Below are 55,065 nucleotides of genomic sequence, written 5' to 3'. Positions count from 1 at the left end.
TGGATCGGATCACGTCAAGACAGTTCAGATACTCGTAGAGGCAGGCGCAGATAAATCCATCGCAGATCGCGACGGAGTAACCCCACTACAACATGCAATGTCACGTGGATACACCAAAATCATCGACATTCTTGAATGAACGAGAGTTATGAGTTTCCGGCGTGTTCCAACCCGCAGGTTTGGGTGTCATGGCTCTCAATACGATACTGCTGGACGGATTCGCAAAGGCCCTGCCCCGCGCAACCTCGATCTGCCGCCCTATATTTTCGTGACAGTTACGGGTGTGCGTATTGGGTGATGGGCCTCTAAAACATATGGCCGTCACATCCACATTGATCAGCGGGATGAGACACAGGCTAGAAGCAGTTGTATGCATTCTAAAACTAGGAGTTTCGTTAGGCCATTATACAATCAATCGTCGCTAGAAATCTGCTGAGAAAAGAATGTAAGCGCAGAAGAGCTGTCCCAGTCAGCCGGCCCAGGTTTTCGCCCTATTTCGCGTCCCTGAGTATCTATCAGTAGAGTTGTCGGCATTGCAAAAATCCCAAGCTTGCGCATGGCTGATCCGGTTTCGTCTATGAATATGCTGTCCACATTGAGGCCAAGTTCTTGATAAAGGCGGAGCACGCTGGCGCGTTTTCCGGCATCGGTCGAAAGGGCAACGACCTGGAATTGCTGTCCCCCGAGTTTTTGCTGCAAACCCTGCAAGTCGGGGAGTTCCTTGCGACATGGCGGACACCACGTTGCCCAGACGTTCAGGAGAAGGTATTTTCCTTCGAAATCCTCAAGCGTAAACTGCTGCCCTTCCAAATCTTCAAACGCGATTTCTGGGATTTCTTTAGGTGTCGGATGAATGCCGAAAACGAACCTTTTTCCCTCTGCGAATGTCGTACCCGGCAAGATTGCAAGCAACATCACGAAGGGAAGAAACCGCTTTATGAATTGTTTCATTTCAACTCCTCCGTTCGTGCCAACACCGTGCGTATTGTCGTCCCGCCTCTGGGTTGGGTCACGGATGGGTTTGTGGGTTCTGTCCAGGCGATGAACACGCCCCCATTGCCAAGTGTCATTCTGGGGAAACCGACTGTTCTCCCGCTTGGGCTGATCGCCACGACTTCGGGGCGTACGCAACCTTCTTGCGGTTTGACGGCACAGATCAGAATTGCTTCACCCTGCGCTGTTTGTTTGACCCAAGTCACCAGCGCAGAGCCATCTTTCAATTGTATGACGTCGACCCTACCGGACGGTGCACTGGTGTCGATTTCCAGCGCTTTCGCAAAGGTTATGCCATCATCGCTTGAAAACGCGACTTTGACCTTGGGAAAATCATTTGCCGCGGTGAACCACGCCACAGCAGCGTTGCCATCAACCGTATCAATCGCGGGGCCGTTCACGGGGCAGCCTTCGATGTTCCACCCGTCTACGCTGACTGGCTGCGGGGTGGACCATCCCTGCGATGTTTCGCGCACGATTGATATGTCCCGTATCTCTTCGAGCGACCGGTCCCTGTAGACGACAAGAAGTTCGTTATCGCCGGTTACCGCAGCGGAAGTCTGACAACATGTACAGGTACGCGCGTCGAGCAATAGATCCTCTCCCATGGAGCTATCGGCCGAAAATTTGCGCATGCGCAATTGCATGGCGTTATCTGCAACATCTTGTGACGCGTAGGTGTCATAGCTCTGCCCATCCAACCAGATCACCGAAAAACCACCGCCTTCGTTTGGCAGCAGTGTCGCGAAACCGTGCTGGCGTTGTGAACGGTCGTCGTGAGGAATGATTGGTGTTGACCAAGTCACACCTTCGTCCTGTGAGAAGGCGATATTGATATCGTAGAAATAGTCATCATCACCATTGGCGCGTAGCCAATGCACAACAAGCGAGCCATCTTCCAAAGCAATGGCAGATGGAAAATCCGCCCAATTCACGAACAGATCGTCTGCCTCAACAATTGTCTGCGCTGCCGACCACCCAGAGCCATCTGAAATAGCAACCTTCACAGCAAAGCCGCTTCCTTTGGGTTCGGTCCAACTCATTAACACACGACCGTCATACATTGTAGAGAGAGACGGCTCGCGCCCCCCTTGAGCGACCGGCGCGCGCAGTTCCTTGACAGACGTTAAGAGCCCTTCTGCGGCAAAAGCGCCTTGTGCGGGGAAGGCCAAAACCGCTACACCTATCAGTAGGCTGACAATTGGGCCATTTTTGAACATCGCTCTAAACTGCATTTGCATACCTCATTGACGTGTTGGAATCGTTGCATTTGATATAGTTCCCTGCAAACGATGTGCCTATTTGCACCCTTACGGTTCTTAAAATCATCTGTTGACCTTCCAGCGTAGAAACCTGCTAGAGAAAATTGGGATGAGAGGAGCAAACATGACAAAATTTTCCGTGCCACAGATGAGTTGTGGCCATTGCAAATCTTCGATCGAGAAAGCCGTTGCATCAGTGGATGCGGATGCTGTCGTCGACGTTGATTTGACAAGTCGAGAAGTCTCAGTACGAAGTTTCTCCAACACTGGGATGTTGATCGAAGCCATGAAGTCTGCAGGCTATGAAGCACATGTCCTGTCCTGATCGCGGGCGTTGCCGCTGAAACCAGCTGGCCCGAGAATATCTTGCGTTTAGTAAGAAGACGCGGTTGCATGACTTCAATTGATCCCATTTTCTCTTTGTAGTGCGCGCACATAGGCCACGATATTCAGAACGTCTGCCTGTGACACATTTTCAACGGCAGGCATGTTACCAAATTTCCAATGATGAGCGCGAACACCGTTTTTCGCGGCCAGCACAAAAGCCATATCACCGTGGTGGCCAGGTTCGTAGATTCTATGAACCAAAGGCGGGGCAATACCATCCCTGCCCTGTGCATTCTTACCGTGGCAGGTAGCACAAACGGCATCATAGGCGCGCTGCCCAATCTCTTCTTGGTTTGAGAACGAAGCGGGCACCTGGACAGTGACAATCGCACCGTCCGCCAGAGTCACGGTTCCGCGTTTTTGGGTGTCTACGTTGGGGCTTGCTGATAACGTCAAATACCATACCGCTGCAGCCAGCGCGACCAGTGCAAAGAATATTGCTCCCCGCCTCATTTTTGTCCCTCCTTCGAAAACGGGTCATTATGTTTCATGCGCGTACCATTGTCAGTGACGGTTCTCGAACCTTAACCACTCTTATGGGTCGTGGGTTTTTCGAGAAGAACAAAGTAATCTCGTGATACCGGATCCGGGTGTCTTCCAAGGTTTGATAGTAGCGAAAGAGTTCTTTCAAAGGCGCCGAGAAGTCTTTGTGTGCGGCCAACACAGCAACAAGCGCTCCAAGGCTGATCCGACCCTCAATCACGAAGTAGCCACCAAGAGAATAAAACAGAAACGGTGTGATCGCTGTCAGAAAGTTGTTGAGGGCTTTGATGAAAAATTTCAAACGAAAGATTTGCCGCCTGACGACCTCTAACTCCCGAAAATTCTTGCCGGCTTGCTCAAGTCCCGAATGACTGGATTGCCCGTCGCTTAGCTGATCGCTGAGTTGCTTGCCCAGCAGTCTGACTTCTTTGATCCTCTTGCGCGAAAGTATGTTGACGCGGCGTTGAAGTTTAGGGAGCAAGATCAATTGTATGGGCAGTACGGTTAGCGCTGCAGCACCCAACACCGGATCTTGCATGAACATAAACAGGAGGATGGTCAGCAACGTACCACCCTGCAAGATTGGCAATGTGATCACATCCGCGGCAAAACCTCCAACGGGTTCGACCTCTTGTGCAAGGATCGGGATGATTTCACTTTGTTTTTGCGCTTCCACATCATTGCGCCATTGCCGATAGATCAGCAGCCGGAAACGACGCAAAAATCGTTCAGCCACATAACCCTTAAAAACGTTCAGTACATATTTGTTCAACCCATTCAGGCTGATCGCCATCAGATAAAGGCCGGACAAGACCATCAGCAGCGTGACTTGATCAAAGCCATACCCGAAAAACTCAAGCGGGAAACGCTCTGCATTCAAGGCATTATTCACAATCTGTTTAGGCAGCTCCAATGTGACATAAAGGATCGGCATCGCAACCAGACTGAGCAAAATCATTAATACCTGTTGCTTTCGAGTGTACTGCAACACCGTCTTGAAAAGACTTGTATCCAGTCCACGAACTGTTTGTGGCTGTGGAACACAGACGTTTTTCTGGCTCAATCGACGAAGGATACCGGTTATGATCAAGTACACAACAACGCTGACAAGCATCGCAGGTACCACCACAAAGATTACATGGATGAAAGGGTGGATCCAGTCGGGGGCTGTTTCGTCATACTGATAGCCAACGAATGCAGTGAAATCGTGGAGCAGATCATGATATCTGTCTAGGAGAGTCACTCTAAACCTTCAATTCTCTCGCGTAGGAGCCAAGTGATCGTGAACCATGATCACACCCCACATTCCAGCTTCGCGATGGCCAGGGATCAGGCAAGCGAATTCCATGTTGGTGGCATCGGAAAACTGCCAAACAAGCTCTCCTACTTCACCGCTCCTGATTGATACAGAATTTGCATAATCATGTTCCATGTCTGGAAATTTCCGCATCCAGTGTTGGTGTTTTGCGATTTCGTCGAAGGAGCCCAACATGAACTCGTGATCAAGCGCTCCAGAATTGATTATGATAAACCGAACGACCGAGCCGCTCGCTATCTGGATCGCATCAGGTTCGAAGAGCATATATCCGCTCTGTGTTTCTTTGATATTCACCTTAATTATTCTATCGACTGGAACTCCGTCATTTGGTTTTCCCATAGGTTCATGTCCGGGCGTTTCGTAAGGCCGCTCGTGTGGCTGACCCTTCGGTGCGGCCTCAGCATTCCCAGCCCACGTAGGGAGAGCGACAGAAACAAAAGAAATGCATATCAAAGTCAGCAGCTTCATAATTTGCGTGATCCACTGGAATTTTAACATTTTGCTGCGCTCACCCTGTTGACCGCCGCTTGGATAAATTCGGGAGGTTAAGGGGCACTGAACCTATCAATGCCCCTCCATTCCGCGCTATTTTAGTTGAGTAACGGTCAGTTTCCCTTTGACTCGATCAGCGACAAACTCGATATTCTGACCTTCAGACAAACTGGCAATCATTGCTTCGTCAGCACGAAACACCATCGTCATCGCAGGCATGTCGAGGTTGACCAGTGGGCCATGAATGATGGTCACTTTTCCAGCCTTGGCGTCGACTTTCTTGATTTTGCCAGACGTGTATTCCACGTCAGCCTGCGCCATCTGCTCGCCGACAGCAACTTCGCGGTGCATGCCGGACTCGTAGTGGCCAGGGATCAGGCAAGCCGCTTCAAACGTACCGGCATTGGCAAAAGTCCACACCACTTCACCAGATGCGCCAGAATCAAGGCGAATGCGATTAGGATCGTCATGCTCCATGTCCATTTTTGCCATCTCGATCTTGTGCTCGGCATTGCGCTCCACAGTATCAAGGACAAACTCATGCTCTAGCTCGCCTTCGTTCTTGATCTTGAACAGAATGGTCTCACCTTGCTTGATATTCATCTCTTCGCTCTGGATCAGCATTTCGCCGTCATCGTTTTCGAGCAGAATGACATCGATTGTACGATCAACCTTTGCTGAATCGCCCGGCATACCGATCATCATTTCCGGTGCTTCGGATGTTTCTTTCTTGGCATGACCGGCATCTGCAAAAGCGCCTGTTGCGAATGCAAATGTGATAGCGGTACTCAGAAGTAGTTTTTTCATTTTTTCGTCCTGTTTTTAAGTTTGGTAAAGTTAAGACAGAGGGCCAGTTAGCCCTTCTGCGTTGGTTTAGGTGTCAGTAGTGTTTTTGGGCTTTTGTTGGAGGCAAATTCGGGAAGTTCGCCTGTCCATTCGTAAGCCATCTCACCCGGAGGATTTTCGTACCACCCGGGATCTTCGTAATCGTCCGCGTCGATGCCATCCCGCACCTTCACAACCGAAAACATGCCGCCCATCTCAATCGGTCCATACGGCCCCCATCCTGTCATCATCGGAATGGTGTTGTCTGGAAGTGGCATGGACATTTTGGCCATGTCCCCCATTCCAGACATGCCCATAGGCATGTATTCGGGCTGGAATTGCCGGATTTTCTGGGTGAGCGGTTTCTTGTTCACGCCGATGAACGTGGGCACATCATGCCCCATTGCGTTCATCGTGTGATGTGACTTGTGACAGTGGATAGCCCAATCCCCCAGATGTTCTGCCACAAACTCGTAAGCGCGCATCGCGCCTACCGGAATGTCGATGCTAACCTCGGGCCACTGCGCTTCAGGCGGCACCCAGCCACCATCGGTACAGGTGACCTTGAAGTCGTAGCCATGCATGTGGATGGGATGGTTTGTCATCGTCAGGTTGCCGACGCGAACGCGCACCTTGTCACCTTTGTTCACGACAAGCGGATCAATGTCGGGGAAGATCCGGCTGTTCCAGGTCCAAAGATTGAAATCCGTCATCGTCATGATGCGGGGTACATAGGTCCCCGGATCGATGTCGAAAGCATTCAGCATGATCAGGAAATCACGATCCACCGGCATGAATGTGGGATCCTTGGGGTGGACCACGAACATGCCCATCATCCCCATCGCCATCTGGGTCATTTCATCGCCGTGGGGGTGGTACATGAACGTTCCGGACTTCACCAAGTCGAATTCATAGACGAAGGTTTTGCCCGGCGGGATGCTTGGATGGCTCAACCCGGAGACCCCATCCATGCCTGAGGGGAGAATGAGCCCGTGCCAGTGCACCGTAGTGCCTTCCGGCAGCTTATTGGTGACGTAGATGCGCACCCGGTCGCCTTCGACAGCTTCTATCGTCGGGCCGGTGGATTGGCCGTTATAGCCCCACAAATGCGCGATCATGCCATCGGCCAGCTCGCGTTCGACCGGTTCGGCCACAAGGTGAAATTCCTTCACGCCGTTGTTCATCCGGTGTGGCAGGGTCCACCCGTTCAATGTGACCACAGGTGTGTAATCCGGGCCAGAACTGGGACGCGCGGTGATCGCCGTTGCCGCACTGTCCATCTGCGCGGCCTCGGGCAAACCCATGTTCAGGGTTTGACCCCAGGCTTTCGAAGAGACCAGCGTTGCACCTGCCGCGCCGGCTCCGAGTAATTGACGTCTGTTCAACATGTCAGTTCCTTTCAGTGTCCTGCGCCGCCACCGGCGGCAAGTGTCGCGCCTTCTCCACCAGCACCACCGCCATCGCCGCCGCCATAGATCGCAGCGGTCAGGTCAGCCTGAGCCATGTAGAATTCGCGTTTTGCATTTGCCGCTTCCAGCGATGCGCCAAGTTTCTCCCGCACATCTGTCAGCAGCTCGAAAGTGTTGGTGATCATGCCGTTGTAGGACAGCAGACCCTCTTCTTCGACGGTCGTGCGTAGCGGCACCAGAACGTCGCGATAGTGGCGGGCGATCTTATACGCGGCGTGATAGGAGGCTTCAGCACCACGCGCTTCGGACCGGACGTTGACGGCTCTTTCTGCCAGCACGTTGGCTGCTTGCAGGTACGACAATTCCGCCTTGCGCATCCGTGCCTTCCCGGTGTCGTAGATAGGGATTGCGAACTCCACCTCCACCTGAGGGGTGGTCACGGTCTCCGTTTCTCCGTCCTCAATTTCCCGCTCCGCTTCGAACCCGGCAATGAATTCGAGATCGCTGATAATGCGAGTCTGATCAGTCAGACCAAACGCCTTGGCCTGTGCTTCCAGGCCAAGTTTGGCAACGCGCAGATCAACCCGATTTCGCAATGCTTTCGCTTCGATGTCAGTCACACGGCCGACGGAACGCGGCAGCGCAGGAAGGGCATCGGGCACATAATAGTCGACTTCGGTGCCCCAAAGTCCCATGAGCCTGGTCAGCTGCTCTTTGGACCGGGTAGCATTCAAGCGTGCCTGGGCAAGTTGTCCGGCGAGTTCGGCATTGAATGCCTGTTCACGGGCCTGCCCGGCTGTGTTGAGCGCGCCGGTCTCGCCAAGCCTCATCGCCAATTCCGATCCGGCGTCAGAGGTCGCTTTCGCACGGCGCAGATAGCTCACGGCCTCGAAGGCGGCTACGGCATCGACCCATGCCTTCCGCGTCTGATTGGCCAGCGCGAGTGTGTCGTTCACCGCGTTGAGCTGTGCCTGCCGGAAGCTTGCGTCAGCAATGGCCACACGTTGTTTACGGGTGGTGGCATCGAGTACGTTCGACCGTATCAGTCCTTCGATCGCTCTGTAGGCACCCAGTTCGGGCGCACCGATGCCCAATACACCAATCGAAACGATCGGGTTTTCCGGGGTCGATTGCTGCCAGGCCTCAGCGGCGGATAGGCCGACATTCGCATAAGACGCCTGCAACCCCTTGTTGTTCAGAAGCGCAACCTGAACGGCGGTGTCCGCCGAAATGGTCTTGCGGTGCACCATTGCGTGCACCTGCTTCTTCAAGGCCTCGTTTTCGGCCTGGGTTTCGGCGAAGGCTGTCCGTTTGCCGATGGCTGGTGTGACCTGGCTGGAAATATTGGCGAAGCCAGCTTTTGGTTCCGTGTAGATGCCCGGCACTGCTGTAGCACAGGCACCCAAGATTAGCGGAAAGCCGAAAACCAGCGGAAATTTCGATACCCGCATCAGTTGCCCTCCGTCTGTTCTTGATTGACGGAACGCCAGTCGCGGGGACCTGTAGGGCCGCGATAGGTGTAGCCCGCCAAGGGGTCCTGATAGCTGATCGGTGACGAAACTGCCGCGTTGACGACGGCCTGTTGGGTCGCGACGGACGGCAAGGGGGTGGGCTCATAGGCGCATGCGCCAAGCCCGAGGGCCGAAGCCCCCACAAGTAGATGAATTTTCATGAAAGTAACCTGATTGGTGAACTTCGGACTTACGCACAGCCGTGCGTAAAACGAAGGCTCCGCTAAGAGCCGTAGATCAGATCAAGAACTGGGGAGGCCGTAGAAAACCCGATGAATCAATCGAGTTTGTTTGAGCATGAAGCATCAGATATTCTTCATTTGTCGCTTGGTCGGCCGAAAATACATCGGTGTCCGTGATCGCAACGGAGATGCAAATACCATTGCAACACTCGCTTGATGCCTGTGTCTCATCAGCCGTTTCGGTTGCAGCTACAGGCATGTCATGCAGTGTCATTGCACCGTGAGCCTGACTGTCGACTTTATGATCGGAGCTTTCAGTCGCAGCATGTTGACCACCGTGCATACCAGATGCAGCATGTGACGCGGAAGGAGCAGAAAACACCAGCGCAATGGCGAACGACAAACACGTCAGTGCCCTTATCCATGCTGAAATCGTATTTTTCACTTTCATTACACACCTTTGGGGCACCCTTTATCCCCTGTCAATCCATCCAGCGCTGGAAGGTTTCCAACTTTTTTGTGAGAGTGGCGTAGAACCGCTGACCTTACTGGCACTACGTTCAAGATGAGAACATCTTACCAAGCATCCAGAAACCCATCACGAACATCATTATGTTTTCTGTAAGCGATATGAATCCCAACGGGACGTTGCTGGCCCCACCTACGCATGCACATTTAAGCTCTCGCTTGTCGATATAGACCGCCTTTATAACCGACACCGCGCCGATGCAGCCTATGAAGATGGCAACAGGAGCCGATATCCACGTCAGCGCCCCTGCGGTCATCAAAATACCCGCGATCGCCTCACCGAATGGATAGACCTTGCCGTAAGGAACCCAGCGTTGCGCCAGCAGATCGTAATTCAAAAACATGGTCGAGAATTGTTCAACGTCCTGAAGTTTTTGGACAGCCAGCAAGCACATCGAAAGTGAGATAAACCATTCAAAAGCGCGCAGGGTAAAGACTGTATCAAAGCTGTACCAAGAAAGCGCAAGCGCAATCAGAAATGCCATCCCAAATATCGCGATGATGGGCTGGTAGGTTGTATCAGACTCTTCGTCATCGGGATCGTCCAATCCAAAATGGATGCGCAGTGCGTCATAGCCCCCTACCCGCTCACCATCAATGAAGGTCTGGGGCGTAGTGTCTACGCCATGTTTCTTCATGAACGCGTCAGTCTCGTCACGGGTGGTCAGATGATGGTCTTCGACATCGAAGCCATGACGCTGCAGCAAATCCTTTGATTTCAAACCGTAAGGACAGGTATGGTCGGTCATAACCATGCGATAGAGCTTTGCGATTTTGTCGGATTGATCCTGTGGCATAGCAGTTTCCTCTATTTTCCGTCGAGTTCCGGCGTTGCAGCAGGGCCGCCTTCCAAGTCCGCGATCAACGCTTTCATCTCTGCGATCTCAAGGCGCTGTGCTTCTATGATGCCATCCGCAAGCTCGCGCACGCGCGGGTCTGAAATATTGGCCCGTTCACTTGTCAAAATCGCAATTGAATGGTGAGGGATCATCGCCCGCATCCACGATGTATCATCCACAGTCGTCTGGCTACGCACAAGGAACACAGACACAGCAAAAACGACGGCACTGCCCAGGAATATCGCGATGTTTGCGCGACGATTTCTATACATACCCAGCATGAAGCCGAGCATGATCAAGGCCATTACCGCCCCCATATAAATCGCCATGTAACTGCGCGTTTCGCTAAAGAAAACGTGATCCAGCGCATAGGTGTTCAGGTACATCAAGCTAAACATCACCACTGTCGATGTGATGATCATTGCGAAAAAACGCCAGTAGGACATGCAAAGTCTCCGTAATTTTCATTTGTTATTGTGTTAACCAGATTCCAGCGCTGGAATGTTCCGTTATTGTTTTGAAATATTTTCTAGAGTCTGTAAAATAGGGCAATCTGGACGGTCATCCCCTGCGCATTCCTTCACAAGATGGGTGAGGGTCTTTCGGATATCCTGCAGGTCCGCAATCTTGCTTTCAATTTGTGTCAGATGTTCTTTTGCGATTGCCTGGACATCCGCGCTTGCCCGATCCTTATCGTCCCAGAGTGCCAAGAGATTGCGGCAGTCTTCTATCGTGAACCCCAATGCGCGGGCGCGACTCAAAAAGGCGAGCTTGTGCATGTCGCTGCCGCGAAAACTGCGATACCCGTTGGGATCACGCAATGGGGTCACCAGACCGATATCCTCATAATAACGGATGGTTTTTGGCGGCAACCCCGCACGCTTGGATACGTCTCCGATATTCATGTTGAGATCCCTATTCTGCGGGTGCTGAAACAAGTTTACGATTTTGGCGGGCGTTTGCGGCGGACTCAGAAAGTTCAGGCGCAACCCAACGCAAGCGGAGTGCATTTGACAGCACGAACACGCTGGACAGGGCCATGGCCCCCGCCGCAAGTGCGGGTGACAGCATCAAGCCAGCGACCGGATAGAAAACGCCGGCCGCAACCGGGATCAGCAATGCGTTATATCCAAAGGCCCAAAACAGGTTTTGGCGAATATTGCGCATGGTCCGTTGGCTGACGTGCAAAGCGTTCACCACACCCTTCAAATCGCCAGACAGCAACACGACATCTGCCGATTCTATCGCAACATCAGTTCCCGTGCCGATCGCAATGCCAACATCTGCGCGGGCAAGTGCCGGGGCATCGTTGATACCGTCACCAACAAAGGCAACCTTGCTCCCATCGGTTTGCAGCCTTTCGATCGCTGCGACTTTGCCCTCTGGCAACACTTCCGCGACCACCTCGTCGATGCCCAGTTTTGCTGCAATTGCCTGCGCTGTGGCTTCGTTGTCGCCCGTTATCATCGCAACCTTAAGTCCCAGATCATGCAGCGCGCCGATTGCCTCAGCTGTGCTGGCCTTGATCGGGTCGGACACAGCAATGACCGCAGCAAGCTGCCCGTCAATAGCCGCGAAAAGGGGTGTTTTACCCTCCTGCCCAAGGGTTTCGCCAACACTTTTAACAGCGTCCAAATCGATCCCTTCACGGGACATCAGCCGATCGGCACCGACAAAAACTTTGCGGCCCTCAATAACCGCACTGACGCCAAATCCAGTGATTGAGCTAAAATCGTCAATTGATGCGAGTGCCAGACCGTTCTGCTTTGCATGTCGGACAATGGCCGCAGCAATCGGATGCTCCGACATAGCCTCGACAGAGGCGACAAGGCGCAGCACATCGGCCTCCTCGAACCCTTTGGTGATCGTCAGATCCGTTAACTCCGGATGACCCTCGGTCAATGTTCCGGTCTTGTCTAAAGCAACGGTCGTTACATCGTTTAACGTTTGAAGCGCGTCACCGCGCCGAAACAGCACACCCAATTCGGCGGCGCGGCCGGTTCCGACCATGATCGACGTCGGCGTGGCCAAACCCATTGCGCAGGGACAGGCAATGATCAGAACCGCCACTGCCGCCACTAATGCAAAACTGAGCGCGGGGTCGGGCCCGACCAATAACCATGTCAGAAATGTCAGCGCCGCGACGCCCATCACAGCAGGCACAAACCAAAGTGTGATCCGGTTCACGAGGTCTTGGATGGGAAGTTTTGCCCCCTGTGCCTCTTCGACCATGCGAATGATTTGGGCCAGCATGGTATCGCCGCCCACCTTTGTCGCACGAAACATAAGCGCACCGGAACCGTTGATCGTGCCGCCGACAACCTCGGCGTCCGCCAATTTTTCTACGGGGATTGGTTCTCCGGTGATCATGCTTTCATCGACATAAGACGCACCTTTGACGACGACCCCATCGACGGCAATCTTTTCACCTGGACGCGCTTGGATAAGGTCATCTACAACGATATCGTCCACAGGCAATTCGACCAATTGCCCGTCCCGTTCCACCTGCGCTGTCTTGGCCCGCAGACCCACCAGTTTGCGGATCGCCTGACCTGTGCGCCCTTTCGCGCGTGCCTCGAGAAAACGACCCAGCAGGATAAGCGTCACAATCACTGCGGCCGCCTCAAAATAGACGACACGCGTGCCATCCGGCAAAAGCGACGGGGCAAAAAGCGCGACTGTGGAAAACCCCCAAGCTGCAGAAGATCCTAGGGCTACAAGCGAATTCATGTCAGGCGCGCCTTTAAAGAGCGCCGGAAAACCCTTGAGATAGAATTGTCGCCCCGGCCAAGCCAGAACAACGGTGGTCAGAACAAATTGTATGCCCCAGTTGACGCCCATCCCCAGTGAATTCATGATCCAGCTGTGAAGAGCCGGGATCAAGTGGCTCCCCATTTCGAGGATAAAGACCGGCAAGGTGAATACTGCAGCAACCAGTGTCATCCGGCGCAGATGGGCCGCTTCTTCCACTTTGTGATCGTTTGTCGCGTCTGTCGCTCCGGGATCGGTGACCAATGTCGCTGGATAGCCCGCAGCGCTCGCAGTTTCGGCAATGTCCGCAGACGATACAGCAGCGCCCAAAACACGCACTGCCGCTTCTTCCTTTGCGAGATTAACCGTAACAGAAACGACGCCAGGAATCGCAGATAGCGAACGCTCGACCCGCCCCACGCACGACGCGCAAGACATGTTTTCGATGCTGAAACGATAGGCCTTCAGTTCTGCAGGATAGCCCGCCGCGTCCAGCGCGGTGATCACGTTTTGAGCATCAAACGTGCCATCGGCGGTTATTGTGGCCGTTTCAGACGCCAGATTTACATGCGCCTGAGAGACGCCCGATACCGCGCTCAATGCTTTTTCCACACGGCCGACACAGGACGCACAACTCATCTCTTTTATGCCGAACGTGAGTGACTTTTCGCTTTCCATAGTGAGACCTCTTGCTCCGGATAACTTTAGAGATAGAGGTTCCAGCAGGTGGAAGGTCAAGGCTTATAAGGTTTGGTTTCGCAATATTCGCCCAATTCACTCGGGGACGAGGACTGCTATCTTTTCAAGTAGGGCGCCGCGCTCGATAACACCGGGGATTATTTCGTCACCCAATACGAACGTCGGCGTTCCAGTTATACCCAAGGCTTCTGCCAAACGCAGAGAGGCAGCAATGTGTTCGTTCACGAGGTCTGATTGCATGTCTGTTTTCAAAACTTCGAGATCGAGCCCCACATCGCCTGCAATTTTCATAACGCTTGCTTCAACGGCTTGCCCGTTCAATGCCATCATTGCCTCGTGAAACTGCTGATATTTACCTTGGTTTCTCGCGGCAAGTGACGCGCGCGCCGCAACTTCGGAACCGGGCCCTAGGATCGGGAATTCACGATAAATAATGCGGACATCCTTGCTTGCCTCCAGTACCGCTTTGACCTCTGGTGCAGCGCGGCGACAATACCCGCAGTTATAGTCAAAGAACTCGACAAGTGTGACGCTGCCATCCAAGTTCCCGAAGATCGGGGCATTCTGTTCGAAATCATCGCGCAACTCAGACAGGGCGTCAGTCTGCGCTTCGGCGAGCGCCACATTTTCACGTTCCTGAAGGATTGAAAGCGCTTCGATCAGAATTTCGGGTTTTTCCAAGATCGCTTCAAGTGCGAGACGCTTGATATCTGCTTCATTGAGTTCTTGTGCGGCCACAGTAGTAACAGGAAATGCTGCTAATACTGTTGCAAGAACAATTTTCGACAGGCCGCGTCGCGCTAATAACATCTTGAATCCTTCCTAGGATTGGGGGGTATCCGGGGGTGATTGAGTTATCTTCCCCAGAAAATCTTCTGCTGAAAAGCTATCAAAAACACGCTGATCTCGCCAAGGCAGTATTCTAAGTTGCGGGATACAGGATCACACGCGTGTCCAGCGGGACTTTATCATAAAATTGGACAATCTGATCGTTCACCAATCTGGCGCACCCGTTTGAGACTGCACGGCCGATAGTACTTGGGTCATTTGTGCCATGCACACGCAAAAAGGTATCGCCGCGACCCGGTTGAAAGAGGTAGAGGGCGCGCGCACCTAGAGGGTTGCTCAAACCGCCAGGCATTCCATTCCGTAACGGCCCATATTTCTGAGGCTCACGACGCAACATGCCCGGGGTCGGTGTCCAGCTGGGCCATTCCTTCTTTGCCCCAACATAGAATTCGCCTGCCTCATAAAGACCTGGGCGACCGATCCCGACGGTGTACCGAATTGCAGTGTTATCCGGTTGGGTCCAGAACAGGGCAAACTGGCTTGGTACAACATGAATTTCGTAGGGAGCAGCGCCCGCTGGAATGCTTACTAATTGAGGCAAGTACTCCGGCGGCAAATCATACTTTGGAAGCACTTCATGAGCTGAAACCGGTTGACTGCCCAAAACGCCGACAGCCCCGGCGGCAAGGAGAAATTTTCTTCGCTTCATGAGGCTATGGCTTTCGGATAGTGGACGTAGAATGAGCCCTGGTACACGAGCTCAGACTTTAACAAGTCATGCGGAATCAAAACAGTTTCACTTGTGTTCCTACTTCGGCCAAAGCGAACAATTCTTTGATATGTTCGTTGTAAAGACCGATGCATCCGTTCGACGATTGGCGGCCAATCTTCCGCGTGTCCCCCGTTCCGTGGACGCGATAATATTGCCATGAAAGGTAGAGCGCATGCGTGCCCAAGGGGTTGTCTGGACCGGGTGGAAAATAATCCGGCCAATCAGGGTTGCGGATTTTCATCGAAGGGGTGGGACGCCAGCTCGGCCCTTCCACTTTCTTGATAACGCTGGTGTATCCGCGTTTTGTCAGTTCTTCAGACTCTGGAACGCTGGATGGATAGAGCTTATAAACGCTTTCATCCTCTGACCAATATTGCACCGCCCGGGAATCGATGTCGCACAGGATTGCTCCGTTATTTAGGTTGTCAAAATGATCCCTCCAATTTGAGACAGCGAAGGACGAAATTTTGCGGCGCACTGGTGGTGAAGCAAGTGGTGCTGTGGTTTGCGCGGTTGCAACGCCCGTTCCTAGGAACACCCCACTTGCGGCCGCACCGAGCAGTGCTCCACGACGTGAAATAGATGAGTCTTTGACTAGCTTCATGATGAATCCTTCGCTCTTGCCTGTTTTCGTTGGTTTACAACCTTCACCCACTGGAGCTTCAAACAACTTGTAATCACAAAAGCGTGAGGGGAATGATGGGGGGGGGCGCAGGTCAGCCAATCACATTTGTCTTATGCCCCATTATCTTGGAGGTTACACAAGCACGTCCGTGGCTATAGGATGCAGTGGTCAAAGCTTATAGTGAGATCATTCGCGCTATGATGGCTTGCATAGGTTGATCTGGTCCTAAATGAGCTGTTCAATGATGAAAGAGGGAATGCAGCTTTCGCTCGCGTTTCCAAGGAACACTACGACATCAAAAGGAACGGTAAGAATGAAATTTAGCACGAGTGGTCTTGGTTTTGCGATACTGGCGCTTGGAGGGTGCGCTGATTTTGACGGCCAAGCAGGCACCTCAACCGACGGATTCATCAAAGAATTGCCAGAAGGTGTTCTTGAAATAGCCGCGCCGTTCCAAGATTTGAACGCCGTTCGGATTGAGCCGACAGACGGATGCTTCGTTTATCGTTATGTCGGTCCCGTTGAGACAACCTATTTGCCGTTGAGATCGAAAAGGGGCAACCCAATTTGTACCAGGCCGCAAGGGGTGCCCGCGACTGGTTGATACAGGCGCAGGCATGAATTATCTCGATAATATTAGGTGCAGACCGGCTGCATGCTTAGCTCTGTGCGGTGATTCTATCTTCAGGCGGATACAAGAACGCTGTCGATCCAGTGGATACCTGATCATAAAGCCCATTGATGTGAGCCATAACCATACGCACACATCCTGAACTTGCGCGTCCTCCAATCGATTTTGGACTGGGTGTGCCGTGGATGCGCAAATACGTATCGCGATTGCCAACAAAAAGGTAAAGCGCCCGGGAACCAAGCGGATTGGTAGGCCCTCCATCTACCCCGTCGGCGACAGGACCGTAAACTGACGGTTCCCGCTCGATCATCGCAGGTGTAGGCGTCCACGTTGGCCACTGGGTTTTTCGCCGGATCAAATATGTGCCTGGCTCGTATAGATTGCCCTTAGCAATCGCAACGCCATATCTCATCGCTGTTCCGTCGTTGCGGATATGATAGATATAGCGTGCGACGGCATCGACATGGATGTCACCCGGCGTAAGGCCGTCGTTTGCCTGCACGAGCTGAGGAAGAAAACGTGGGTGAAAGCCCCACGGATTGGACGTAGAAGGATCATAGTTTGCTGGCGTTACTTGTGCATCCCAAGCCGACCACTTCGATCTATCAGATGTTGGAGCGGCCAATGCTGCCTGCGGTATAGGCGTCGAGAACAATGCGGTGGTTGAAAGGACAAAGTGGCGTCTGGTTAACATAACAATGTAACCTCCTAGTTAGTGTAATGGGAAAACATATGTCAGTGACCGGATGTAATTCCAAGTGGAACCAATCACATGTTCGTGCAAAGGCTATGGTCGCAACGTCCTGTTTCCTGTTTAAAGTTCCTTGGAGATGCGCCCAAAGGGTCCAATGCACCACCTGCCCCACTTGCGTTGTTCATTAGAAGAACCTTCTGGTCGCCCTCAGATATTCTGCATAGGCGTCACCGTATTTTTCCAACAACCAAGGCTCTTCCGAAAAGGGTGCCAGAGCAAGCGCCACAATGCCTGTGATGATCACCGGCCAAGACATAATCGAAGCAAAAAGGATTCCAATCCCAACAAGGATCGCGATATCTGCCAGATATTGAGGGTTTCGGGAATATCTATAAAGGCCAGTGGTTCGCAGAGATCCTTTTGCTCCGCTCGTCGCCGCGAAGCCAAGATGAAGTACGCCAGCCCACACCACGACATTCCCAAAAATGAGCAGGACCAGCCCCAATCCCCACCGCAAGAATGCAGGGACATCCAAAATGCCCCATTCGACAAAGCCTATGAAAATTGCTGAGCCGAAGCCGATACAAGTGAGAGTCCAAACCGCGATCCGATGCATCGCTGTCGACTGTTCGGGCGGCCAAACACGCTGTTTTGGTCGGTAAATTGACCATGCCAAACCAAGAATCAATAAACTGTTGGCAAGGCACCCAAGTATTGCTGCAAGCACTGTGAACTCATTCATGGCCATACCGTGTGGCCTCTTCGTGCTTGTCGCATGATCGCTCGAATTCCAGTGTCGAATGAGAAATGCCGAACTCCTCTTCCAGGCGGGCTTTGATTTTCTTCTTCAGAGTCTCCAGATCGTCCCAGCGTGCGTCCTCGATCACCACATGAGTGTCGAGCGCCGCTTGATGTTCCTGCATTTGCCAGAAATGCGCGTGATGCAGTTCTTCGACGCCGTCGATGTCCTCAATGGCCGCAATCACAGCGTCGATGTCCACATCCGGTGGACTGCCGAGCATAAGTGTCCGAATAGGTCCGCCGATTTCGGTAAAGGCGAGCCAAAGTATATATGCAGCGATACCTATGGTAATTGCCGGATCAACCCAACGGATATCGTAGAGCAGGATCAGAACGCCGCCGACGATAACTGCGACGGATGCCAAAGCATCACTGAGGTTGTGCAAGAACAACGCACGGATGTTCACGCTCCCCTTTTGCATGGAATACGTGAGCATCGCGGTGAGCGTGTCGACCGCTAAAGCGACGCAACCAAGAATTACGACTGTCCAGCCCTCGATCTGCGGTGGATCCGCGAAGCGCATTGCACCCTCGTAGACAAGATACATCCCAATGATAATCAGCGACGTGTAGTTGATCAGCGCTGCAACGATTTCGATCCTGCCATAGCCAAAGGTCATCTTTGCATCTGCCGGGCGGCGGGCGATTTTGCGCGCGCCAAAGGCGATGACGAGTGAGGCCATATCCGAGAAGTTATGTATGGCATCGGCGATCAACGCGAGGCTTCCCGAAAGAATTCCGCCAACGATTTGAGCAACGGTCAGCAGACCGTTCGCCCAAATGGCGACTCCAACGCGACGGTCTCCCGACTGCGGGTCTATTCCGTGATCATGAGGCATTCAGTGCCCTTCTCTCAATATTCAGGACCATCCCATTGCCCCTCCCTTCGAAGACAAACTTAGGCGCCTAACAAAAAGGTCGCTGGTCATGGCCAGAAGCCCCTCGGTCGCGAGTAAAATTGCGGAAACAATTGTTAACGGAACAGCGATGATGACATGAAACATTGGAATTGCAGTTATTACCCGCAAATGGAGCCAACTAGCGGTCATGACGATCCAACCCCGCCTTCACGAACAAACTGTACAGAATTGGTTTCAGCTATCGGGATCACTGGAACAACCCCACTGCGTATTCGTCGCACGCGGGCATTCATCCAGTGACGGATCAGATATCGATAAAGCAGCCCACGAAGACCTCCAAAGGATTGTTGATGCTGCGCATAAAAGTCGTCTGGCGTGTCGAACAGACCAAGATCGGCGTTAATGCCGGTTTTTTGGATGAAGGTATCTGTTCCGCTCCATTCGATGGATGGTGAAGAAAGGCGGTCTGTTCCGACCCCATAGCCACACAGACTGTCGTTATCGCGAACAAATCTGTCCTGAAGAGCAGACAAGACCGCGTCGTCCAAAATAAAGCCTTCCAGATTGATCCAACGCCCTCGATGCAAGATTTCCACCCAGCTATGAAGGATGCTCTCAGGCGCAATCGGATAGATGAGTTCTGGTACGATCCCACGCTGCAAGGATTTATGGATTGTGAAGCCGTGCAATCGACAAGGGATGTCGACCGCACGCAACAAAGCCATCAATAGCGTGGCCTTGGTGTTGCATTGACCATATCCGTCACGCAGTACCGCTGAGGCTGGCATGTCGTCTGCAGCATTGTAGCCAAAAATGATTTCGTTGCGCACGTAGTCGTAGGCAGCACCAATCCGGTGGAATTCGTCCAAAGACAACCATCCGCGCTCACGGATCAGATTTGCGATGGCGTCCCCATCGAAATCGAGTAATGGCGAAACGCCCAGATGGGTCTTGTTGTCTTCATTCTTCATAGCTCTATCCGACGCATCGTTTGCGATATTCGAAAGATAGGAGCTACAGTGCCTAGAGGTTCAAGAACTTTCTTCCATTCTTATCACGCTCCGATTTCATCATGATTAGTTAGACATTCAGAGTGATCTCGCAGCACTTCAAGAACCTTGCATTCGGCAACGCTTTCGCCATCACACTCGGCAACCATCCGTTTCAACTCCTTCTTGAGGGCCTGAAGGCGTTTGATCCGCTGCTCGACCTGGCGAAGTTGTCGCCGCGCGATAGAATCCGCCTCTGCACAGGATTGAGACGGGTTGTCCGACAGGTCCAGAAGTTCGCGGATTGAGTCGAGCGAAAAACCAAGTTGACGCGAGTGTCGAATAAAGGCGAGGCGATCGAGATCTTTTTCATAATATCGCCGTTGCCCACCTGACGTCCGTCCGGCCTCGTTCATCAATCCAATCTGTTCGTAGTAGCGGATTGTTTGAACTTTGGTTCCAGTCTTCCGCGAGAGTGTACCAATTGCCAGCATGTGCATTCCTTTATCTAAAGTCACTGTAGCTTATCAAAGTTCTAACTCGCTTGAAAAGCCAAAGGTTTCACAAAGTCGTGACATAATATCCTACCAAGCATCTTTTTGCTTGAACCTCTATCAGCTGTAGCTTGTATCCCCCCCAAGAGGTGACTTGTTTTAAGGGCGAAACTGGCAATGACAAATGTGCGGATAATTCTCTGGTCCATAGTTGCGGTGGCGATCGCCATTGTTGGTGGTTTTTGGATATCAGAGCGTGGCCAGCTACCGGTTGCAGCCACTCGCCTGCCTGCAGCGGAGACTGTTTTGGCTGATTTTGAATTGACCGATCACAATGGCATGGTGCAAACCGACGAAGATTTCCGTGGGCGATGGATGCTCGTCTTCTTTGGGTTCACCAACTGTCCGGACGTCTGCCCCATGGGCCTGGCAACAATCGCTCAGGTAATGGACGATCTGGGCGCAGAAGGTGAAGCAGTACAGCCCCTTTTCATCACAGTTGACCCGGAACGGGACACGCCCAGTGTTCTGGCCAACTATATCCCACAATTTGGCCCCAGCATCCTCGGGCTAAGCGGCCCGCAGGAACAGACCCAACAAACTGCCAAAGCTTTCAAAGTCTATTATCAGCGCAATGAGGATGAATCTGCACCCGATGGATACACCATGGGCCATACTTCATCTTTTCTTTTGTTCGATCCGCAAGGCGAATTTGTTCGAATATACGAGTACGATTTGGATCCTTCTCAGATCGCCTCTGACCTTCAACAAAGGATTGGATCGTGACAATGGCTTCCGATCCATCAACGCCAGACAGTCGGTCAGTAACGTTCCTGTTCGCGGCTTGGTTTCTCGCCTTGGCCGCTTCACTTTCCGTTCTGTTCATCGGTGAGGTATTGGGCCAGACCCCGTGTCATCTTTGTTGGTTGCAGCGCGCCTTCATGTTCCCACTCGCCGTCATCCTTGGTATTGCGGCATGGCGTTCCGATCTGTCCATCTGGCGATATGCGGTGCCGCTCGCCGTTATAGGCGGTGCTATCGCGCTCTATCATTGGCTGCTATATGCTGGGGTCTTGCCCGAGCCGATTACGCCCTGCACCGCCTCCGGACCATCTTGCACGGATGACGCAATGCTGATCCTTGGCCTGCCAATTCCCGCTCTCTCCTTTTTGACCTTCGGGGTAATATCTGCCCTGCTCCTCCAACTTCGACGGATTGCCTCATGACACGCAAAACCCTTGTTCTCGTAACCCTGACCGCTGTACTGGCGCTTTTCGCCATCGGTGCCTGGTTTGTCTCTCGTCCTAACGTGACCCCGACTGCGACAGCCGCTCCTATTGAGCAGCAAGACCAACTCGTTCGCGCTTACTCGCCTGTTTTGGGCCGCAAAGACGCTCCGGTGACGATTGTAGAATTTTTTGACCCAGCCTGCGAGGCGTGCCGCGCGTTTCACCCGATTGTGAAACAGATACTGGCGGATAATCCCGATGATGTCCGCGTGGTGTTGCGGTACACGCCATTCCACGGGGAAGGGTCTGAGCTGGCAATCAAAATCTTGGAAGCAGCAAGATTACAGGATGTCTTCATGCCCGTGCTTGAAGCGCTGCTGGAAAATCAACCGACTTGGGCATCTCATGGTGCGCCAGCCGCAGAACAGATTATCCAGATCGCGGCGACAGCAGGTTTGGACGTAAATGCCGCCGCGACCCAGATCAAATCCCCAAGTATCGTCGGTATCCTCAATCAGGATCGGGCCGATGTTAAGGCAGTTGGGATCGAGGGCACCCCGACCTTTTTCGTCAACGGAAAGCGATTGACCGACTTCGGTCCAGATCAACTGATCGCGCTTGTACAGGCAGAAGTCCAAGCTACTGCAAACAACTAACATCAGATTGGATAACCCTGACAGTGAGACATATTACAAATACCTTGCGCTGCCTGTCCTTCGGTCTACTGATGGGACTTTCCACAGTTTCTGCAGCGCAAGAAAACGCAGGCGATATCAAGATCGTTGTTGAACAGCCATGGGCGCGTGCCAGCATTGGAACTTCACGCCCCGGTGGCGCGTATCTGGCGCTTCGGAACGAAGGAGATGTACCAGTTTACTTGGTAGGATTGCGGGCCGATATCTCGGCGATGGCTTCCATCCATGAAACCCAGACGAACGACGAAGGTGTCAGCCGCATGGTGCCTGCAGGTGACATTGAAATCCCAGTTGGAGGAACGCTGGCACTCGAACCGGGTAGCTATCATATCATGTTGATGAAATTGCAGTCGCCACTCGTGGAAGGCGAGACTTTCCCGATGACCCTACTCTTTTCGGATGGGTTGGAGATTGAAGTTGTAGTGCCTGTCCTGCGTATCGGCGCACGCGGCCCTGAAGGCTGACGCCAACATGAAACAGATTGGTAAAATCTTGATTGCCTGCGGCTTGGCGATATTAGCCGTTCTTTTCATCGGATGGTGGCAGGTTGATGGGCCGGGTGCGGCGTCGGTGCCGGGAAAACGTTCCCTACCGCTGACAGAAATGGACTTTGAGTTGACCAATCAGAACGGGGAAGCTGTCGGCCCGAAAACGCTCATTGGCCAGCCAAGCCTTGTCTTCTTTGGCTTCACCTATTGTCCTGACGTCTGTCCAACGACGCTTTCGGACATTTCCGCGTGGCTCGACGAGATTGGGCCGGACGCAGAGGCCCTTAACACCATCCTCATTTCCGTGGATCCAGACCGAGATACCGTCGAAGTGATGGCCGAATATGTCTCCTACTTCCATCCACAGATTCAAGGTTGGACTGGTTCAGATGTCCAAGTCGCCTCTGCTGCGGCAGGGTTTCGCGCAGTCTATGAAAAGGTGATGCGCGAAGACGGCGACTATACGATGAACCACACAGCAGGGGTTTTCCTGTTCGACGCGACAGGTCGCTTCGTTACCACGATCGATTATCACGAACCGCGCGAATTCGCCGTGCCTAAGATAAGGCGCGCAATGCAAAGCCAAGACGAGAGGCCAGAAACTTGAGATTGAAATATTTCGTGCTGGGAACAGCTGTCAGCGCAGCTGCTATGGCGTCGCTGACCGCCAGAACCATGATGACACCGAACGCGCCAGCTCCGGAAGTGATGGTTCGGGCTGCAGAGCTTTCGCAACCACCAGCAGAACCCTCTTCTTTGGATTTATCCGTTACCTTTGCAACAGAGGTGGTTAACAGGAATGCTACTCTGGCCCCATTGCTTCATTCGTCCGATTTCACTCGGCCTGATGAGCTGACGGCAGTCACACAAGCTCTTGCTATCCCAGCTTGGGAAGCGACGGTAACAGATGGCGATACGCTTGAATCAATCCTAACCCGCGCCGATATGGACGCACCGCTGCGGGCCGAAGTAGCTCTTGCCATTGCTGCAGAATACGACTTGCGCAGATTAAGACCCGGCCATCAGCTGCGCGTCAATTTTCAGCCCAACGGGTCCCCGTCATTCGTCGCTTTAACAGTCGATGAAGGTGTTCAAATCGAAGTCACACTCGATGGTAAGGTCGCTGGTCGCACTAGACCCCCCGTCCTTACGTCTGTCGAGCAAGCAGGTCAGCTTGTCGTCAGCGGATCCATTTATACTTCCTTGGATGCAGCCGGCATTCCTGCTCGCTTTGCGGTCGATCTGGCCGAAATTTTAAGTGATGCAATCGATTTTCGGCGAGATCTTAAAGGCGGCGAGAAACTCGACATCCAATGGGCACAATCGGTCCTTGCTGACGGGTCGAAAGTTGGGCAACCGAAGCTAACCTACGCGGCTCTTGATTTAGCGAAGGATATATTTGAAGTCGTTTGGTCTGACGAGGATAGCGGCAAGGCGACTGTCTATCTGAATGGGGATGTCCTGCGAAGAATAGCACCACCTGTAAAGGGCGCGCGCCTATCTTCGGTTTTTGGCCGACGCAAACATCCAATTTACGGCAACGTTCGAATGCACACTGGTGTCGATTACGCAGCAGCCAAAGGGACGCCAATCAGCGCGACCGCACCGGGCCGGGTTTCCTTTATTGGATGGCAGAACGGATATGGCCAAGTGGTAGAAATATCTCACGGCTCCAACACGATGACCCGGTATGCCCATTTGAGCGCCGTACCCAATGGATTGAAAACCGGAAACCGCGTTCTTGCCGGAGAAGTCATTGGTCAGGTCGGCGAGACAGGTACTGCGACAGCCCCCAACCTGCACTACGAAGTACGGATAGACGGGCGGCCGATCAACCCGCTTGGAAAGGAACTGATCGCCTCGGTAGAAAATTCTGATACCGCGGGTGCGTCAGCGCTCCTTGAGAGAACACGCGCGCTGTTTACAGCGACGCTCAGCGACGAAATATGAACAATCGAGTAGGATAACGCATGCTCCCCAAAATTGAACTGATCTTTGGCGCTGTGCTGCTGGCGACCGTATCAACGGCTGCCGCAGCCCAGACGGCCATTCAAGTCGCCAAGACGCGCGGCTGCGGATGCTGTGTGGCTTGGATGGACAGACTTTCAGACGCTGGTTTCTTACCGGAGGGCGAAAATATTGGGGGAGCACTGATCCGTTTGAAAATGGATCGGGGTATCCCTGTTGCAATGTTTTCATGCCACACCGCAACGGTCAAAGGCTACACGATAGAAGGGCATGTGCCACCTGCCGACATCACGCGTCTTCTTGAGGAACGCCCGGATGCAATCGGTCTTGCTGTGCCCGGTATGCCAATCGGCTCACCCGGCATGGACTTTGGAGCAACTTCCGACGCCTATGATGTCTTTTTGGTGAAAAAGGACGGTAGCACCGAGATATTCTCGTCCTATCCGGCTGGTTGAGTTTGGAAGCGATCACCACTTTTTCGCCCATTGCCCTAGGGTTTTTTGGAAGTCTCGCAGCTGGGCTGATGACGGCCTTTGGCGCTATTCCTGTGCTATTCGGAAGCACACCTTCACGTAAATGGCGCGATATCTCGCTCGGTTTCGCTGCGGGCGTCATGCTGGCGGCTTCGTTCTTCTCGTTGATCATTCCAGCGCTCGATGTTGCTGAAATTCGATACGGGGATGGGGCGATCCCGGCATTGATCGTCTGCGTTGCGATCCTGCTTGGGATGGGGGCAGTTGCCATTATGAACGAAGTGATCCCGCATGAGCACTTCAGTTCAGGGCGCGAAGGTCCTGAGGCCGCATCTCTGCGTCGAGTTTGGCTATTTATCATAGCAATCACCATTCACAACGCCCCAGAGGGTCTGGCCGTCGGGGTCGCGTTTGGAGCGGACGGGTTTGCGGGAGGATTTCCAGTTGCATTGGGTATCGGATTGCAGAACGCGCCAGAAGGACTGGCGGTCGCGGTTGCATTGCTCGGTGAGCGATACTCTGCAAAACGGGCCTTTAGCATCGCAGCTCTCACTGGCTTGGTTGAGCCTGTCACCGGCTTTCTTGGTGCTGCAGTTATCGTGGTTGCTCAACCCCTTTTGCCTTGGGGTCTCGCCTTCGCGGCGGGCGCTATGCTCTACGTCATCAGTCACGAGATCATCCCCGAAACCCACCGCAGTGGACATCAGAAACAAGCAACGACCGGGTTAGCAATCGGTCTGGTTGTCATGCTGTTCCTCGACGTTTGGTTAGGCTGAAACATGGCAATCCGTTCTCTGGGAATTTGTGCAGCCGTCATTGCATTTGCTGCCGACCAAGCGTCGAAAGCATTCGCGCTTGTAAATGCAGAAACGTTAGCCGCTGGCGTCAATGTCGCGCCCGGTTTCAACTTGGTTTTTCACCGTAACACCGGCGTTACTTTTGGTCTTCTACAGGGCACGCCATGGTGGGCGCTAGCTATCGTTGCGACCGCTGTTGTTCTGTTTCTGGCCATTTCGCTGGTACGGTCGACTGCAATAAGTGAAGCCGTTGCCTATGGTATGGTCATAGGCGGTGCTCTTGGAAATATTCTGGATCGCATCCGCTTCGGCGGCGTAACTGATTTTCTGGATTTCTATATTGGAACGACACACTGGCCTGCATTCAATTTGGCAGACGTGTTTGTGGTTTGCGGAGTTGGTCTTCTGCTGATCTCTGCTGGTCGGGAACATGCCGCTATAAAAAAAGCCTCTGAGTAGAGAGTGACATCCTCAATTAGCATTTCCAGTCTTGGTCCAAGGTTTAGGACGAACATAGTCCCGCTTATCGTTGCTCTCGTTCTCGGAGCCGGTGTTGTTTTTGCGCTACCGCCGTTTTCAACTCCGCTTGTATTGCCCATCTGTTTTGGTGGACTGTTTTACCTCACCACCAGCAAGGCCCGAACAAGAGCGTTTCTTACCGGATGGGCTTTCGGCTTCGGCTTTTTCCTGTTCGGACTGTCATGGATTGCGGAGAGCTTTTTTGTTGATGCTGAACGTTTCGGTTGGATGGCCGCTCCTGCAGTGATCGCACTGGCAGGGGGGCTTGCGCTCTTTCCAGCGGCGGCGATGGTGGTTTTCGCCGCGACCAAGACGACAGGGGTATCAGGCGCGCTTGTCTTTGCTGCCTGCTGGTCTGGGTCCGAATGGCTGCGCGGCACCATTCTTACTGGCTTTCCCTGGAACCTGATTGCTTACGCATGGGTCGATTACGATGTCCCGCGTCAGATGGCGGCACTATTCGGCAGCTATGGTCTAGGGTTGCTCACAGTGTTGCTCTCTACCCTGCCCACCGTGATTTTCACGCGAAATCGTCGACAGAGTGGGCTTGCAGCCACGATGTTTGTCATATTGGTCGCGGGTATATGGATAAATGGTGAAGCCAGTCTGACCGGTGAAGATCAGAAAACCGCGGCCAATGTTAGAATTGTTCAGGGTAACATCCCACAGCGGGAAAAGTGGGATCCAGCGTTTCGCGACCGCAATATCGCCCGTTATCTGGATTTGTCTGCTCAGCCGGGCCAATTTGATATCCTGCTTTGGCCCGAGAGTACCTTTCCTGGATACCTCGAAGAAGATCAGTGGATGCTGGGAGAGATCGCGAAGCTTTTGACTGATAGTGCCGTCCTGTTAACGGGGGCGCAAACGCGCGAAAACGTTGACGGTGAACAGCAATACAAAAATGCGGTTCTCGCAATCGATTCAACAGCTCAAATCATAAACCGCTACGCAAAGCACCACCTCGTCCCGTTCGGCGAATACGTACCCTTTCGAGACCTCCTGCCGCTTAGGCGGCTAACTGCTGGATTGGGTGACTTCACGCCAGGGTCCGGGCCGAAGACGTTTCGCATGCCGCAACTGCCCGGTGTCGGTCTATCAATCTGCTATGAAGCAATCTTCCCCGGAAAAATAATAAGTTCGAAAGAGCGGCCTGAATGGATTTTCAACGCCACGAACGACGCCTGGTTCGGCGCATCAATTGGCCCGAACCAGCATTTGGCATCTTCAAGAATGCGCGCCGTCGAAGAGGGGCTTCCCTTTATCCGCGCAGCCAATACCGGCATTTCCGCCATCATAGATGGTAATGGTCGCCTGATTTCGCATCTCGGTTTGGGCGAGACCAATATACTGGACGGCGCTCTGCCTGCGGCGCTCTCACCAACACCATTCTCGAGCTATGGACAGATGATGCTCTGGTTGGTCTTTGCAGTGAGCCTAGCGATGGCGGCATTACTCAACTTTAGAAAGGACAGCGTATCATGATGACGATAATAGCAGCTTTTGCAGGAGCCATATGGGGTGCGTATCTTGCGAAGAAGCGCGGTGGTAACAAGAAAGACATTGCTCAATACGCAGTGAGTTCCGCAATGGTATTTGGCCTTTTCGCAATGGTTGTCTCAATCATTCTCTTAAGGTTCATTTGAACAAAGCTGCAGATCTTTACGAAAATCTAGGCGAAGATGTCGATTGGCGTTCCGTCACGAACCATAGCGTAAATATCTTCTATCTCGCGATCAGATACTGCAATACATCCGGCTGTCCAGTCGGGTTTGATCGGGTCAATACCCGCTCGCGGCCCGCCATGTATAAAGATATCTCCACCAGGACTGCGGCCCTGTGCGGCTGCATAAGCAATATCCGCTTCATTCGGATAGGATATCCCGACAGACACATGGAACATGCTGTTTGGATTGCGCTTGTCGACAGTATAAGAGCCTTCCGGTGTTTTTCCGTCACCTTCAAACTGCTTGGGACCCGCGGGTGCAAAGCCGAGGTCAAATTTATACGTCTTCAGGACCTTTGAATTGTTGTAAAGGAAGAGGGTTCGATCGCCCTTGAACATCTGCAAGCGCGTGACCTCTGGACCGTTATAGGTTCGAAACTTGTTCGCGCAGCCAGCCAAAGTAAGAGCCAACCCACCCAGAACGGCGAAACGGCGTGTTGTACGTATCATTTTTTGCTCGACCTCTTTTTCTTATTGGCTCAGTTAATATTTGCACAAAGGGGTTTTTGAAATCAATGCCCATGCACCAAGGCACCCTGTGCCATCGTTTCTCCAATTTTCTCGCCCCCTGATGGGTCGGACCGATCCTTCTTGGCCCGAAGCAGCCTCAGCGCGTTGGCTACGACCAGCAGGGAAACGCCGACATCCGCAGCGATGGCACCCCACATCGTTGCCATCCCGAAAGCTGTTAAGCCGACGAACAGCGCCTTGGTCGCCAGTGCGATGCCAATATTCTGATGAATGATATTCATTGTTCGACGTGAATGACCGACGAGCCACGGTACCTTGCCAATATCGTCCGTCATCAGCGCGATATCGGCTGTTTCAATCGCTGCGTCAGACCCGACTGCACCCATTGCAATTGCGAAGTGTGCCCGCGCCATGGCCGGTGCATCGTTCACACCGTCGCCGATCATCGCCACGACATCGTAGTTGGCAACCAACTCCTCAATCGCCGTCACTTTGTCCTCGGGCAGCAGCTCTGCGCGAACTTCGTCAATGCCGACCTCTGCCGCTACGGCGCGCGCTGTGCGCTCGTTGTCACCCGTTAACATGATGATCTTTTTCACCCCTTGGGCATGAAGGCGTGCCACCACTCCCTTTGCATCCGGCCGAATGCGGTCACGCAATTCGATTAGACCCAGCAAACGATCCCCGGACCCGACGGCAACAAGCGTACTTCCCGCTCCCTCAATCCGTTCCAATAAGTCACGGGGAATGGCATCACCCAGTCCTTTTTCGGTGGCAAAGCGGTCGGAACCAAGCCATACAGATTGCCCTTCCCATGATCCCTCTACGCCGCGACCCGGCACAGTTTTCGTGTCCGTAGCCATCGATTGCTTCAATCCGTCGCGTTCACCGCGCGCAAGGATAGCGCGTGCCAGCGGGTGGGATGAGCGGGCTTCCAGCGCAACAGCGGCACTCAAGAGGTCACGCTCGGGCGTGTCACCAAAGGGATGCAGGCCCGCGACTTCCGGTTCACCCATGGTGATCGTTCCAGTCTTGTCCATGGCCAGCGCGGTTAGGCGTGAGGGGGCCTCGACATAAGCGCCACCCTTGATCAGAACACCGTTGCGTGCCGACGCCGCGAGAGATGCCACGATGGAGACAGGCGTGGAGATCACCAGCGCACAAGGGCAAGCGATCACGAGCAGCACCAGCGCATTATAGAACCAGTAATTCCATGCCCCTGAAAACAAAAGTGGCGGCACGATTGCAATCAGCACCGCCAATATCATGACGATGGGCGTGTAGATGCGTGCAAATTTCGTGACCCATTGTTCAACCTCGGCTCGGCGCGAATGCGCATCGCCTACCATGCGGATGATCTTCGACAGGACGGTATCGCCAGCGGCCTTCGTGGCCTTGACCGTTAGCGTCCCGTCACCATTGATCGTACCGGCATAGACCTCGTCGCCGATTTCTTTGGCGACCAAAGCGCTTTCTCCTGTGATCGGGGCCTGATCGACATCGCCGCGACCTTCAGTCACTTCTCCATCGAGTGGGATACGATCCCCGCCCCGCACAACGAAGCAATCTCCAATGGTAACCTGAGCCGCAGGAACATCGGATTCCGAACCGTCGTCACGAATAACGCGTGCCGTCGGTGGTGCAAGATCGAGCAACGCCGAGACCGCATTTCGCGCACGTCCCACGCTCCAAGATTCCAAAGTTAGCGACAGGGCAAAGAAGAAAGCGACCGTCGCCGCTTCAAAGAATTCACCCAGTCCGATCGCACCGGCCACGGCGACGATCATCAATAGGTTCATATCCGGCGACAACCGGCGCGCAGCCGACCAGGCTTTGGGCGCGACCAGCCAGGCACCGAACACGACTGCCAGCAAAAACAGACCCATCTCGATCAGAGGCATTGAGGTTTCGCCATGACCAGAAAACAGCCGTAACGCACCCCCTGCCCCGGTCTCGACGATATGGTAGAGGAATCCCGCCGCCCACAAACCGCCGCTCAGACCTGTGAACAGACGCTGGCGGGCGAAATGCTCCGCCTGATCCGCTTCGGCGCTTTCGGCGTTCCACATTTTCGCGCTCATGCCGGTCGAGCCAACGATCTTGATAATTTTGTCATCGCTAAGCGGCTTGGCGCCTTCGAGGATGGTCATACGCCCATTGATCACGTCGAAAGCCAGATGCTCACTTCCTCCAACCTCCGGCCCGACAACCTTGCTCAGGATCGCAACTTCGTCCGCGCAGTCGAGCCCAATTACGCGAAAACTGCGGCCTGAATTTGGCGGCGGCGCTGGCTGCGCCATTGTATCCGCGGAAGCGCCGCAGCAAGTATCTTCTACGTGATCGTGAGCGGCATCATGTGGCATCTTGGCGTCCTTTAACACTTTTCCTTTCCGGTGTAGGAGCTTCAGTAACTAGAGGTGCAAGTCAAAAGTTTGTATATCTTAAAAGGTGAGCGCGACCGCGCTGGTTTTCGAAAGGTCCCGTGTTTCAAGAACTATTGCGCCAGTTCCATGAGTGAACGCGCATCCCAGCAGATAATCCCTAAGAACTCAGGATCTGCACCGCTCACTCAGATCTATCCGATCGTCGAAAGAATGGGAAAGGTGCCAAGCAGCCAATACGCAAACCGTGAAAGCTGCCCAGTGATGACCGCTACGCCCATAACGACCATGGCAATCCCCGCTCCCATGTAAAGCCAGCGTCCCGCCTTGCTGATCCCCCGGATGCGCGCTGCGATAGCATCGGTAAAAAGCGCAGCAAGCAAAAACGGGACACCAAGCCCTGCCGAGTAAATTGCGAGCAACCATACACCGTCAGACATCCCGCTTGAGGTCGAACTCAGCGTCAGGATCGCACCGAGTATGGGACCAATGCAGGGTGTCCAACCAAAGGCGAATGCAAGACCCAGCACGTAAGCCCCGAATGGACGTCCCCCCGGAATGTTGAGGTTCAACCTGGTATCACGCGACAATGCTGGAATGCGGAACACGCCCAGCATAACCAAACCAAACAATATGATGATCCCACCACCAAGATAATTGAGCTCAGCCCGCCATGTCAGCAAAAGCGATCCGAGCGCGCTGGCACCGGCCCCAAGGGCGATAAAGACCGTCGAGAACCCCAGAACGAAACAGGCGCTTAACCCCAAAGCTCCGGCCCGTGCCCGCAGCCCAACCTGGCGAGTCGTGCGCAATTCGGGCTGACCGGCGATGAAAGAGACATAGCCAGGCACCAAGGGAAGAACGCAGGGTGACAGAAACGATATGGCCCCCGCCAAAAAGGCCGCAAGGATACCAATACCCGAAATATCCATCGCTATAACTCATCTGCATTGAAAGGACGCGAAGCCCACCAAAAGGCGGCTATCGGGATAAAGACCCACTGCAAGACGGGCGACAGTCCCGCATCGAGAATAGGAATAATTGGCATGAGATCCGAATAGGCCCAAGCCGCCCGGATCACAATATTCAGCCATTCGCTGAACAGCGTGTAAGCTAGGCCGAATGCAACAGTAAGAACAGTCACCTGCTGGCGTGTCTGTCGGGCGAAGGGCCAGCCCTGACCGGCCAGCATCAACGCCAGCATGAGCGCACTCATCGCGATTAGAATGTCTCCCCCTGTACAATGAAGCGCCGCGAAAACAATCTCGCCCCAGCTGCCCTCATTCCAGATCGTATAGAGCGGCATATGTGCGAATTCCCAGATCAGGTTTGCAGGAATGATCACTGAAAAATAGCGGCGCAGGGCACGCAGTGAAATCTGTGCCCCGTGCCTGCCAATTGACCGGGTGGACGCAAGGCTCATCGAAAAATACCACTCAGCCGGCTCGACCAACTTGTGCCAGTCCCGCCCTTCATACAAAGCCCCAGTCCGCACATCACGCCACAGGGTGCAAGCGATACAAGGATCGGCGCAAGCCCTGCTGCGGTCAGCCATCCCCAATTCAGGGCCATTCCGCTCCCGATCACAATGGTCAAACCAACAAGCAGTAAGCGCCTGCGCGTCATCCATTGCGGCCGAGGGCCAATGACTGACGCATTCTCGCTGCCAGTGTCATGCTGTGAAATTTGAACCATCTGGCTGCTGTCTTTTGATGTTGGGCGTTCGATCATTCCAGTGGCGGTAGGGTCAAGGTGCCGTGATGAAATTTCCATAGTACTCATTCGATAAACCCCCTCAGGAACGCTATCATCTCAGGATCATCCCATTCTGCCGGTCCGACAAGCCGACCCAGTTCCTGACCTTGTCTATTGATCAGGATTGTCGTTGGTAAACCGACCGCGCGTAAGGCAGTGGCTGACAACATGGTCTTATCGACATATGTTTTCAGATGTTTCACACCGATTTCATCATAGAACTTCCGTACAACCGGCGTTCCGGCGCGGTCGATAGAGAGGGCAACAACCTCAAAATTGTCGCCGCCGAGCGTCGCCTGCAATGCGTCTAACGTCGGCATTTCTTCGCGACACGGAATGCACCAAGTTGCCCAGACGTTTACCAAAAGCACTTTGCCTCGCAGCGATTCCATATCTTTGCGTGTGCCGTCCTCAAGCAAGAAACGCACGTTGATTACGGGTTGCGGTTCATCATGAAGCGCAAAGCCTTGTGGCGCTGCAATTGCCCCGCCGACCCAAACGAGGAAAAGAATTACTGTCAGTTTCAGCGAAGTCATTGTACTACCTTCTCAGGGGTTGAAGATTTCAGTTCGCGAACGATCGGCATGATCGTTTCTCTCAGAATTATGCGTGTGATCGGCCCGACATGGCGATAGGCGATGGTTCCATTAGCGGCGATGACGTATGTTTCCGGCACACCGTATACACCCCATTCGATGCCGACGCGGCCATCTCTGTCCGCGCCGATGCGGGTATAGGGGTCACCCAGTTCGTCCAGCCATGCTCGTGCCTGTTCGGGCGGGTCCTTATAATTGATACCATAGAGCGGTACCTCGCCAATTTCGGCAAGCTCCATGAACAGTGGATGTTCCGCGCGACATGGCACACACCAGGATGCAAACACGTTCACCATTGAAACATGCCCGGCCAGGTCTTGTGTCGATAACCCGTCATCCCTGCCAAGGACGGGGGGAAGCGAGAATTCTGGCACAGACTTATCAACCATTGCCGAGGGCAGCGCGTCGTCACGGTTGAACAACCCCCAGGCGAAAACCGCCATCAATACAAAAGCAACAGCAGGCACCACCACAAGACCTGAGACGCGATACCACGGCCGTTTTTGCTGCATTGATTTGTCCGCCCCCCTCATTGCTGTGCCTCGATGTCGGCACGCGTTATATCTTCTTGCGCAGCCTTCTCACGATCGGGCCATGTGCTCTTGATGTAATCGAGGATCGCTTCGATATCTTCGCTCGAAAGTGTGTCCCCAAATCCTGGCATGTCGCTTTCGTACCCGTTCCCTACAATCGCCGCCGTTCCCCGTGTGATGATGTCTGTCAACACGCGGTCGGCATGATGCCAGGTATGTCCCGAAGCATCGTGGGGTGGAGCTGGCAGCCTTCCGTTTGGCAACCGCGAGCGCCAGTCGGGCTGGCCCTCCAGATTTGCGCCATGACAACTTGCGCAGTTTTCCTGATAGAGTGTCTCACCCTTCAGAAGTTCAGTATCTTGCGCTGCCGCCGCGCCAGCCGCCGCCAATGTAAAGACCCAAAGGCCGAGCCACTTTATCATTTTTTCACCCACCTTCTTCGGAGCCAGATGCAGAATAGCGCAATCGCGGCGAGCCCGATCAGTATCAGCAAGACACAAAATGACCAGATCAACCCCATCGACAGCAAGCTGTCACCACTGGCAGCGCCGCTACTACGCATCATCTGACACTGTTATTTCACGCCATCAGAGCGGATATATTTAACCAATGCGATTGCCGCGAGCACCAGCACAGCCACGATCAGCAAACACACGAGACCCATACCGATCATCATGCCGCCGCCCATCGTTCCACCATCCATCCACATGTACTTCATCCTTTGATTTGTTCTGGGTTGTGTCCGGCACGGTTTCGCGCCGGACAATTGGTTTGCCTATTCGACCGCATAAACTGTGGGGTCCACGCCTTCTTCAATGGCGTAAACTTTGAATGGCTCTTGCTTTGCGCCGCCCATACCGGGTGATCCCATCGGCATCCCTGGAAGCGTGACGCCGGCGATGTCGGGTTTTTCAGACAAGACCTTTTTGACCACATCAATGGGCACATGACCACTGATCACATAATCCCCGATAAAGGACGTATGGCATCCCTGAAAGTCTTCTGGAATACCGGCATCACTGCTGATCTGCACAAGATCCTGGGTTGGTTTGACGTCTACTTCAAAGCCATTTTCACGCAGGTAATCGGCATAGCTCTCGCAACAACCGCACTGTGGGTTTTTGTAGAGCGTCACCGTTTCGGCAGCCAAGGGTGCCGCGTTCAGGCTCATTGCCAATACGGCGACACTACCTGCAGCGGCCAGACTGGTAGATCCGAACAGTTTTTTCATGATCTTCTTCCTTTTGTTCCGTTAATTTTGTGTACTTCTAAGTTTTTGTCGCATCCGCTTCGACGCGGATAACCCCCATCATCCCTGCGGCCTGATGCTCCATGATGTGGCAATGAAACATCCAGTCTCCGGGGTTGTCGGCCACAAAGGCGATGTCGACCTTTTCGCGTGGTGCCATCATGACGGTATCCTGCCACTCAAGGTGCTGTGTTGGCTGCCCGTTTCGAGCAATCACGCGGAATGTATGGCCATGGAGATGGATCGGGTGCGGCCAAGCAGTCCTGTTCTCCATTTCAAGGATGTGTGAAGTTCCCAGCGGCAGCGTCAACAGTGGGTCCAGAATAGGTCCGTTCGCGGCCTTTCCATTGATGAACCAGATATTGCCTTGGCGCATCTGGTCCATCATCGACCCCATGCCATCGCCCATCATCATCTGCCCCATCATTCCGCCATTGAAGACAATCTGATGCCGAGTCGCGTTTTTGATGTCGGGATCAGCCAACGGGTTAGGCGCAAGGACCATTGACCAGTCCGGCACCGTTTGCCGCAAAGCATCAGAGCCATAGGCAAAATCGACCAACCGGAATTCGAGACCTTCGTAATAGACGTCATTCACGGTCTGGATATCCTCAGGCTTTCCCGTGAAGTCGATCACTAGATCGAAGCGCATGGCAGGCCCGATTACAACGACCCCAACCTTGGGCGCGTGCGGTGCGACAGGCTGGCCGTCCATCGCGATCACCACAGGGTCGAGATTACCAAAATCCAATCCGAATATCCGGGCATTTGCGGCATTGATCAGGCGCAGCCGAATACGTTCACCAGCCTGAACGACCATGCGATCAGGAATTTGGCCATTTATCGTGACCGTGTTTCCAATCCGACCGCCATGCATAGCGTCGCTTTGGCTGCCGAAATTATCCGCGAGTTGGCCGTCGTGTGTCATCCGCCAGTCATCCAGCATCCAGGTCACGTCGCGGTCCACGCGGATCGGTTCAGCTTCTTCGACAATCAGCGGACCATAAAGGCCACGACCCAACTGTTCGAAACTGCGTTGATGGGGATGGTACCAGAATGTCCCGGAATCCAGGGCGTCGAACTCATATTGGAAATCACCATTAACCGGGATCGGGTCTTGTGTAAGAAACGCCACCCCATCCATCGCATTTGGCGTACGAATGCCATGCCAATGAATGGTCGTCCCTTCTTCCAGACGGTTTTCAGCCAGAACGCGTATCCGGTCGCCTTGACGGACCCTGATTTCCGAACCGGGAACGGCATCGTTATATGTCCATACGTCAGTCAAGCCGTATGGTGCAGGGCGCAGTCCGGCCTTCGAGGGCGCGGCGCGCAAGCGAAACTGCTCGTCGGATTGCTGTGCCACCGCCGCCCGTATTGGCGAGAGTTGCGATAGAGATGCGAACGCCGCACCGGTGCAAAGCACACCCCTTCGTGTCATTGGAACTTGTTTGGTCATCGAGACTTTCCTGATCTAAATTGGGGAGCACACAGCCCTACATGGGATATGCACCGCTCAGTCTCCCTGCAGATTGCAAGGCCGAGAACGTATTAGATCGGAAGTTTCGGGGGGAAAGGATCGAGTGCCGGTGCTGTCCCTATTGGGAGCAACAGATCAATGTTCGACCGCATGAGACCGAATGGCTTAGAAAATTGTGTTGAAGATGTCTGCGGCGCAATCATTCCAGATAAGCCGCCCAGACCGCAGGGCACAGTACATCCACTGTCACAGATGATGCCCGCAACATCAGTCGACGGGCATCCCTCACAAGTCTGATCCTGGCCGTCCATCTGCATTGCCATGCTGGGTTCTTTGGCCGAACCATATTCAGGCGCAACTACGACGACAATAGTCAGGATAAGAATCAGGATAAGGTGCAGTACTGGTCTCATGAGAGCACTTATGCAGCCTTCCAACTGGTGGAGGTCAAGTGCATTCTGGTAACTTGAGCGTGACTATGTGAAATGAAGGTTGAAGGATCAAAGGCATCAAGACTCAAATTGACCTCGCTTCATGCATTCCACTGTTTTGTTACGTTTGACGCTGAACCAGCACCCCTTTTGCGATGTAGTGCGGGCGCGACTACCAGAATGTTGCTTTTTTGAAAGATTATCCGTGAGCGACATGCTTGTCGTGAGATTGCGGCACCAGAAAAGCAGTGTTTGCGTTTCAGTTTCGGTGGGAGTTTTCACCACGCGCCATCATCATATGATGTTCTTTGTGGTGACCCGCCTTCAAGTGCCGCCACGCAGTGAACTCTGTGCCACGAACAAAGTTGATCGAGCGGCGCGTCATTGCGGGCAAGGGATATAAGCTGTCGATCAGGCTCAACGCGCCAGCAATGAAATACTTCGCCTGCGGCGCGTATCGGACCGATTGGATGCTTGGCTGGACCTATTTGGTGAACCAACAAAAGGGGAATGGGTGCATATTGCTGATGCTACAGGTGAGTCCCCGTCTTCACTTTATAGGGAGCTTGCCCGGAGGCATCATTGAGTCCTGAATCAACTCAGCCTTTGGAGGGGGCATTCATAGCGGAAAGGGAGTTTAATGAGGTCCCAATAAATGGAAATATTGAAGGTAAGACTTTAGCAGCGTTGTGCCAGAGAATTTGTTTGCCAGATTATAAAACCTTTCAACGTTGAGATTACATATGAGATTATAGGGGCTTCCACCTTGATCAGGGTAAATTTTTGTAATCACATGCTAACCAACTAGCCCATTCATCGGGGACAATGCCTTATTTTTTAATGTGCGGGTCATCAATCCGTCCAGCATGCTCGAGGCCCTCGCCACGGCGAAACTTTCTTGGTGCTATTTCAAAATGGGGAAATTGTATCACGGCCTGCACGCAAAACTTCGAAAGTGATATGTATCGCGTGGTGAAATACATAGCCTTATGGCGCTCTGCGTCTTATGACTTCACGCGACCGCCTTGCTCACAACATTCTAGACCGACGCCATGCAATGGGCATCAGTCAGGAAGAACTTGCTCACCGGGCGGGAATAAGTCGGGGGTACATGGGCCGCGTCGAGAACTCAAAGTTTTCCGCGACGCTCGACTTGCTAGATAAGATAGCACGCGCTTTGGAAATCGACCCAATGCTGTTGTTAGAAAAACGCTGACGAGGATGCTAGCTGACCCTCAAACTACACCTGTGCTATTCTTTGCCCCCACACACGACGCCAAAATCGGTGTTTTTCAGCTTGTTCCGCACTGTCTCCCACCCTGGGCTTTTGCGGATATCGAAACCGTTCTCCGGAAGCAACAAACCGTGTGGGGCCGACTTCTTTGAACGGATCGTGGACCGTTTTTCTGGGGCCTGCATCTACCATTGGGTTTGGTAATCGGGCGCAATTTTGGTGTTTTCTCCAGTTGAAGGCAAATCTCAGAAAGAGATTGAAAACATCTGGTCTTTGGGCCATTAAACGATATTATAACATCGTGGACGACTTATAACCGAATAATCTTCTGTGGAGGAGACATCCATGCTGAAAATTTTCCGCACAAGCGCACTGGTATTGGTAACTGCATGCGCTAGTTTTTCTGTGGCCCCCGATCGCGCCCAGGCTCAGTCATATCAGATTGATTGTGCGATCCTGCTTTGTCTATCTGGCGGCTGGCCCGCATCGGTTCCTTGCGCTCGCGCCCGCGCCGAATTTATCCGCCGTATCACGCCTTGGCCTGTTGAACCGCCCCTGCAAATCTGGCGTTGTCCAATGGGCGCGGCATTCGACGTTGATCCATCAACTCAGAACGCCGAGCGCATTTACGAAATCCTGATGAATGACAGCACCCCATTACAGTCATTTCCAACTGCAGCACTCACGGACTATCAGGTGGAATTGCAGCCTGCCGTTCTTCGCAGGAGCGGCGGACCCGCAGTACGCTTGCCCGAAAACTTCATGGTGCAGCTTGTTCAAGACTATCGCAGCAGCAACCAAACTGCGGACATCGACATAAGCGGCGGAGAATTCAATTTCGTCCGCTCGATCCGTGTGTTCAATGTGCAGTATGCATCACAGCGTCGTGCCGGTCGTGATGACGAATGCAGGCGCGGTGCCAACGTCACCAAAGGGCTGTATGGCAGGCAAGGCGACTTCGCGTGGCACGGTTCGTCTGTCTCGGAGCTTCCAGCCGCTCATACCGGCATGGAAGGCTACGGCAGCGATTGCCCTAACATTAGTCACAGATCTGTCTTCGTCGATTGGCGTGACTATCAGGGCAACTATGGCTTTGAGCAGGTCAACTACTAAGCCTTGTGCTGTTTCGGCGTGACGATACTATAATTGTGACAGGTATCTAAATATTGTATGCCTGTTGCCAATCAGAAGAATCGACAATCGATTCTCAGACAGGCAAAAAAGGAGCAGTAACCCCCCCAAAAGCAAACCCCCGCAAGGCATCAACCTAACGGGGGGTTTTTGATAAAGCCTAGGGACGGCAATCCCGAATAAGCTCCTGAAGTTAGCTCTGATTTTATCATCAACAAAACATCGTCGGCAAGCAAAAACGCATTTGTGCGATTGTTCAAATTGCGGCTTGGCCTAACTCTTGGAAAAGCCACAAGAATTAGCCCCAGACGCAAGACCTAGCACCACTCAGACCACTATATACGAGGCCTTGTGTGCTAGGTTCGACAGGATGAAAGGAGGAAATGAACTCTAGAAAATAGAAACCCCCGCAAGGCGGAAACCTAACGGGGGGGTTCTGAAACCAAAGAACGCCAATTCTTCAGTAGATCATCAAAGCTGTTGATCTCGGTTTTACCACCCCCTCTTCGAGCTGGCAACAAAAAACGCATTTGTGCGAATGATAAAGATTTGCCCGCCGCCGCCTTGCTTCACGAACGAGCAAGGACAGAACAATGACTGACAGGACTTTCCCGACACTACCTCAAGGGCATCAACGATTTTCCGTTGAGCAGCTTCTTATAGAACTGGCCCCTGCCCTCGGGCTGCGCGGAGGTCGCCTGCACGCACTGCTTTACATGATGAAGCAGACCGCTCCGGGTGACTGGACAAGGCCAGATCGCGAGCCGGTGTATTTTGCACCCCAGGACCAAACCGCCGAAGCCCTCAACAAGACTCGTCGCGCCCTCTACGACGACGAGGCCGCTCTTGAAGCCGCGGGCCTGATCGAGAAACGCGTGAAGGGCAACGGATCCCGTTCACCGTTTGGCGGTTGCGGCATCGTTTTTTCCAGATTGATAGCCTTGGTTCCCGATCTTATGCACCTAAAAGAGCAGGTGGCGGCTGAGAGACTGCGCCGGAAAGAGCTGCGCAACCGTCGCAGCACATACGTTCGCCACATTAAACGCCACCTGAGAGACGCCACAGATTCCTCCCTGGCCCATCCCCGCCTCTTGAGCATCATTGAGGTGTTCGACGCTTGGCCCGAGGCCTCCCGTCTCGCGAACATGCAGATTGGGGCGCTTGAGCACCACATTTCAGAGGCGCAGGCCCTGTGCACAACCTTGGATGATTTCTTTGAAACACGTCGAGATTCTACCGCTAAAGCGGCAGAAAACTTCCCGTGCTTTATACAAGAGAACAACCAAGATAACTTATCTGTAATCTGTAACGCCAACGTAGATAAAGGGAGCACGGGCAAGCCCGCGCACACTGAACTTATTTGTTCGGAGCCTATTGGCCCCGAAGGTTGCTTAGAAAATAAGTGTGGGGCTGAGAGTGCAGCGCGCAATACCCAATTTATCACCCAGTTGACCCCAGAGCGCATTTTCAAGCTCGCCAGTAGCGACATGCAGGCTTACATTCTGGCCTGTCAGGGTGAAATCCCCACCCTTCGTGAACTTCACATCATCGACGCAGCGACCCGGATCATTCATCCGCTCGGCATCAATCACGACGCCTGGATCAAGGCCGTCAACCTCATGGGCGATGTGGGGGCAGCCCTTTGCGTCTTGCTGATCGATGCCAACAGAAGTCACCCAACAACGCCGGTTCGCAATCCGGGCGGGGCGCTGCGTGCCATGACCGCCCGCCACAAATCCGGCAAGCTGAACCTGGTCGGAAGCCTCATTGGGCTTGCGCGGCGGCGTGGTCTGTAATGCGCTTGTCCGGACAGAATATCTCGCGCAGTGCTGTTTCAACCAGCCCCTGCAAACCGCCCGATTTAGGGGGTTTGCCCCCCAAATTCGGTCGGCAGATCGCGTTTCTCGTTGATCCCGTGCCTGACGATACGCATCTGTGTCGACGAGAACGGTCTGAGAAGCGCCCGTGCTTGCTCTGGCGAGCCTGTCAGCCAAATTTTGTAGTCCGCAGGGTCGAGGACCACCGGCATCCGTCCTTTCGCATGGATAGGCCGTACCAAATCATTCGCCGCTGTTGTCACCATCGTATGCCGCAGGCCTGTTTCGCCCTCCCCGCGCAATTCTTCACGCTCGATGCGCCAAAGTCCGGCTATCGCAAAGATTGGTCGCGCATCCGCGTTATCCGCCGCCATGCCGAACCAGAAATCCTCAGCAGGCTTTTTCCCTTTCGTCTCGTTGAAGCTCGTTGCTGGAACCAAACAACGGCGGTGCAAAAAGCTGTCTTTCCACAGTCCCGTCGCCTTCCCGAAAATGCTGTCGTCTCTCGCATTATTCCAAGCGCGAGGCTTGATCGGAGATCCATCACGTTTGGAAAAATTTGGGGTCAAAAATCCCCAATTCATTTCCACCAGCTCGCGCCCAACGTTCTCCACCTGCCGCACGACCGGCGCCGGATAGTTCGGGTGGATACTTGGCCGGGACGGCGCATTCCCGAGGTGGTCCTGTTCGGATTCAATCTGAAAAAGTCGGCGCATGGCCTCAGCGGTCGCAATATTGGCATACAAATTGCACATCGGTCTGTCCTATAGTCCGGCCCACCTCCGGATCATCTTCGCCACGCGCGTTGCTTCAGATTTGCGGAGGGTCTGGTTTTCGATCCGAAGGGCTTTGAAAAATGCGCCGCAGAGCATCGGCCCCTTTTCTATGTTCTGACGAACATAGAGCAAGGCCGCCAAAAGTTCTTCACTTTCTACATCCCTGACTGCGCATTCAGCAGCGGCCGTCTCGACCAGGCCAAGCACTCGGCGCAACTCATCCACGATCAGAATTTCCTCTGACCAGTCGCCACCAAAGGCGACATTTCGAAGATGATCCTTGCGTTCCGCCATGAGAACAAAATAAGAACATTTGTCCTCTTCTTACAATCGGGAAATCCCTACATGACGCTGATGCGCTCATTATACATTGATATGAATAGCTTTTTTGCGAGCGTAGAGCAGCAGGAAGATCCGGCGCTGCGCGGAAAGCCTGTCGGTATCACCGCAATCAGCGCCGAATCCGGGGCCTGCGTTGCCGCCTCTTATGAGGCGAAATCGTTTGGCGTCAAAACCGGAACGCGCGTGTTTGAGGCCCGCCGCATGTGTCCAGACATCGTTTTCCGCTCAAGCCGCCATCGCCTCTATGTCCGCGTGAACCAGAAAATCGCCGCCGTGGTGGACGAACTGGCTGAACTCGAAGCCATCCGCTCTGTCGATGAGTTTCAGGTTGCCCTGGGTGGGCAAACGGCAGAGCTGGCCGCTGCGCTGGACCTCGGCCGACAAATCAAGGCCGCCATCCGCAGTCGCGTCGGATCCGAACTGCGATGCTCCATCGGCATTGGACCAAACCATCTTCTCGCAAAGATCGCTGGCAAGCTTGAAAAACCCGACGGCCTGCAATGGCTTTCACCCGACAACATGCCTGACCGTATCGCACACCTGAAGCTTGACGATCTGCCGGGTATTTCTCACGGCATCAAAGCCCGGCTTTCTCGCGCAGCGATCTGGGGTATTCCTGAGCTCTATGCGCTCGACCCGCGCCACGCCCGCTTGATTTGGGGATCCGTTGAAGGCGAACGGTTCGTCCGGGCCTTGCAAGGCATGGATATTCCTTTGTTGCCGACCGTGCGGAACGGATACGGCAATTCGAAGGTTCTCGCGCCCCACTATCGTCCGCCCCACGCGGCAATGCTCGTGGGGCGTTGGTTGATTGAAAAAGCTGTAGCACGGATGAGACGGGACGGGTTTTGTGCGCGGCGATTGTCCCTATTCATTCGCTGTTCTGATGACCGGGGATGGTCGCGCAAACAGTCGTGCAATGCGAGTCAGGACACGCGCCTGTTTTTGTCGATATTCCAAACTTTGTGGAACGGTTTGCCGCTTAGGTCGGGCGTTGTCATTCTTTCTGTTGGCGTCCATTTGGGCGACGTCATTGCACTTGCAGACCGTTCCGGGGAGTTGTTTTTGCCTATGGAGCCAGGTCGGAAGAATCGTGACGAGAAATTGGCCCAAGCTGTCGATCGTTTGAACCGTCGATATGGTCAGCGCGTCGTGACATTTGGGCTTCAACAAGATCATCCGGGGTTTTTCGAAAAGGGATAATTTCCGGCGTTTTTGTTGGTTGCCCTTGGTCGTTAGGTTTTCGCAAGCTGCGTCAGAGGACCCCACCTGACGGCTATGGTTTGCCGCGCTTTTCGAACCAACTTTGACAGAACTTCACAAAGTGCTTTGCCGGGTGTTTGGGTTCGATCTCTTCCTTGCCGCACCAGGCACGCCACTCGCGCTCGATCATGCGCACATCCCAACCAGGGGCGGCCGTTCGAGCATCGTGGTAGGCTTCAGGGTCTAGCCTGCCCTCGAATACCTCCACCATCGGGACCGGGACGGTCCCTTTGCTTCGAAACACAACGATGTTGCCCTCAAGCGAGGGGATATAATCTGGAAAATGGCCATGTTCTGCGCTGTCGGAGATGATGTTGGTCACCAAACGCTTGAACTCTTTTGCTGAAGAATGTGAACCGCATTTGAGATGCAGTTTTTCTAACCCGATGCGCCATTCAGCTGATTTTCCGCAATGTTTGCGCGCAATTTCATACATGCGCCGCTCTAAAGGCTTTTTCAGTCTGAAATAGTCCCGGCTGATCGTCAAAACTTCCTTGGCCTGGATGGCGTTAAAAACCCAATCCGACAATGTGACCTGCACATCCTGAAGAGCGCCATCACTATTGCGACGGATAGTTTTGGCGCTATCGACCAATCCAAACACTTGCCACTGCCGCTCAGAGCCCGTGACGATATTGGTCTTGATCGATGTGCCACGCAGCCGCTCAAGAGCATCTTCTGCGCGTATATACGCACTGCCCCCTACCGGCTTGCCCGTGGCCACGAGGTAGTCGATGATTTTGAAGCTGACTGTCTTGGATACCTCCTTGCCGTCATTCAAAGCAGCGATCAGCTGAGAGATGCAGAAAATTAGGATATCGCGATCAAACACCGTCGCCATACCCTTGGCGGAGGGCGTGATTTCGATGAAGTTATCGTTGTTCTCATAGCGTCGCGTTTGATGGTCTGGCTTCTTTGAGATGGAGAACACAGGGTGCTCCATTCCAGCCATGTCGCTCTTAGGAGCTGCATCAAAGATGTCGCAGATGAACAGATCCGGCTGCTGAAACCGGTCTGGTAGCAGCGGATTGGCTAGACGCTTCGTTGGCTTATCACCCACCGCTCTCATTTGATTGTCCTATCACCCACCGATTCGCACCCTCATTGGCTTATCACACACTATTGGCTTATCACACACCGCGTCAATCCCTTGGCTTATCGCCCACCAAGAGTCAATTTTTATTGGCTTATCGCCCACCAAGCCAACGCTCAGTCATCGGTGTAATAAGGCATTACATCATTGGCCTGTGACACACCGAATCTTGGCTTATCACCCACCACTTGTTGGCCTATCACCCACTAAAGTTTTTGTAAGCCATTGTTTTTAAATAATGAATGTGAGTTTTTAGATTCGTAACCCATATAAATAACCCATATATAACACCAACCCTTCATGGACTGAGTGATCCAAACCAGTGTACTGCTGGTTGCCAACGATGAATTGCTTAGAAAGCTGTGGTGATGAAGCATTTAGTTTGGACACAGCGTACGGTAATTTGCCGTACACTTGACACGTACGCCTATTTGCCGTACGTAGGATCCAACGAGAGGCCTTAAGATGTCCTTTCCCGTGAACCGTTTGCTGAAAGGAGACTATAATGTTGGCGTTTCAAGACACGACAAGTGCTGTCAACGAGCCCAAGAGCGCTCGTCTGGAATCACGCACGCAACCCAGTGTAAAAGCTGACATTCTCCGAGCCGCGACCCTAAATGGCGTGGACATCAGTGCTTTTGTGGTCAGTGCAGCCTATAGTGCGGCACGATCTACCATTGAGGCCCATGCGATCACCGTGGTAGAGAGCGAGGCGGACAGAAACGCATTCTTTGATGCTCTGGAAAACCCACCCAAACCAACCAAGCGACTGGCGAATGCTTTCGCATTGCGAAAGAAACTGATTGCGAATGCCGACTGACCCAGCAGACCAACCTCCATTTGAAATCCAGCCGTTCGATCACAAAGTTCATGATCGAGCGGCTTTTTCTTGTGGCGTCCCACAAATTGACAACTATCTCAAGCTGACCGCCAAAAAAGGCAGCAAGGCAGATGTTGTCAGGGTCTGGGTTGTCATAGACGCCAAAAGCCAGATTGTCGGCTTCTACGGCATCAATATGCATTCCGTTGATGTCAAAGACATGCCCCCCGCCTACGCAAAACGGGCGATGAACCACGGCATGCTACCGGCCGCCTTCATCGCAATGATCGGTGTTGACGCAAACCAGCAGGGCAACGGCATCGGCAGTGCTCTTGTGGCAGACGCTTTGAGCCGGATCGCACGGGCATCAGACGATATCGGCACCTGTGTCGTTATGCTTGACGTTTTTGATGATGGAGAGGCCGCAGCAGTCGCCCGGCGCAAATCATACTACGAAGACTTTGGCTTTATTCCGCTGCCGGACCAACCCCTGCGTCTCTTCATGCCAATTGCGACCATACGCGCGTTGTCGGGCTGAGCGATGAATGATCTGCGCCACATGGACCAAATGACGCTCAGCGACACCAAGCTGTACCACCTAATTGATATAGGACCGGACGAACTGCTCAGGGGTCGCAATGCCTGATATTCAAAACGCGCGACACATCGGCATGCGCCGCGCAGCGGCCCTCGCGAACTTATCGCTTGATCAGCAACTGGACCTGATCTGCGAGGGCCTCCCTGCCCTCATGGGCAGTGTTCAAAGCCTGTTAGATGCGGCAAAAGAACTCTCGGATCATCCGCGCAGTGCGGCAATCCTGAGCCGGAATGCTTCAGAAGAAATCGCCAAAATACTCATTTTGGTCGATTTGGTCAGATGTCCCAATCGTTTGCGTGCTTCAAAGACGAGCGCGATGATCAAGTGGTTTTACAACCATCTGGCGCGCTTGATCTATGTTGAGGCCCAAAGCTGGAAGCCAATGAGCGTTCAACAACTCCAGGACTACATCGATACGCGCCGCCCCTCCCACTATCTGGAAGGTGCGATTGGTGAGTACATTCTGCCAAACCACGAGGTATTTCAGCGAGAAAGCGACATGTACGCCGATATCATATGTCATGACGACGGCACCTTGCATTGGCATGACCCAAACGAGATGCATCGCAATTCTGACCTACCCTTCGACTTTCTTGGCGAATGCAGCGCGCCACGGCCTTGGCAAGTCTGTGTAGCCTTGCGTGATTTTGGCCTTTTTACGCGCGAAGGCCTGGGCATCATGTCGGATGCGTGGAGTAAGACAGATTTCCGCGAGGAAGAAACCTGGCATGATGCGAAGGCTAGAGTTGAAGAAATGTTGGTTGCTTGCGAGAAAGCCGGGGTGATCGCAAAGCACGCCCAACAGGATCAAGTCAGTTGTTTGTATAACAGCTGGCAGATGCCGATGTATCATCTGGAATTCTCTCAGATAAATGTTTCCTTGGACGAACTAAGAGCTCAACAAGAGCGCAACCTTGCGATGGAAATGGGGTATTGAAGGCTCCTTTTTGATAAACTGCCTTTGAAGACTACGGTTTACGTGGCCCCTGCCCCGCCCGATGGCCGGGTCACCGCGCGTCTCAGGTTCCAGCCGGCAGAGCGGCTTGCACCCAGAACATCCCCCACCAATTCACGCTGATCCAATCGTCAGGCCTGCGTCTCGTCACCGAGCCGCAGGCTTCCCTTGTTTCATGCATGTCTTGGTATGGGCTGATCTGCCCTGCGGGTCACGATCGCTGGTGCATCGGATCTCGCCCGATCCTGATTTCATGGTCCTTTCGGGGTTCGCGCAAGCGCGATACGCCGCTCCAGGACGATTGCTTTAGAACCCGCTGGGTTCTCGCGCACGCAACCCCAAAAGAGCAAAACCGTGTCCTCGGCTGGCGCCTGCGGGCCGCACCACTTTTGCGCTTTTCGGGTATGCATTTGCTCACTCCGGCACTTCGCCAGTGGGTCAGGTTTTAGAGACGACGCCCTAAAGGGCTTTTTCTCAAAACCAGACGACCAAAGGGGCAAAGACCCCATCCACACCACAAAGGAGTAAGCCCATGGGCCTCGATCAATACGCATATATCAAACACGACGATGGCGCTGACGACGACCGCGCCGCCGATTTCGTATGGCGCAAACATTCCAAGCTGCAAGCTTGGGCAGAGACGCTCTTTACCGCCAAAACTGGTCAATCAGCCGACAAGCTGAACTGCGCAGAACTGGTGCTAGAGGCAGCAGACATCGACACCTTAGAGGCACTTGTCAAACAAAAGGCCCTTCCAAAATCCGATGGCGGGTTCTTCTTTGGGCATCAATTTCAAGATGAAGCCGCTGACGAAAACGCAGCCCAAGACCTCGCATTCTGCGCATGGGCGAAAGATGTAATCACCAACGGTCAAACCGTTGTTTATTCGTGCTGGTGGTGAGCGTCATGACCGAGCAACAAACATTCAGCGCGACGGCCCTAGCAATCGCCGAGCAAAACGACCGATTTCGCACCACTTGGGGCGCAGATTTCAGCGTTCCCGGCCAGATCGTGATGACGCGCGGCGTGGCAGACCTGTCACCAGCAGCCAAAGCCATCATCATGCAGCGGGTTCAGACGTTCTCGGTCTTTAACGAGGATAACGACCCCTACGGCGATCACACCTTTGGGGCCTTCGAGTTCGAAATTGCTGGCAATACCTACAGCATTTTCTGGAAAATCGACCTCTACGATAGGGACTACTGCATGGGCAGCGACGACCCCGCCAACGTAGCTGTGACGCGGCGGGTTCTGACCGTCCTACATGCATCCGAATACTAAGTGAGATCGCCCTTCGGGGCGGTTCCAAAAGGCGCAACCCGCGCCGGAAAGGAGGTGAACATATGCCAAAGCAACGATTGCATGAACTGCGCCAAGAAGCCGTTCAACTTATCAAAAAGGGAGGTCTCTCCGCCAAGATCGGCCTCGCCTTTTTGAAAACCAACGTTGGGGCCTAAGCCCCCTCGCCTCACCCCTCACGGGGTGGGGCATCCCTACCAATCTCATCAAAGAAAATCAAGGAATGAACCTATGAATGACCAATCTCAAATCACCGCAACACTTCAAGAAATCCCTTTTGCCGACCTGCATATCTCTGATCTGAACCCGCGCAGTGTCGTCAATGAGGCCAGTATTCTCTCCTTGGCGGAAAACATTAGCGCCTACGGACTGATCCAGAACATCGCAGGATTTGCCGAAAAAGGTGGTATCGGCGTTGTTGTCGGTGGACGCCGCTACCGCGCCTTGGCCCTATTGCAGGACGATCCCCGCTTTCAGACCATCACCGTCAAAATGGCACCCGATCAGGAAACGGCACAGTTTTGGGCCACCAGCGAAAACGCACAGCGCGAAGCTTTGCACCCCGCCGATGAAATCCGCGACTTTGGTGCAATGGAAAAGCGCGGGGCGACCGTGGCTGATATCGCAATGGCATATGGAGCCACCGAGGCGCATGTTTACCGCCGCCTTGCCTTGGCCAATCTACCCGATCCCGTCATTGATGCCCTGCGCAACGGCGAAATCAGCCTGTCAAACGCCGCCGCCTTCACAATCAGCGACGATGGAAAGCTCTCTTTGGAGGTGCTCGAACAGGTCCGAAGCCAAGGTGAAAGCGATCACCGCATCAAAAAGATGCTCAAGCCTGACGCCGTGAAAGACAGTGACCGCCGCGCCGTGTTTGTTGGACTTGATGCCTACAAAGAGGCAGGGGGCCGCACGGGTAGCGATCTATTTGCCGAAGAAACGCTTATCGATGACCCTGCAATTTTGGACGAATTGTTCGGTAAAAAATTGGAAGCAGCTGCGGCGACATTGCAGGGCGAGGGCTGGAAATGGGCTGAGTCCATCGGTGACAGCTACATCGGCTGGTATCAGATCGATGAGATGAAACTGTCCCGCATCTACGCCGAAGGAGGCACTCTAACCGATGAGCAGAGCGAAGAATATGAGGCTTTGGCGGAACTGGCCGAAGCTGACGATTTGAGCGATGAGGGCCACGTCAGGCTGCATGATCTGCAAACGGTCTTGGACGGGTCGTTTACCGACGCGCAAAAAGCCCATGCAGGTGTCTTGGTCTACATCGACAATCGTGGTGCATTGCAGGTTGAGGCAGGTCTGGTAAAGGGCGCAGACAAGAAAGCCGCAATTGAAGCGGGCATTCTGGCCAAGTCCAACCACGCAGGCAGCACTGGGACCAAATCCCCGATCTCGCAAAAACTGGCGGTTGATCTTGAACGCATTACAACAGGGGCACGTCAACATGCTGCCCTGCGCGATCCAGAATTGGTGCTGGCACTCTTTGCCTTCCAACTCTCTGGTAAATCTGGCTACTCACGCGTCTTTGGTTTGCGCAAAGACGAGGTGCCAAACGTCCCGACAACTGAAATGTCGGGCTATGGTTTGGACGAGCGGCTGACCAAGCCGACCCCCTGTGCCAAGTACGGCAGTGACATGGCTCGTGTGTTTCGCGCCTACAAGGCCAAGGGTCCAGAGTTCATCATGGAGGAAATCATCCGCCATCTTGCGTCTCTGCTGACGGTGGACGCCGATCTGGCCGAGGTGATCGACAAGGCGGTTGAAACCAATATTCGTGACAATTTCACCCCGAATGCCGAGAACTTCTTTGGCCGTGTCGGGGGGCCATACCTGACCCAGCAATGGCGCGACCTGTTGGACCTCAACGAGGATCATCCGACCGCCACGACATTCGCCAAACTCAAAAAGGGTGAGAAGGCCGAAAAGTTGGAAGCGCTCTTTGGAAATGGCGATGTGCGAGAGGCGTATGGACTGACAGAGGCGCAAGCCGACCGTATTGCTGAATGGTTGCCCGAAGGCATGGCCTAGACAACGTGGCAGGGCGTTTGCGAGCCCTGCCCTAAATATCCTTGTGGTGAGGATCAACTGGCTCCGCTACGGCGGGGTCCTTTTTGCTTGATATCACTTCTCGGGAATGATATCATCTGAGGGAAAGGAGACCTACAGTGTCCCAGATTTTAGTTCGCCAGTTGGCCCCCGAAGCACACCGCGCGTTGAAAGCCCGCGCACACAAGCTGCACCGCAGCGCGGAATCGGTTGCCCGCGAGATTCTCGAAAGTTCTCTGTTGCCAGATTCCGGTCTTGGCTTTGGCGACCGGATGGCTGCGTTTTGGAGTGATGCCGACCTTACCGGCATTGACCTTGAGCGAGACAAAACCCCCTACGAGCCGATTGACCTGAAATGATCGTTCTCGATACCAACGTTGTTTCAGAAGTCATGAAACCGGCACCCGACCCGTTGGTTTTGGGTTGGATCAATCGGCAGGCCGAGGACGCATTGTTTGTAACCACGGTTACGATTGCCGAAATCAGCGCGGGTATTCACAAGCTGGACACTGGCAAGCGTCGTGACGATTTGGACCGCCGCTTGCAGGACATGGCGCAGTTGTTCAAAGGGCGCACTTTGACCTTTGACCTGGGTGCCGCCATGCTTTTCGGACGTATCATCGGGGAAGCACGCCGCAACGGTCTGGCAATCGGCTTTCAAGACGGTCTGATCGCTGCCATCGCGTCTTGGCGAAAATGTGCAGTGGCGACCCGCGACGTTGCTCCGTTCGAGGCGGCGCAGCTAGACGTTATCAATCCATGGGAGGCAGACGATCCCATCCCTGAAAACCAAGAAGGTGACGATTGATGTCGCGTGTAGTGCTCGGCTCCGAGGCCACGGTCGAACTGATACGGTCTATGAGGGCAATAGGCCACTTACCGACACCGTCCTACGTCGCTGATCTTGCGCAAACAGTGGGCGACATGTGGCCAGACCTAGCGCAAGGAGCACACGGACGCTTTGAGTTTGAGGTTTTTTCGCCTCCCCTTTTCATTGGGTTTTCCCTGTCCGATACCGACTTTGAAAAAATCCGATCCGACGAACCTCTGGTCGATCAGCGCCGTCGCCGCAAAGCGATGCAAGCGGTGTTCTCGATGTTGGACCACGACGCCGACATGCCAACAATCGCAGACAAAGGGCGCATCAATGTGCGGCGGGCAACGCCTCGCGAGATCAACGCTGAGGGTTTGGATTTCTGGAACGATAACGTTACAGAAATCGAGGCAGGCCATTTGGTCCTGCACGAGCTAAAACCTAAGCTGCGCAACTACGTATTAGACCCTACTGAGCAAGTTGGATATCGCATCGCTTTCAATCGGATTACACCCTTCGCTCAAGGCGATATTCCGGTTCCTAATCTGGCGAACAAGAAGGTCATGGTGGTGAATTTTCACTTGTTGACGATAGACGGTGAGCCTGTTGCTGTTTCAGAGAACACAACCGCACGAACCTACTATCTGGATGCCAAGGGTCGCGCCGATCCCGACGATCATGCACAGATGTTCCAACGCACATTGAGCCGGGCTTTTTCCGGCAAGCATGTCAGCCGTGCGCTGGATAAAGCCGACAAGATCAAAAACGCTGACCTTTTGACTAGAAACAAGCCGTTTGATGCAAACGACTACCCCTTGTTCTTCGATGATGTTATTCGCTTTGAGGTTCTTGGTGAAAAGTCGGCGCGGTGCAAAGCCTCGTTGCCTCGTGTTCCCGCAGACTCTCGTATGGGACCATCGCGATAATGAATACTGTGCTACATCGGGTCTCTTTACACAGATACCAGCAGCGCGGCCTGCCCCGCTGGATGTGTCGGACCCTCGCTCTTGGCTTGATCAGCGCTTTTGGCAGGGCCACCACCTCAAAATAATTGCCCATTGTGGCAGGGCGTCACCCCACCACAATGGGCCTGCGCTATTCGCGCGGAACCGCTATCGCGGGATCAGCACCAGCTCTGACGTCGCCCGCCCTGATATGCCCAGGCCAGACCTTCGCCGGTCAAAATATCTGCGAGGTTTTTCCCGCCGATTGAAAACCGCGCCAACCCGCGGTCATATCTGTCCCGACCTGGTAAAATAACCAGATCGAGTAATTGGCCGGATGCAACTAGGTCGCGCACTCGCTTGGTCGCAGCATTGCCAAGCGCCAGCTCAAAGTCACATTTCGCGTGGTAGGTTTCTGGTGTGTCATAGCCCACTAAGCGGAAGCGTTGTCCTTCAATGTCCAAAGTGTCGCCATCTATGACGTAGATTGAGGCCGGTCGTACGGGTTCGGCTTTGCTTGCCACTGGCAACACTGATCTGTTCAACAGCACGACCGCCAAAACGCACCATGTGCCGCCTTGGCGGTTTTCGGTTGGGTTTCGCCGTTCAATATTGGTGGTGTCTGTCATACCTTGCTCGCAATCCCCCCGCCCCGCCGGTTTTCCTTCAGGGTCTTCGGCCACACACGCATGAGTTGTCAGCGCATGACCTTTCGCCTGTTTCGGTTCTACCGAAGATCCTCGGTCCCTTCTAGGGGTTGGGTCTCGCCTCGGCTGTCCTAGCGATTGCCGTAAGCGTTGCTGTCATTGCGCTCGCCACCAACTACTTTGGTTCTATCCGGCCCTCAAAAACTGAGCGGCCAGGTTCCCAAGTATCCCCTTGGACGTGTTTCTCAAACGGAACATTGCTCAGTCTTCTCTTAGCGACCGGAACGGGCTACCGCCCTCCCCTTCAAACAAAAAAACGGCTTCCAACCGATATAAAATATTGCTAACAATATTATAATATCGTTCGGACCCTCCGCTTTTTCGTTTGATCGCATCGAACACTGGCATGACCGTTTTTTATCGAAGCACTCTCACCAAGGAGACACCACAATGAGAACCTTTGCAGAATTTCAGATCATGGGCCGCGTCGGCAAAACCAAAGAAGTCGGCAGCACCCTTCGGGTCAGCATCGCCGCCGAGTATGGCCGCAAGGACAACCGGGGCGAGTTCCAGTCCAACCCCTTCTGGAACGAAGTGACAATCTTCAACGAGAACGTCATCAAGTGGGCGAAAGAAAACGTCAAGCCCGGCGACATTGTTCACGCGCGCGGGACCATCCGCCAGACCCAATGGGAAAACACAGATGGCGGGACCGAATACGGGATCACGATGGCAGCGGATGACTTCGACAACATCACCCAATCGGTGAAACGGTCGATGGAACGCAACCAAGACTAACGACCGACTAGGCGGGTCCCACGGCCCGCCTTACACTCCGGTTTCCGTGTCAGCCGAAATTCGACCTCACTAGAGTGGGCCCGATGCCGAAATACAAGAAAACCCCCGAACGGTTCAAACATTCAGACCTCAGAGGCCAAAGACCGCCTTGGCGTCTGCGAAGTCGGATAGGTCCATAACGCCCCTAGCTCCAGATTGACGGACGTCATCGATCGAAAAGGCAATCTAGGCGTATTCAACAATCGCTTGCTTCATTCGCGTACAGCTAACCTCGAAGAATTCCTCTAGTTCGGCAACAGTGGGTAGGCTCACTCTAACAGGTGCATTCCTGAATCGATCCTTTTCGCGGTCTTTGTCCCTCATGCTGCGAAGCTCGCTAAAATCGATGACAGCGCTGTTGTCGAGTGCGACGGTTTCTTCAAAATCCGCCCAGTCCACTATACATCTATGAGCGAGAACAAAGCCTCGTGGGTGTTTCAAAAAACCCGCCCAAGCGCGAATTAGCTTTTCAGATGCAGCCTCAGTGTCCGTCTCGTAAGGTATCAAATCCCGGACATACTCTCGTAGAACGTCGAGTCTAAGAAGCAACACCTCCGAAAGTTCCTCGCAAGCTACGGTCGATCTTGGCAATGACAACAATCGATCCACCGAATTCACTATCGCAGCAACATTACAAGCCTCTGCAACATGAGACACCGATGTTCCGTCCGCATAACGAATTTCTATCGCCCCTGGTGCGTTCATGCATTCGTGCAGATTGCAAATCAGCGGTTCGTTAGATGCTGGAGCCTTTAGTTTGGCTCTGAAACCCGCCTTGAGTGTTCTGAATTCATCCAGCGAATACATTTGATAACCCCGATGAGCAGGCTGTGCGCTTGTGGCTTTAGTCGTACTAACCCTTGTAGGTGAATTAAAGAAACTTCAAAAGCTGCCCCTCGCTACCTTGCAGAAGCTTGGTGTGTATGGGTTCTTTGCCGTATCCGGCGCGAGGGTCCGGGTTTTCATGTTGGGTCAGTTTGTGACGTGAAGGTCATAGTCGTCTGACGTTTCACATGGCCCCTGCCCCGGCCTTTTTGGCCGTGTCACCGCGCCCTAGTCTTCAGCCGGCAGACCGGCTTTCGCCCAGAACGACACGCCTCTGTGCGTGCTGATCCAATAGTCCTGGTCGCGTCTCTCCGAGCCGCGATCCGTCCTTTGTCTCATGCCCTGCCCAGAGTCACGCCGATCTGCCCATTCGGGTGACGGTCGCATGGGGCATCGGATCTCGGTCGATCCAAAATTTTTCTTGGTGACTTGGGGTTCGGGCGAGCCGAACGCCACAGCGTCACGTCGCTAAGGGGACTTCGCCCCC

64 protein-coding genes and 1 pseudogene (1 of these 65 only partly in view) are annotated in these 55,065 nt (G+C 53.6%); 28 read left to right on the top strand and 37 right to left on the bottom strand.

Going from position 1 to position 55,065, the window contains the following annotated elements:
- Positions 1 to 139, top strand: the end of a protein-coding gene (locus GGE09_RS21345; RefSeq protein WP_309748154.1) for an ankyrin repeat domain-containing protein. It extends 521 nt beyond the left edge of the window; 139 of the gene's 660 nt are visible here — the last part of the coding sequence; its start codon lies off the left edge, out of view; its stop codon occupies positions 137 to 139.
- 45 nt (positions 140 to 184) lie between these two features.
- Positions 185 to 298, top strand: a pseudogene (locus tag GGE09_RS21340) (ubiquinol-cytochrome c reductase iron-sulfur subunit); the annotation flags it as partial.
- A gap of 113 nt (positions 299 to 411) precedes the next feature.
- Here the strand turns inward: GGE09_RS21340 and GGE09_RS21335 are convergent.
- Both GGE09_RS21335 and GGE09_RS21330 read right to left on the bottom strand, forming a co-directional pair.
- The gene (locus GGE09_RS21335; protein ID WP_309748153.1) at positions 412 to 951 is read right to left on the bottom strand and encodes a TlpA disulfide reductase family protein; all 540 of its coding nucleotides are present in this window, start codon (positions 949 to 951) and stop codon (positions 412 to 414) included.
- Positions 948 to 2,228: a sialidase family protein gene (locus GGE09_RS21330; RefSeq protein ID WP_309748152.1), complete on the bottom strand. Its 1,281-nt coding sequence runs from the start codon at positions 2,226 to 2,228 to the stop codon at positions 948 to 950. Before GGE09_RS21330 ends, GGE09_RS21335 begins: the two co-directional genes overlap by 4 nt.
- 151 nt (positions 2,229 to 2,379) lie before the next feature.
- Between GGE09_RS21330 and GGE09_RS21325 the strand changes: the two genes are divergently transcribed.
- On the top strand, positions 2,380 to 2,580 hold the full coding sequence (locus GGE09_RS21325; RefSeq protein ID WP_188678686.1) for a heavy-metal-associated domain-containing protein: 201 nt from the start codon (positions 2,380 to 2,382) through the stop codon (positions 2,578 to 2,580).
- A gap of 74 nt (positions 2,581 to 2,654) precedes the next feature.
- Here the strand turns inward: GGE09_RS21325 and GGE09_RS21320 are convergent, their stop codons facing one another.
- The 15 genes from GGE09_RS21320 to GGE09_RS21250 all read right to left on the bottom strand — a co-directional run bounded on the left by GGE09_RS21320 (position 2,655) and on the right by GGE09_RS21250 (position 15,844).
- Positions 2,655 to 3,095 (bottom strand): cytochrome c, encoded by a 441-nt coding sequence (locus GGE09_RS21320; RefSeq protein ID WP_309748151.1) that lies wholly within the window; start codon positions 3,093 to 3,095, stop codon positions 2,655 to 2,657.
- Between the two features lie 34 nt (positions 3,096 to 3,129).
- On the bottom strand, positions 3,130 to 4,368 hold the full coding sequence (locus GGE09_RS21315; protein ID WP_309748150.1) for an ABC transporter ATP-binding protein: 1,239 nt from the start codon (positions 4,366 to 4,368) through the stop codon (positions 3,130 to 3,132).
- 9 nt (positions 4,369 to 4,377) lie between these two features.
- Positions 4,378 to 4,941, bottom strand: a complete 564-nt coding sequence (locus GGE09_RS21310) for a plastocyanin/azurin family copper-binding protein (RefSeq protein WP_309748149.1) — start codon at positions 4,939 to 4,941, stop codon at positions 4,378 to 4,380.
- An 87-nt stretch (positions 4,942 to 5,028) separates the two neighbouring features.
- Entirely contained in the window at positions 5,029 to 5,742 is a 714-nt protein-coding gene (locus GGE09_RS21305) for a copper-binding protein (protein ID WP_188678689.1), read from the bottom strand.
- Positions 5,743 to 5,789: 47 nt separating this feature from the next.
- Positions 5,790 to 7,148: a multicopper oxidase family protein gene (locus tag GGE09_RS21300; RefSeq protein ID WP_188678691.1), complete on the bottom strand. Its 1,359-nt coding sequence runs from the start codon at positions 7,146 to 7,148 to the stop codon at positions 5,790 to 5,792.
- 11 nt (positions 7,149 to 7,159) lie between these two features.
- Positions 7,160 to 8,620 carry a TolC family protein gene (locus tag GGE09_RS21295; protein ID WP_188678694.1) on the bottom strand — a complete coding sequence of 487 codons (1,461 nt, stop codon included), beginning with the start codon at positions 8,618 to 8,620 and terminating at the stop codon, positions 7,160 to 7,162.
- Positions 8,620 to 8,841, bottom strand: coding sequence for a hypothetical protein (locus GGE09_RS21290; protein ID WP_188678696.1), 222 nt, complete (start codon positions 8,839 to 8,841; stop codon positions 8,620 to 8,622). The genes GGE09_RS21295 and GGE09_RS21290 overlap by 1 nt, the downstream gene beginning before the upstream one ends.
- A 76-nt stretch (positions 8,842 to 8,917) precedes the next feature.
- Entirely contained in the window at positions 8,918 to 9,313 is a 396-nt protein-coding gene (locus GGE09_RS21285) for a hypothetical protein (protein ID WP_309748148.1), read from the bottom strand.
- A 109-nt stretch (positions 9,314 to 9,422) separates the two neighbouring features.
- Positions 9,423 to 10,187, bottom strand: a complete 765-nt coding sequence (locus GGE09_RS21280; protein ID WP_188678700.1) for a glutaredoxin family protein — start codon at positions 10,185 to 10,187, stop codon at positions 9,423 to 9,425.
- Positions 10,188 to 10,198: 11 nt separating this feature from the next.
- On the bottom strand, positions 10,199 to 10,675 hold the full coding sequence (locus GGE09_RS21275; protein ID WP_309748147.1) for a DUF305 domain-containing protein: 477 nt from the start codon (positions 10,673 to 10,675) through the stop codon (positions 10,199 to 10,201).
- Between the two features lie 63 nt (positions 10,676 to 10,738).
- Positions 10,739 to 11,134 carry a Cu(I)-responsive transcriptional regulator gene (gene cueR / locus GGE09_RS21270; RefSeq protein ID WP_188678704.1) on the bottom strand — a complete coding sequence of 132 codons (396 nt, stop codon included), beginning with the start codon at positions 11,132 to 11,134 and terminating at the stop codon, positions 10,739 to 10,741.
- Between the two features lie 10 nt (positions 11,135 to 11,144).
- Positions 11,145 to 13,658: a heavy metal translocating P-type ATPase gene (locus tag GGE09_RS21265; protein ID WP_309748146.1), complete on the bottom strand. Its 2,514-nt coding sequence runs from the start codon at positions 13,656 to 13,658 to the stop codon at positions 11,145 to 11,147.
- A 96-nt stretch (positions 13,659 to 13,754) separates the two neighbouring features.
- Positions 13,755 to 14,489: a DsbA family protein gene (locus tag GGE09_RS21260; RefSeq protein ID WP_309748145.1), complete on the bottom strand. Its 735-nt coding sequence runs from the start codon at positions 14,487 to 14,489 to the stop codon at positions 13,755 to 13,757.
- 112 nt (positions 14,490 to 14,601) lie between these two features.
- Positions 14,602 to 15,177, bottom strand: a complete 576-nt coding sequence (locus tag GGE09_RS21255) for a L,D-transpeptidase (protein WP_309748144.1) — start codon at positions 15,175 to 15,177, stop codon at positions 14,602 to 14,604.
- A gap of 76 nt (positions 15,178 to 15,253) precedes the next feature.
- Positions 15,254 to 15,844: a L,D-transpeptidase gene (locus tag GGE09_RS21250; protein ID WP_309748178.1), complete on the bottom strand. Its 591-nt coding sequence runs from the start codon at positions 15,842 to 15,844 to the stop codon at positions 15,254 to 15,256.
- Between the two features lie 334 nt (positions 15,845 to 16,178).
- On the opposite strand from GGE09_RS21250, the gene GGE09_RS21245 reads away from it, so the two are divergent.
- Positions 16,179 to 16,469 carry a hypothetical protein gene (locus GGE09_RS21245; protein ID WP_188678708.1) on the top strand — a complete coding sequence of 97 codons (291 nt, stop codon included), beginning with the start codon at positions 16,179 to 16,181 and terminating at the stop codon, positions 16,467 to 16,469.
- A 55-nt stretch (positions 16,470 to 16,524) separates the two neighbouring features.
- Here GGE09_RS21245 and GGE09_RS21240 read toward each other — a convergent pair whose 3' ends face one another.
- From GGE09_RS21240 to GGE09_RS21220, 5 genes are all read right to left on the bottom strand, one after another.
- On the bottom strand, positions 16,525 to 17,190 hold the full coding sequence (locus tag GGE09_RS21240) for a L,D-transpeptidase (protein ID WP_188678709.1): 666 nt from the start codon (positions 17,188 to 17,190) through the stop codon (positions 16,525 to 16,527).
- A gap of 184 nt (positions 17,191 to 17,374) precedes the next feature.
- Entirely contained in the window at positions 17,375 to 17,932 is a 558-nt protein-coding gene (locus tag GGE09_RS21235) for a methyltransferase (RefSeq protein WP_309748143.1), read from the bottom strand.
- Positions 17,925 to 18,830, bottom strand: coding sequence for a cation diffusion facilitator family transporter (locus tag GGE09_RS21230; RefSeq protein WP_309748142.1), 906 nt, complete (start codon positions 18,828 to 18,830; stop codon positions 17,925 to 17,927). Before GGE09_RS21230 ends, GGE09_RS21235 begins: the two co-directional genes overlap by 8 nt.
- Positions 18,831 to 19,036: 206 nt before the next feature.
- Positions 19,037 to 19,822: a transglutaminase family protein gene (locus tag GGE09_RS21225; protein ID WP_309748141.1), complete on the bottom strand. Its 786-nt coding sequence runs from the start codon at positions 19,820 to 19,822 to the stop codon at positions 19,037 to 19,039.
- Positions 19,823 to 19,905: 83 nt separating this feature from the next.
- A complete protein-coding gene (locus GGE09_RS21220; protein WP_188678717.1) occupies positions 19,906 to 20,334 on the bottom strand; it encodes a helix-turn-helix domain-containing protein in 429 nt (142 codons plus the stop codon).
- 177 nt (positions 20,335 to 20,511) lie between these two features.
- Between GGE09_RS21220 and GGE09_RS21215 the strand changes: the two genes are divergently transcribed.
- From GGE09_RS21215 to lnt, 10 genes are read left to right on the top strand one after another with little or no spacing between them, the layout of a single operon-like run.
- A complete protein-coding gene (locus tag GGE09_RS21215) occupies positions 20,512 to 21,120 on the top strand; it encodes an SCO family protein (protein WP_188678719.1) in 609 nt (202 codons plus the stop codon).
- Between the two features lie 2 nt (positions 21,121 to 21,122).
- The gene (locus GGE09_RS21210; protein ID WP_188678773.1) at positions 21,123 to 21,560 is read left to right on the top strand and encodes a disulfide bond formation protein B; all 438 of its coding nucleotides are present in this window, start codon (positions 21,123 to 21,125) and stop codon (positions 21,558 to 21,560) included.
- Positions 21,557 to 22,219, top strand: a complete 663-nt coding sequence (locus GGE09_RS21205) for a thioredoxin domain-containing protein (protein WP_188678721.1) — start codon at positions 21,557 to 21,559, stop codon at positions 22,217 to 22,219. The genes GGE09_RS21210 and GGE09_RS21205 overlap by 4 nt, the downstream gene beginning before the upstream one ends.
- 23 nt (positions 22,220 to 22,242) lie before the next feature.
- Complete coding sequence (locus tag GGE09_RS21200) at positions 22,243 to 22,722, top strand: copper chaperone PCu(A)C (RefSeq protein ID WP_309748140.1); 480 nt, start codon at positions 22,243 to 22,245, stop codon at positions 22,720 to 22,722.
- A gap of 7 nt (positions 22,723 to 22,729) precedes the next feature.
- The gene (locus GGE09_RS21195) at positions 22,730 to 23,353 is read left to right on the top strand and encodes an SCO family protein (RefSeq protein WP_188678725.1); all 624 of its coding nucleotides are present in this window, start codon (positions 22,730 to 22,732) and stop codon (positions 23,351 to 23,353) included.
- 2 nt (positions 23,354 to 23,355) lie between these two features.
- Positions 23,356 to 24,696: a M23 family metallopeptidase gene (locus GGE09_RS21190; RefSeq protein WP_309748139.1), complete on the top strand. Its 1,341-nt coding sequence runs from the start codon at positions 23,356 to 23,358 to the stop codon at positions 24,694 to 24,696.
- A 20-nt stretch (positions 24,697 to 24,716) separates the two neighbouring features.
- Entirely contained in the window at positions 24,717 to 25,169 is a 453-nt protein-coding gene (locus GGE09_RS21185; protein WP_309748138.1) for a DUF411 domain-containing protein, read from the top strand.
- Between the two features lie 11 nt (positions 25,170 to 25,180).
- Complete coding sequence (locus GGE09_RS21180; RefSeq protein WP_309748177.1) at positions 25,181 to 25,963, top strand: ZIP family metal transporter; 783 nt, start codon at positions 25,181 to 25,183, stop codon at positions 25,961 to 25,963.
- 3 nt (positions 25,964 to 25,966) lie between these two features.
- Positions 25,967 to 26,443 (top strand): signal peptidase II, encoded by a 477-nt coding sequence (gene lspA / locus GGE09_RS21175; RefSeq protein WP_309748137.1) that lies wholly within the window; start codon positions 25,967 to 25,969, stop codon positions 26,441 to 26,443.
- A gap of 3 nt (positions 26,444 to 26,446) precedes the next feature.
- Entirely contained in the window at positions 26,447 to 27,985 is a 1,539-nt protein-coding gene (gene lnt / locus GGE09_RS21170; protein ID WP_309748136.1) for an apolipoprotein N-acyltransferase, read from the top strand.
- Positions 27,986 to 28,172: 187 nt separating this feature from the next.
- Here the strand turns inward: lnt and GGE09_RS21165 are convergent, their stop codons facing one another.
- The 10 genes from GGE09_RS21165 to GGE09_RS21120 form a co-directional block, all read right to left on the bottom strand.
- Positions 28,173 to 28,676: a L,D-transpeptidase family protein gene (locus GGE09_RS21165; RefSeq protein WP_309748135.1), complete on the bottom strand. Its 504-nt coding sequence runs from the start codon at positions 28,674 to 28,676 to the stop codon at positions 28,173 to 28,175.
- A 62-nt stretch (positions 28,677 to 28,738) separates the two neighbouring features.
- Positions 28,739 to 31,060 (bottom strand): cation-translocating P-type ATPase, encoded by a 2,322-nt coding sequence (locus GGE09_RS21160; protein ID WP_309748134.1) that lies wholly within the window; start codon positions 31,058 to 31,060, stop codon positions 28,739 to 28,741.
- Positions 31,061 to 31,272: 212 nt separating this feature from the next.
- Positions 31,273 to 32,010 (bottom strand): cytochrome c biogenesis protein CcdA, encoded by a 738-nt coding sequence (locus GGE09_RS21155; protein WP_309748133.1) that lies wholly within the window; start codon positions 32,008 to 32,010, stop codon positions 31,273 to 31,275.
- A gap of 2 nt (positions 32,011 to 32,012) precedes the next feature.
- A complete protein-coding gene (locus GGE09_RS21150) occupies positions 32,013 to 32,501 on the bottom strand; it encodes a hypothetical protein (protein WP_309748176.1) in 489 nt (162 codons plus the stop codon).
- A 355-nt stretch (positions 32,502 to 32,856) separates the two neighbouring features.
- A complete protein-coding gene (locus GGE09_RS21145; RefSeq protein WP_309748132.1) occupies positions 32,857 to 33,369 on the bottom strand; it encodes a TlpA disulfide reductase family protein in 513 nt (170 codons plus the stop codon).
- Positions 33,366 to 33,941, bottom strand: coding sequence for a DsbE family thiol:disulfide interchange protein (locus GGE09_RS21140; RefSeq protein ID WP_309748131.1), 576 nt, complete (start codon positions 33,939 to 33,941; stop codon positions 33,366 to 33,368). Before GGE09_RS21140 ends, GGE09_RS21145 begins: the two co-directional genes overlap by 4 nt.
- A gap of 17 nt (positions 33,942 to 33,958) precedes the next feature.
- Positions 33,959 to 34,384, bottom strand: a complete 426-nt coding sequence (locus GGE09_RS21135) for a cytochrome c (RefSeq protein ID WP_309748130.1) — start codon at positions 34,382 to 34,384, stop codon at positions 33,959 to 33,961.
- A gap of 152 nt (positions 34,385 to 34,536) precedes the next feature.
- Positions 34,537 to 34,671 carry a hypothetical protein gene (locus GGE09_RS21130; protein WP_268237054.1) on the bottom strand — a complete coding sequence of 45 codons (135 nt, stop codon included), beginning with the start codon at positions 34,669 to 34,671 and terminating at the stop codon, positions 34,537 to 34,539.
- 66 nt (positions 34,672 to 34,737) lie between these two features.
- Positions 34,738 to 35,193, bottom strand: a complete 456-nt coding sequence (locus GGE09_RS21125) for a DUF411 domain-containing protein (RefSeq protein ID WP_309748129.1) — start codon at positions 35,191 to 35,193, stop codon at positions 34,738 to 34,740.
- 37 nt (positions 35,194 to 35,230) lie between these two features.
- Positions 35,231 to 36,670 carry a multicopper oxidase family protein gene (locus GGE09_RS21120; protein ID WP_309748127.1) on the bottom strand — a complete coding sequence of 480 codons (1,440 nt, stop codon included), beginning with the start codon at positions 36,668 to 36,670 and terminating at the stop codon, positions 35,231 to 35,233.
- A gap of 1,458 nt (positions 36,671 to 38,128) precedes the next feature.
- Here GGE09_RS21120 and GGE09_RS21110 point away from each other — a divergent pair.
- The 3 genes from GGE09_RS21110 (at position 38,129) to repC (ending at position 41,283) form a co-directional block, all read left to right on the top strand.
- A complete protein-coding gene (locus tag GGE09_RS21110; protein WP_188678749.1) occupies positions 38,129 to 38,338 on the top strand; it encodes a helix-turn-helix domain-containing protein in 210 nt (69 codons plus the stop codon).
- Between the two features lie 363 nt (positions 38,339 to 38,701).
- Positions 38,702 to 39,469 (top strand): hypothetical protein, encoded by a 768-nt coding sequence (locus GGE09_RS21105; RefSeq protein WP_229678641.1) that lies wholly within the window; start codon positions 38,702 to 38,704, stop codon positions 39,467 to 39,469.
- Between the two features lie 611 nt (positions 39,470 to 40,080).
- Positions 40,081 to 41,283, top strand: coding sequence for a replication initiation protein RepC (gene repC / locus GGE09_RS21100; protein ID WP_188678750.1), 1,203 nt, complete (start codon positions 40,081 to 40,083; stop codon positions 41,281 to 41,283).
- Positions 41,284 to 41,348: 65 nt separating this feature from the next.
- On the opposite strand, the gene GGE09_RS21095 is transcribed toward repC, so the two are convergent.
- Together GGE09_RS21095 and GGE09_RS21090 are read right to left on the bottom strand one after the other, a co-directional pair.
- Positions 41,349 to 42,059, bottom strand: a complete 711-nt coding sequence (locus GGE09_RS21095; RefSeq protein ID WP_188678751.1) for an SOS response-associated peptidase — start codon at positions 42,057 to 42,059, stop codon at positions 41,349 to 41,351.
- A gap of 9 nt (positions 42,060 to 42,068) precedes the next feature.
- A complete protein-coding gene (locus tag GGE09_RS21090) occupies positions 42,069 to 42,374 on the bottom strand; it encodes a hypothetical protein (RefSeq protein WP_309748126.1) in 306 nt (101 codons plus the stop codon).
- On the opposite strand from GGE09_RS21090, the gene GGE09_RS21085 reads away from it, so the two are divergent.
- Positions 42,354 to 43,625, top strand: coding sequence for a UMUC-like DNA-repair protein (locus tag GGE09_RS21085; protein WP_309748125.1), 1,272 nt, complete (start codon positions 42,354 to 42,356; stop codon positions 43,623 to 43,625). The two genes, GGE09_RS21090 and GGE09_RS21085, sit on opposite strands and share 21 nt — an antisense overlap.
- Before the next feature lie 73 nt (positions 43,626 to 43,698).
- Here the strand turns inward: GGE09_RS21085 and GGE09_RS21080 are convergent, their stop codons facing one another.
- On the bottom strand, positions 43,699 to 44,754 hold the full coding sequence (locus GGE09_RS21080; RefSeq protein WP_188678753.1) for a replication initiator protein A: 1,056 nt from the start codon (positions 44,752 to 44,754) through the stop codon (positions 43,699 to 43,701).
- 529 nt (positions 44,755 to 45,283) lie between these two features.
- On the opposite strand from GGE09_RS21080, the gene GGE09_RS21075 reads away from it, so the two are divergent.
- From GGE09_RS21075 to GGE09_RS21035, 9 genes are all read left to right on the top strand, one after another.
- Positions 45,284 to 45,598 (top strand): DUF1778 domain-containing protein, encoded by a 315-nt coding sequence (locus tag GGE09_RS21075; protein ID WP_188678754.1) that lies wholly within the window; start codon positions 45,284 to 45,286, stop codon positions 45,596 to 45,598.
- A complete protein-coding gene (locus GGE09_RS21070; RefSeq protein ID WP_188678756.1) occupies positions 45,588 to 46,136 on the top strand; it encodes a GNAT family N-acetyltransferase in 549 nt (182 codons plus the stop codon). The genes GGE09_RS21075 and GGE09_RS21070 overlap by 11 nt, the downstream gene beginning before the upstream one ends.
- A 100-nt stretch (positions 46,137 to 46,236) precedes the next feature.
- On the top strand, positions 46,237 to 47,133 hold the full coding sequence (locus tag GGE09_RS21065; protein ID WP_188678758.1) for a hypothetical protein: 897 nt from the start codon (positions 46,237 to 46,239) through the stop codon (positions 47,131 to 47,133).
- Positions 47,134 to 47,683: 550 nt separating this feature from the next.
- The gene (locus tag GGE09_RS21060; protein ID WP_188678759.1) at positions 47,684 to 48,052 is read left to right on the top strand and encodes a phosphoglycerate kinase; all 369 of its coding nucleotides are present in this window, start codon (positions 47,684 to 47,686) and stop codon (positions 48,050 to 48,052) included.
- A gap of 5 nt (positions 48,053 to 48,057) precedes the next feature.
- Complete coding sequence (locus tag GGE09_RS21055) at positions 48,058 to 48,432, top strand: DUF3768 domain-containing protein (protein ID WP_309748124.1); 375 nt, start codon at positions 48,058 to 48,060, stop codon at positions 48,430 to 48,432.
- Between the two features lie 249 nt (positions 48,433 to 48,681).
- Complete coding sequence (locus tag GGE09_RS21050; RefSeq protein WP_188678584.1) at positions 48,682 to 50,493, top strand: ParB N-terminal domain-containing protein; 1,812 nt, start codon at positions 48,682 to 48,684, stop codon at positions 50,491 to 50,493.
- A 137-nt stretch (positions 50,494 to 50,630) separates the two neighbouring features.
- Positions 50,631 to 50,870 carry a FitA-like ribbon-helix-helix domain-containing protein gene (locus tag GGE09_RS21045; protein WP_188678586.1) on the top strand — a complete coding sequence of 80 codons (240 nt, stop codon included), beginning with the start codon at positions 50,631 to 50,633 and terminating at the stop codon, positions 50,868 to 50,870.
- Entirely contained in the window at positions 50,867 to 51,319 is a 453-nt protein-coding gene (locus GGE09_RS21040; RefSeq protein WP_188678588.1) for a type II toxin-antitoxin system VapC family toxin, read from the top strand. Before GGE09_RS21045 ends, GGE09_RS21040 begins: the two co-directional genes overlap by 4 nt.
- Positions 51,319 to 52,251, top strand: a complete 933-nt coding sequence (locus tag GGE09_RS21035; RefSeq protein WP_188678591.1) for a hypothetical protein — start codon at positions 51,319 to 51,321, stop codon at positions 52,249 to 52,251. Before GGE09_RS21040 ends, GGE09_RS21035 begins: the two co-directional genes overlap by 1 nt.
- 197 nt (positions 52,252 to 52,448) lie before the next feature.
- On the opposite strand, the gene GGE09_RS21030 is transcribed toward GGE09_RS21035, so the two are convergent.
- On the bottom strand, positions 52,449 to 52,898 hold the full coding sequence (locus tag GGE09_RS21030; protein WP_188678592.1) for a thermonuclease family protein: 450 nt from the start codon (positions 52,896 to 52,898) through the stop codon (positions 52,449 to 52,451).
- 468 nt (positions 52,899 to 53,366) lie between these two features.
- Here GGE09_RS21030 and GGE09_RS21025 point away from each other — a divergent pair, with 468 nt between their 5' ends.
- Positions 53,367 to 53,714: a single-stranded DNA-binding protein gene (locus tag GGE09_RS21025; RefSeq protein WP_188678593.1), complete on the top strand. Its 348-nt coding sequence runs from the start codon at positions 53,367 to 53,369 to the stop codon at positions 53,712 to 53,714.
- Positions 53,715 to 53,939: 225 nt separating this feature from the next.
- On the opposite strand, the gene GGE09_RS21020 is transcribed toward GGE09_RS21025, so the two are convergent.
- Positions 53,940 to 54,560 (bottom strand): hypothetical protein, encoded by a 621-nt coding sequence (locus GGE09_RS21020; protein WP_188678594.1) that lies wholly within the window; start codon positions 54,558 to 54,560, stop codon positions 53,940 to 53,942.
- Positions 54,561 to 55,065: the final 505 nt, after the last annotated feature.

The organism is Roseobacter sp. N2S, from assembly GCF_031454055.1.
In the GTDB taxonomy this organism is placed as follows: Bacteria; Pseudomonadota; Alphaproteobacteria; order Rhodobacterales; family Rhodobacteraceae; genus Amylibacter.
This window is presented reverse-complemented; position numbering and strand designations above follow the sequence as displayed.

Excerpts from the sequence above, each read along its gene's own strand:
- GGE09_RS21335 (WP_309748153.1), bottom strand. The coding sequence starts at position 951 with ATGAAACAATTCATAAAGCGGTTTCTTCCCTTCGTGATGTTGCTTGCA.
- GGE09_RS21330 (WP_309748152.1), bottom strand. The coding sequence starts at position 2,228 with ATGCAGTTTAGAGCGATGTTCAAAAATGGCCCAATTGTCAGCCTACTG.
- GGE09_RS21325 (WP_188678686.1), top strand. The coding sequence starts at position 2,380 with ATGACAAAATTTTCCGTGCCACAGATGAGTTGTGGCCATTGCAAATCT.
- GGE09_RS21320 (WP_309748151.1), bottom strand. The coding sequence starts at position 3,095 with ATGAGGCGGGGAGCAATATTCTTTGCACTGGTCGCGCTGGCTGCAGCG.
- GGE09_RS21310 (WP_309748149.1), bottom strand. The coding sequence starts at position 4,941 with ATGTTAAAATTCCAGTGGATCACGCAAATTATGAAGCTGCTGACTTTG.
- GGE09_RS21305 (WP_188678689.1), bottom strand. The coding sequence starts at position 5,742 with ATGAAAAAACTACTTCTGAGTACCGCTATCACATTTGCATTCGCAACA.
- GGE09_RS21300 (WP_188678691.1), bottom strand. The coding sequence starts at position 7,148 with ATGTTGAACAGACGTCAATTACTCGGAGCCGGCGCGGCAGGTGCAACG.
- GGE09_RS21295 (WP_188678694.1), bottom strand. The coding sequence starts at position 8,620 with ATGCGGGTATCGAAATTTCCGCTGGTTTTCGGCTTTCCGCTAATCTTG.
- GGE09_RS21290 (WP_188678696.1), bottom strand. The coding sequence starts at position 8,841 with ATGAAAATTCATCTACTTGTGGGGGCTTCGGCCCTCGGGCTTGGCGCA.
- GGE09_RS21285 (WP_309748148.1), bottom strand. The coding sequence starts at position 9,313 with ATGAAAGTGAAAAATACGATTTCAGCATGGATAAGGGCACTGACGTGT.
- GGE09_RS21280 (WP_188678700.1), bottom strand. The coding sequence starts at position 10,187 with ATGCCACAGGATCAATCCGACAAAATCGCAAAGCTCTATCGCATGGTT.
- GGE09_RS21275 (WP_309748147.1), bottom strand. The coding sequence starts at position 10,675 with ATGTCCTACTGGCGTTTTTTCGCAATGATCATCACATCGACAGTGGTG.
- cueR (WP_188678704.1), bottom strand. The coding sequence starts at position 11,134 with ATGAATATCGGAGACGTATCCAAGCGTGCGGGGTTGCCGCCAAAAACC.
- GGE09_RS21265 (WP_309748146.1), bottom strand. The coding sequence starts at position 13,658 with ATGGAAAGCGAAAAGTCACTCACGTTCGGCATAAAAGAGATGAGTTGT.
- GGE09_RS21260 (WP_309748145.1), bottom strand. The coding sequence starts at position 14,489 with ATGTTATTAGCGCGACGCGGCCTGTCGAAAATTGTTCTTGCAACAGTA.
- GGE09_RS21255 (WP_309748144.1), bottom strand. The coding sequence starts at position 15,177 with ATGAAGCGAAGAAAATTTCTCCTTGCCGCCGGGGCTGTCGGCGTTTTG.
- GGE09_RS21250 (WP_309748178.1), bottom strand. The coding sequence starts at position 15,844 with ATGAAGCTAGTCAAAGACTCATCTATTTCACGTCGTGGAGCACTGCTC.
- GGE09_RS21245 (WP_188678708.1), top strand. The coding sequence starts at position 16,179 with ATGAAATTTAGCACGAGTGGTCTTGGTTTTGCGATACTGGCGCTTGGA.
- GGE09_RS21240 (WP_188678709.1), bottom strand. The coding sequence starts at position 17,190 with ATGTTAACCAGACGCCACTTTGTCCTTTCAACCACCGCATTGTTCTCG.
- GGE09_RS21235 (WP_309748143.1), bottom strand. The coding sequence starts at position 17,932 with ATGAATGAGTTCACAGTGCTTGCAGCAATACTTGGGTGCCTTGCCAAC.
- GGE09_RS21230 (WP_309748142.1), bottom strand. The coding sequence starts at position 18,830 with ATGCCTCATGATCACGGAATAGACCCGCAGTCGGGAGACCGTCGCGTT.
- GGE09_RS21225 (WP_309748141.1), bottom strand. The coding sequence starts at position 19,822 with ATGAAGAATGAAGACAACAAGACCCATCTGGGCGTTTCGCCATTACTC.
- GGE09_RS21220 (WP_188678717.1), bottom strand. The coding sequence starts at position 20,334 with ATGCTGGCAATTGGTACACTCTCGCGGAAGACTGGAACCAAAGTTCAA.
- GGE09_RS21215 (WP_188678719.1), top strand. The coding sequence starts at position 20,512 with ATGACAAATGTGCGGATAATTCTCTGGTCCATAGTTGCGGTGGCGATC.
- GGE09_RS21210 (WP_188678773.1), top strand. The coding sequence starts at position 21,123 with ATGGCTTCCGATCCATCAACGCCAGACAGTCGGTCAGTAACGTTCCTG.
- GGE09_RS21205 (WP_188678721.1), top strand. The coding sequence starts at position 21,557 with ATGACACGCAAAACCCTTGTTCTCGTAACCCTGACCGCTGTACTGGCG.
- GGE09_RS21195 (WP_188678725.1), top strand. The coding sequence starts at position 22,730 with ATGAAACAGATTGGTAAAATCTTGATTGCCTGCGGCTTGGCGATATTA.
- GGE09_RS21185 (WP_309748138.1), top strand. The coding sequence starts at position 24,717 with ATGCTCCCCAAAATTGAACTGATCTTTGGCGCTGTGCTGCTGGCGACC.
- lspA (WP_309748137.1), top strand. The coding sequence starts at position 25,967 with ATGGCAATCCGTTCTCTGGGAATTTGTGCAGCCGTCATTGCATTTGCT.
- GGE09_RS21165 (WP_309748135.1), bottom strand. The coding sequence starts at position 28,676 with ATGATACGTACAACACGCCGTTTCGCCGTTCTGGGTGGGTTGGCTCTT.
- GGE09_RS21160 (WP_309748134.1), bottom strand. The coding sequence starts at position 31,060 with ATGCCACATGATGCCGCTCACGATCACGTAGAAGATACTTGCTGCGGC.
- GGE09_RS21155 (WP_309748133.1), bottom strand. The coding sequence starts at position 32,010 with ATGGATATTTCGGGTATTGGTATCCTTGCGGCCTTTTTGGCGGGGGCC.
- GGE09_RS21150 (WP_309748176.1), bottom strand. The coding sequence starts at position 32,501 with ATGAGCCTTGCGTCCACCCGGTCAATTGGCAGGCACGGGGCACAGATT.
- GGE09_RS21145 (WP_309748132.1), bottom strand. The coding sequence starts at position 33,369 with ATGACTTCGCTGAAACTGACAGTAATTCTTTTCCTCGTTTGGGTCGGC.
- GGE09_RS21140 (WP_309748131.1), bottom strand. The coding sequence starts at position 33,941 with ATGCAGCAAAAACGGCCGTGGTATCGCGTCTCAGGTCTTGTGGTGGTG.
- GGE09_RS21135 (WP_309748130.1), bottom strand. The coding sequence starts at position 34,384 with ATGATAAAGTGGCTCGGCCTTTGGGTCTTTACATTGGCGGCGGCTGGC.
- GGE09_RS21130 (WP_268237054.1), bottom strand. The coding sequence starts at position 34,671 with ATGTGGATGGATGGTGGAACGATGGGCGGCGGCATGATGATCGGTATG.
- GGE09_RS21125 (WP_309748129.1), bottom strand. The coding sequence starts at position 35,193 with ATGAAAAAACTGTTCGGATCTACCAGTCTGGCCGCTGCAGGTAGTGTC.
- GGE09_RS21120 (WP_309748127.1), bottom strand. The coding sequence starts at position 36,670 with ATGACCAAACAAGTTCCAATGACACGAAGGGGTGTGCTTTGCACCGGT.
- GGE09_RS21110 (WP_188678749.1), top strand. The coding sequence starts at position 38,129 with ATGACTTCACGCGACCGCCTTGCTCACAACATTCTAGACCGACGCCAT.
- GGE09_RS21105 (WP_229678641.1), top strand. The coding sequence starts at position 38,702 with ATGCTGAAAATTTTCCGCACAAGCGCACTGGTATTGGTAACTGCATGC.
- repC (WP_188678750.1), top strand. The coding sequence starts at position 40,081 with ATGACTGACAGGACTTTCCCGACACTACCTCAAGGGCATCAACGATTT.
- GGE09_RS21095 (WP_188678751.1), bottom strand. The coding sequence starts at position 42,059 with ATGTGCAATTTGTATGCCAATATTGCGACCGCTGAGGCCATGCGCCGA.
- GGE09_RS21085 (WP_309748125.1), top strand. The coding sequence starts at position 42,354 with ATGATCCTTGCGTTCCGCCATGAGAACAAAATAAGAACATTTGTCCTC.
- GGE09_RS21090 (WP_309748126.1), bottom strand. The coding sequence starts at position 42,374 with ATGGCGGAACGCAAGGATCATCTTCGAAATGTCGCCTTTGGTGGCGAC.
- GGE09_RS21080 (WP_188678753.1), bottom strand. The coding sequence starts at position 44,754 with ATGAGAGCGGTGGGTGATAAGCCAACGAAGCGTCTAGCCAATCCGCTG.
- GGE09_RS21075 (WP_188678754.1), top strand. The coding sequence starts at position 45,284 with ATGTTGGCGTTTCAAGACACGACAAGTGCTGTCAACGAGCCCAAGAGC.
- GGE09_RS21070 (WP_188678756.1), top strand. The coding sequence starts at position 45,588 with ATGCCGACTGACCCAGCAGACCAACCTCCATTTGAAATCCAGCCGTTC.
- GGE09_RS21065 (WP_188678758.1), top strand. The coding sequence starts at position 46,237 with ATGCCTGATATTCAAAACGCGCGACACATCGGCATGCGCCGCGCAGCG.
- GGE09_RS21060 (WP_188678759.1), top strand. The coding sequence starts at position 47,684 with ATGGGCCTCGATCAATACGCATATATCAAACACGACGATGGCGCTGAC.
- GGE09_RS21055 (WP_309748124.1), top strand. The coding sequence starts at position 48,058 with ATGACCGAGCAACAAACATTCAGCGCGACGGCCCTAGCAATCGCCGAG.
- GGE09_RS21050 (WP_188678584.1), top strand. The coding sequence starts at position 48,682 with ATGAATGACCAATCTCAAATCACCGCAACACTTCAAGAAATCCCTTTT.
- GGE09_RS21040 (WP_188678588.1), top strand. The coding sequence starts at position 50,867 with ATGATCGTTCTCGATACCAACGTTGTTTCAGAAGTCATGAAACCGGCA.
- GGE09_RS21035 (WP_188678591.1), top strand. The coding sequence starts at position 51,319 with ATGTCGCGTGTAGTGCTCGGCTCCGAGGCCACGGTCGAACTGATACGG.
- GGE09_RS21030 (WP_188678592.1), bottom strand. The coding sequence starts at position 52,898 with ATGACAGACACCACCAATATTGAACGGCGAAACCCAACCGAAAACCGC.
- GGE09_RS21025 (WP_188678593.1), top strand. The coding sequence starts at position 53,367 with ATGAGAACCTTTGCAGAATTTCAGATCATGGGCCGCGTCGGCAAAACC.
- GGE09_RS21020 (WP_188678594.1), bottom strand. The coding sequence starts at position 54,560 with ATGTATTCGCTGGATGAATTCAGAACACTCAAGGCGGGTTTCAGAGCC.